This is a genomic window from Pseudorhodoferax sp. Leaf274 (genome assembly GCF_001422445.1).
Taxonomy (GTDB): domain Bacteria; phylum Pseudomonadota; class Gammaproteobacteria; order Burkholderiales; family Burkholderiaceae_C; genus Pseudorhodoferax.
Genome location: NZ_LMNA01000005.1, coordinates 167987 through 209005, shown reverse-complemented (window position 1 = coordinate 209005; position 41019 = coordinate 167987). Strand labels below are relative to the sequence as shown.

Below are 41019 nucleotides of genomic sequence, written 5' to 3'. Positions count from 1 at the left end.
CTCAGCCCGATGCAGTTCGAACAACGCTGGTTGGCGGCGCAGCGCAAATCTGCCGCTTGAAGATCGGGCTACGCACTCCGGTTTTCAGGGGCAACCTCAGAACTCCGTCTCGCCGCGTCGGAGGTTCTGCGTGGCGTTCTGCTCGGCGTTGATGAAGGGCTTGACCTGGCCGGCCACGCGGCCGCTCGCGGTGTGCCAGGCCACCTGCCACAGCCGGGGCTGGAAGGTCGGCAACGTCGTCCAGCGCTCGAAGTCGCCCGGCTTGGGCGGGGCGACATCCCAGTGCCCCTGCAGGGCCTCCATGTGGGCGTCGAAGATGGCGCGCAGGTGCTCGGGCTGCACCGGCCGCACGTCGAAGCCTTCGGGCAGCGCCGGCGCGGGAATGTCGTCCAGCGTGGGCCGCTGCATGTGCAGGAAATGCCGCGCCGGCGCATAGCCGGCGCGCTGCAGCACGGCGCTGCGCCCGGTCTCGCCCTCGGTCACGAAGACATGGTGCACGGAGGGGGCGTTCTGGCCCTGGGCGAACGCGCGCTGCCTGGCCTCCACCCAGTGCAGCAGCGCGCGGCCGATGCCGCGGCGGCGCCAGGCCGGGTGGACGAAGCCGATCTGGGCCTGCACCAGGCACCCATGCGCGTCGGTCCAGTGCGCGCTGCGCACGTAGCCCACCAGACGGCCGTCGCACTCGGCCATCACGAGGTCGCGCAGCGGGTCGAAGCGCGGCAGGCGGGCGTAGTCCTCGCGTATGTGCTGGGGCGTGCGCACCCAGCCCATGCGGTCGGCGGCGAACACGGCGTTGGCCACCTCGGCCATCGCGGGAAAGTCGGCGTCGCCGGCGAAGGCGCGCAGGTGCAGGCCGGGCGGGTGCTCTGGGGACATCGCGGCAAGTCTCCGGGCTGGGTTGTTCTTGGTTTCGCGCAGTGTCGCGCGCTGGGCGCCTGGCTGGCTAGTCGGGCCTGTGGCTCGACCGCCACGCCTGTACCGCATCGCCGTGGGTGGCGAGAAACTTCTGCAGGCGCGCGAAGCGCTTGCGCGTGGCCCGCAGGAAGATGCGGTCGACCACGGGCTCCAGCAGCCAGGCCAGCGCCCTGGGCGCGACCGAGAAGGTGTAGGTGTAGACCAGCACGGAACGGCCGTCCGGCAGCGGCTGGTGGCGCATGGAGGCGGCCCAGCGCGCGAACGGGAAAGACTGCCCGACCATGCTGGCCGCGGCGAGGACCGGCGGGTCGTAGCTGACGAAGCGGGTGCGCATCGACAGGCTGCGCAGCCAGCCCCCGCCGGTGTTCTCGCTGACGGCCCCCACGCTGGGGCAGGGGGCGCCGCCGTGCACCCGGGTGCGCGACACCAGCGAATCCCAGTGCACGCGCCAGCGGTGGTAGTGGAACGCGTCGAACACCACCTCGGCCGGGGCGGGCATGGCGAACTCCAGCTTTCTGTGCGCCATCTCAAGGCCAGGCCGGCTTGGCGACCATCAGGTAGAAGATGGCCAGCATGGCGACGAAGGCCGGATAGCCCAGGCCTTCCCACCAGCGGCGGTGGCGGTCGAATGGCGCGGGCAGGGGCGTGCCGTCGCGCGCGGCCTCCTGTGCCATGCGCGCCATGCGCAGCTGCAGCCAGACGACCGGCAGCCAGCAGGCCCCGGCGAAGGCATAGAGCAGCAGTGCCAGCAGCAGCCAGGGGGTGGACAGCGGCCAGCCCGCGGCATGGGCGAGCCACAGGCCCGACAGCGGCTGGAAGACGGCCGCCGGCGTGGTGAACCACCAGTCCGCACGCACCACCAGCCGGCTGATCACGGCCTGGGCCGCGACGCTGCCGCTGCGGTTGCCGAAGAACATGTAGAAGGCCGAGCCGAAGCCCGTGCCCACCAGCACCACGCTGGACAAAATATGCAACCACTTGACCAGCAGGTAGCCGCTCACCGCCGTGCCTCTTCGCGCAGCAGCAGCCACAGGCCCGCCGCCAGCGGAATGTTCTTGGTCAGCGGTCCCAGGGGGTGCAGCCACAGGGCGGGCAACAGCAGCGTGGCGGCCAGCGTCATGAGTGCCATCACGCCCAGGGCGGCCCAGTAGACCCACCGGCCGGGGCGCAGCGCCATGGCCAGGCCCAGCAACAGGTCTGCGCCTGCCCCCGCGAACACCACGGTGCGGATGGCCGCGGCATCGGTCCATCCGGCCTGTTGCAGCAGCAGGGCGGACTGGCCCTCGCGTTCCACCACGCTGACGACAGCCGTGGCGAGCCAGACGAACACCAGGCTTGCGCGCAGCACGCCCAGCGCGGCCGGACGTTCAGCCGGCGGCATGGGCCGAGCCTTCCTCGAGATCCGTGACCATGCCCCAGCGGGCGAACTCGGGCGCGAAGTCGGCCAGCGCGAGATGTCCGGCGGCCGTGAAGGCGCCGGCCGGCAGGGCCGGGCCCGGTGCCGCGGCCAGGCGGCGGGCCAGCAGGATGGCCGCCATGCAGGGAATCTCCGGGCCGTGGTCGTGGTCGGCGGCGATGTGCCAGGCCCGCGCGGCGGCGTGGCCCTGGCCGTCCACGCCCGCCACCCGCACCACCATGCCGCCCAGGCCCGAGCCGAAGGGGTCGAACAGCCGTCCCGCGCGGTTCAGCGCCGGCGCCCAGCGCGCGGGCGGGGGGATGAGCCGGGCGGCGCGCAGCGCCGACAGCATGGCCAGCATGCGCTGCGACGGGCCGACCTCCACCGCGGCCCGGAACACCACGGTCTCGCGCACGGCATAGCGGGCCGGGAACAGCTCGAGATCGGGGATGTCGCACAGTGCGCCCAGGCGCGGGCGCATGCGCGCAAAGTGCTGGCGCTGCAGGCCGCCCCAGCCGCGGCGTGCCTGCCAGCGGCCGTCCAGCCACACCGGCACGGGCTCGCCGCAGTAGCTCAGCACGCCGGCCAGCGTGGCGTCGCCGCGCGGCGCGGTCTGCGCCGGCGCGATGCAGATGTCGATGCGGTCGATCTGCTGCCAGCCCGCGCACAGCGCATCGACGACGGCGCCGGACAGGGCCGGCACGGTGCTGGCGCCGCTGATGGCGGTGCGGCCGGCCTGGCGGAACGTGGTATCGAGCGCGGCGGGAAAGTCGCAGACGAAGCGCCTGCCGTCGGCCAGGTCCAGGTAGTGGGCGCCGGCCGCCGCGGCTGCCTGGGCGACCGCATAGCCCTGCGCCTGAAATGGGCCGGCGGTGTGGATCACCAGCTCCACGCCCAGCGCGCGCAGCTGCGCCGCCAGGTCGCTGCGTTGCAGGTCGAGCGCGACGGCGCTGGCGCGCGGACCCAGTCCGCTGGCCAGGGCCTGCGCGCGTGCCGCATCGCGGCCTGCCACCAGCAGCGCGATGCCGGTGTCGGCGGCCAGCGCGCGGCAGATGCGCGCACCGAAGTTGCCGTAGCCACCCAGGACGATGGTCTTCATCGGCCGACCGGCCGCGCCATCGGGCCTCATTTGCCCACCGGCTGGCCCAGCGCCTCGTACCGCGTGCCGTTGAAGCGCACCAGCTGCACCTGCTGGATCGGCCGGTAGTCGTCCGGGCCGGTCTTCACCTCGATGCCGGGGTACAGCATGGGCAGCGTCATCGACAGGTTGGCGGCCTGGCGCATGAGGTTCTCGCGCGTGAGCTCGTCGCCGGCCTGGCGGATGGTCTGCACCAGGGTCTGGGCCTGGGAGTAGCCCAGCACGTTGAGGAAGTCGCCGGGTTCGCCCTGGGGGTAGTACTGGCGCATGAAGGCGCGGTAGTCGGCCAGCTCGCGCGTGCCCTGGAGCGTGGCGTCGTCGGGGTCGCGGATGAACGAGGCCGAGATCACGCCGGTGGCGTTGTCCAGGCCCGCCGGCTGCAGCACGGCCTGCACGAAGATCGACACGCTGGCCAGGTACTGCACGGGCCGCCAGCCCGTCTCCGCGGCCTTGCGGATCGCCTGCGCCGCGAACTTGGGCGTGGCGATGTTGAAGAACACGTCGGCGCCGCTGGCCTTCAGCGCGATGAGCTGGCTGTCGATGGTGGCGTCGCTCACCTCGTAGCTGGCCTGGGCCACGACCATGGCCGCGGCCCTGTCGCCCAGCGCGTCCACGAAGCCCTTCAAGTAGTCCCTGCCGAAGTCGTCGTTCTGCAGCAGCACGGCCACCCTGGCCTGCGGCCGCGTGGCCAGGATGTGCCGGGCGTAGATGCGTGCCTCGTCCTGGTAGGTGGGCTGCCAGCCCATGGTCCACGGGAAGGCCTTGGCATCGCCGAAGCGCGTGGCGCCCGTGCCCACGAACAGCTGCGGCACCTTCTTCGCGTTCATGTAGCGCTGGATCGCGAGGTTCTGCGCCGTGCCCAGCGGGGCGAACAGCGCGAGCACCTCGTCGTGCTCGACCAGCTTGCGGGCCTGTTCGACCGTCTTGGCCGGGTTGTAGCCGTCGTCCACGCTGAGCAGCACGATCCTGCGGCCGTGGACGCCACCTTCGGCATTGACCTTGGCGATGTAGGCGCTGGCGGCCTTGCCGATGGTGGCGTAGGCCGAGGCCGGGCCCGAGTAGGGACCGATGTGGCCGATGCGCACCTCGGTGTCGCTGGCGCCTGGGTCGTAGCGCTTCTGGGCGAAGGCGGGGCCGGCGGGTGCGCATGCGAGTGCGAGGCCGAGCAGGGCGGCGGCGCTGTCGTGCAGGCCGCGTGCGAAGGAAAAACGGTGCTTCGGGGACGTCATGAGGAGTTCTCGGGAGGCGCGGCGCTGGCCGGAAGTCTAGCCCGGCCCGTGTCACCGCAGCTTCACCGAGCCTGTCTAGCATGCCCGCATCACATGCCCTGATCTCTTGCACGTGCGGCGTCTTCTCGCATCGGTCTTCGCTTCGGTCCTCTGCCTGGCACTGCTCGCAGCCTGCTCGCCCAGCCGCCTGGTGCTGAACCGCGCCGCCGATGCGCTGGCCGCGCCGTCCACCACGCAGGAGGACGACCTGCAACTCGTGCGCGAGGCCAGCGCGTTCCAGCTCAAGCTCTCCGAAGCGTTGCTGCAGCAGGTGCCCGGGCATGCGGCTCTGGCCGAGGCCGTGGCCAGCGGCTTCACGCAGTACGCGTACGCCTTCGTGGCCTTCGATGCCGACCGCCTGGAGAGCCGCGACGCTGCCGCTGCGCAGCGCCTGCGCCAGCGCGCCGCGAAGCTGTATGCGCGGGCCCAGCGCCACGCGCTGGCCGCGCTGGAGCAGCGCCAGCCCGGCTTCCTGCGCCAGCTGTCGTCCGACGCGCCGCGGCTCGATGCCGACCATGTCGGCCTGGCCTACTGGGCCGCGGCCGCCTGGGGCGCGCGCATCGCGCTGTCCACCGACCAGCCCGACGTGGTGGCCGACCTGCCATTGGCCGCACGGCTTGCGCGCCTGGCCTTCGGCGTTGCGCCCGGCCACGGGGCCGGCGCGCTGGCCAGCCTGGTTGCCCACTTCGAGGCGGCACGGCCGGGCGGCAGCCAGGCCGAGGCCGCGCGCCTGTTCGACGCGGCCGAGCGCTACGGCGCGGGCCGCAATGCAGGCGTCTTCGTGGCGCGGGCCGAGGCCCTGGCCGGGGACGACCGCGCGCAGTTCGAGCGCCTGCTGCGCCAGGCCCTGCAGGTTGCCGCCGCGCACCCCGATCTCGGCAACCAGGCCATGGGCGAACGTGCCCAGTGGTTGCTGGACACCATCGACGACAGGTACTGAACGCCCCACATGACGACCCCTTCCTCGCCCACCGCCCTGCGCCGCCGCCAGATCGGCCTGGCCCTTGCTGGTTTCGCCATCGCAGGGACGAGCCAGGCCCAGGCACCGCAGCAGCTGCGCATCGGCTCTCTGGTGCCGCGCAACTCCCCCTACCACCAGCAGCTGCTGGTGCTGGGCGAGGCCTGGCGCGCCGCGCAGGGCGGGCAGGGCCGCTTCACGGTGTTCACCGACGGCAGCCAGGGCGGCGAGGCCGAGATGGCGCGGCGCATGCGCATCGGGCAGCTGCAGGGCGCGCTGATGTCGGTGGTGGGCCTGCGCGAGATCGAGCCCGGCATCGCCGCGCTGCAGAACCTGCCGCTCCTGTTCCGCGGCTGGGACGAGGTCGACCACGTGCGCGAAAAGATGCGCCCGGCCATGGAGCAGCGCTTCGCGGACCGCGGCTTCGTCGTGCTGGGCTGGGGCGATGCCGGCTGGGTGCGCTTCTTCTCCAGGGAGGCCGCGGTGCGGCCCGACGACTACAAGCGCATGAAGTTCTTCGCCTGGGGCTCGGAGCCCGAGCAGCAGGCCATCATGAAGAGCCTGGGCTACACGCCTGTGCCGCTGGAGACGGCCGACGTGCTGCCTTCGCTGCAGACCGGCATGATCAGCGTGGTGCCGTCCACGCCGTACTTCGCGCTGGCCAGCCAGGTCTACGACACGGCGCCGCACATGCTGGACATCAACTGGGCGCCCATCGTCGGCGCGCTCATCGTCACGAAGAAGGCCTGGGACGGCATGGCCCCCGCCGTGCAGCAGGCGCTGCGCACGGCCGGCGAGCAGGCCGGCAAGCAGATGCGCACCCAGGCCCGCGCCGAAGTCGACGAGGCCGTCGCCGCGATGAAGAAGCGCGGCCTGGTCGTGCACACGCCCAACGCCGAGCAGATGCGCGAGTGGAACGCGCTGGCCGAGGCGCTGTACCCGCGCATCCGCGGCAGCATGGTGCCGGCCGAGACCTTCGACGAGGTCTTCGCCCACCTCAAGGCGTTCCGCGCCAGCCGCGGCAAGTGAACGTGCTGCGCAGGCTGGCGCGGCTCGACGCGCTGCCCGCTGGCATCGCGCTGGCGCTGATGGTGGCCATTCCGCTGGCGGAGATGGCGCTGCGCCCGCTCATGGGCCGCGGCGTGGACAACGCCGCCGTGCTGGTGCAGCACCTGGGGCTGGTGGTGGCGATGTCCGGCGCCATCGCGGCCGAGCGGCTCGGGCACCTGACCAGCCTGGGCGGCAGCCTGGACCGCCTGGGCAGCGCGGCCACGCAGGCGCGCGTGCGCATGCTGGCGGCCGGCGGCTCGGCGCTGCTGTGCGGCATGCTGGCGCATGCGGGCTGGCAGCTCGTCGCGGCCGAGCGGGCTGCCGGCCAGGTGCTGGCCTATGGCATGCCGGTCTGGTGGGTGCAGGCCTGCCTGCCGCTGGGCTTCGTGCTGCTGGGCCTGCGGCTGGGCGCGCGCGTCGGCACGCAGCCGCCGCTGCGCGTCGCCGCAGCCACCGCTTTGCCCCTGGCCGGGTGGTGGACCGCCGCGCTGGCCGGGCAGACGGCCCTGCCGCTGGCGCCGGCCCTCGCCGTGCTGCTGGTGCTGCTGCTGGCTGGCGCGCCGGTGTTCGCCGTGCTGGGCGGCCTGGCGCTCGCGCTGTTCTGGAGCGAGGGCCTGCCGCTGGCCTCGATCGCGCTGTCGCACTACCAGATCACGGTCAATCCCTCGCTGCCTGCGCTGCCGCTGTTCACGCTGGCGGGCCTGGCCTTCGCACGCACGGGTGCGGCACAGCGGCTGGGCGCATTGTTCGTGGTGCTGTTCGGCGGCGGGCCGCGCGGCACGGTGCTGGCGGCCGCGCTGCTGTGCTCGGCCTTCACCGCGTTCACGGGCGGCAGCGGCGTGACCATCCTCGCATTGGGTGGCCTGTTGCTGCCGCTGCTGCGCCAGTCGGGCTACCCCGAGCAGCGCGGCATCGGCATGGTGACCAGTGCGAGCGCGCTGGGCGTGCTGCTGGCGCCCTCGGTGCCGCTGATCATGTACGCCGTGATCGCGCGCGTGCCCATCGAGACCATGTTCCTGGCCGGGCTGGTGCCCGCGCTGGTGATGGTGGCCTGCCTGCTGCTGCTGGGCGGCTACCTGCGCACGGGGCAGGCCGCGGCGGTGCAGGCGCCGCCGCGTGCAGACTTCGCCGCCGTGCGCGCCGCGCTGTGGGCGGCGAAGTGGGAAGTCGCCGCGCCCTTCGTCGCCATCGGCGCGCTCGTCAGCGGCCTGGCCACGCCGACGGAGAGCGCCGCGCTGACGGCCGCCTACGCGCTCGCCACGCAGGGCCTGGTGCACCGCGAACTAGATTGGCGCGCCCTGGGCCGCTGCCTGGCCGAATGCGCGCAGGTCATCGGCGGCGTGATGCTGATCCTGGGCATGGCGCTGGCGCTGACCAACTTCCTCGTCGACGCCGGCATCCCCGAGCTGGCGGTGGACTGGGTGCAGGCCGCGATCCCGAACAAGTACGTCTTCTTGCTCGCGCTGTGCGCCTTCCTGTTCGTGGCCGCCGCGCTCATGGAGATCTTCGCGGCGCTCGCGGTGCTGGTGCCGCTGCTGCTGCCGCTGGCGCTGAGCTACGGGCTGGACCCGGTGCACTTCGGCATCATCTTCCTGGCGGCGATGGAGGCCGGCTTCCTGTGCCCGCCGGCCGGCATGAACATCTATTTCGCCTCGGCCATGTTCGGCAAGAGCATTCCCTACGTGGCGCGCTCGGTGCTGCCGGCCATGCTGGCGATCTTCGCGGGCACGCTGCTGATCGCGCTGTGGCCGGGGTTGTCGACGGGGTTGCCGAATCTGCTGCGCTGAGCCGCGTCAGGCCCCGCGGGCGGCGACCAGCGCGCGGATACGCTGTGCGTCGGCCGGCGAACCGGGGTTGTAGACCACCATGGCCAGGTCGGGCCGTCCATCGACGGCGAAGGCCGAATACTCCAGTTCGATCTCGCCGAGCTGGCGGTGGTTCAGGCGCTTCAAGCCTTCGCCGAACTCGCGCACATCGCTGCCGCGCCACAGTGCCGCGAACTCGGGGCTGGCGGCACCGAGTTCCTCGACGAAGGGCTGCACCGCCGCGCCCGCGCCGGCCCGCGCCACATCGGCCCGGAACACCGCGACCAGGAAACGCGCCACGCTGTGCCAGTCGAACTGCGCGGCGCGCGTGTGCGGGTTCAGGAACATCATGCGCAGCACGTTGCGCTCGGACGGCGGCAGCGCGCCGTAGTCGGTCAGCACGGCGGCCGCGGCCTGGTTCCAGGCCACCACGTCCCAGGTCACGGTGCGGACCATCGCGGGGCTGTCGGGCATGGCGTCGAGCACGCGCTGCAGCCGCGGCGTGATGCCGCTGGGTGGCCGCGGCCGCACCTCGGGCGGATGGCCCAGGCCGAGCAGGAACAGGTGGGCGCGCTCCACCTCGGTCAGCAACAGCGCCTGCGCGATGCGTTCCAGCACCTCGGCCGAGGGCGGGCCGCCGCGGCCCTGTTCGAGCCAGGTGTACCAGGTGGGGCTGATGTGCGCGCGCAGGGCCACCTCCTCGCGCCGCAGGCCCGGCGTGCGGCGTCGTTCCTGCGTGTAGCCGAGCGCGCGCGGATCGAGCCGCGCGCGGCAGGACTTGAGGTAATCGGCAAGGGCGGTCGGCTCGGCCATGGAACGCAATCGAAGGGGGTAGAAGCTATACCGGGATAAGGTCCCGGCTTCACCGGAACGCGCCCGCGCACCACACTCTATCCGTGCAATCAACGGAGCAAGACATGCAAGTGTTCGTGACAGGGGCCACCGGCTGGGTGGGTTCGGCGGTGGTGCAGGAGTTGGTGGACGCGGGCCACCGTGTGCGTGGCCTCGCGCGGTCCGAGGACAAGGGCCGCGCCCTCGCGGCCATGGGCGCGGCGGTGGTGCACGGCACGCTGGACGACCTCGCGCTGCTGCGCAGCGAGGCCGCGCAGGCCGAGGCCGTGGTCCACACCGCCTTCAACCACGACTTCTCGAAGTTCGCCGAGAACGCAGCCCAGGACCGCCTGGCCATCGAGGCCATGGGCGAGGCCATCGGCGCCACGGGCCGGCCCCTGGTCGTGACCTCGGGCATGGCCATGCTGGCGCCCGGGCGCATGGCGACCGAACACGACGTGCCGCAGGAAGGGCCGGCCTATCCGCGGCGTTCGGAAACGGCGGCCAGGGCGCTGGCCGCGCGCGGCGTACGCACCACGGCGGTCAGGCTCGCGCCCTCGGTGCACGGGCGGGGCGACCATGGCTTCGTGCCCATCCTGGTGGGCATCGCGCGCCAGACCGGTGTGTCGGCCTACATCGGCGACGGCAGCAACCGCTGGCCCGCGGTGCACCGCAGCGATGCGGCCACGCTGTACCGGCTGGTGCTGGAGCAGGGCGCCACCGCGCCGGCCTACCACGCGGTGGCAGAGGAAGGCATCGCCTTCCGCCAGATCGCCGAGGCCATCGGCGCGGCGCTGGGCCTGCCCGTTGCCGCGCGCGAGCCGGCGCATTTCGGCTGGTTCGCCCACTTCGCGGCGGCCGACATGCCGGCATCGAGCGTGCAAACGCGCGCGCTGCTGGACTGGCAGCCGCGCGGCAGCACGCTGTTGGCGGACATCGCGCACGCGGGCTACGCGGACTGAGCCGCCGGACGCAGCCCGCGCAGCAAAGGCTGCGCGGCCGCGGGCGCGACGCCGCGTCAGCTGGCGAGCGTGATCGTCACGCTGGTGTCGCCATAGCGCACCGTGGACTTGGCAAAGCCGTCCACGGCCACGGTGGCGAAGCTGTTGTGCACGCCCTTGGCGGTGAGCACCACGATGGTGTCGCCGGCCTTGGGTGCGTAGCCGTTGGCAAACGTGACCTGGAGCGCGCCCGCCAGCGCGGCGTGGTCGCCCACCACCAGCGTGCCGGCCGTGCTGCTGGACAGTGCCAGGCGCAGCGTGCCGGACTTCTGCGTGTACGTGCCCGCCACTTGCACCTGGGTGCCGTGCGTGGCCAGCGTGCCGCCATCGACGTAGACCGCGCCCGTGCCCATCGCCGTTGCCGAGTCCGCACGCAGGGTGCCGGCCGCCACGATGGTGCCGCCGCTGTAGGTGTTGGCGCCCGTCAGGGCCAGCGTGCCGGTGCCCTGCTTGGTCAGCTTGCCCGCGCCGCCGATGTCGTTGCGCCAACGGTCGAAGGAACAGAAGCCCGAGACACAGAAGCCGTCGGTGCTGTCGTTCATGGTGACGGTCACGTCGGCTTCCAGCCTGCCGTAGCCGCTGGCCGCATCGAACAGGTTCAGGCGGCCGAAGCCTTCCTCGTCGTCCAGCACGGGATAGCCCGAATCGATGGCTGTGGTCTTGAGCACGGCGCGGCGCTGGTCGGCGCTCAGGTAGGGGAAACGGGTTTCCAGCAGCGTCTCCATGCCCTTGGGCACGACCGCGGGCCTGCCGGCCTTGGCGCTGTCCTTGGCGAAGCCGAAGGTCAGGCGGCGCAGGTACTCTGCCTTCGCGGCGGCGAAATCGGAGAAGCGGTCCTCGCCGACGCTGGCCGCGTGCGCGGCATTCCACAGTTCGACGCCCGTGGCCACGCCCAGCTTGCTGCGCAGTTGCTGTTGTGCCTGCTGGAAGACGGCCAGCCGCTGGGCTTCGGTGTAGGCCAGTGCGCGGTCGCCCGCGCCCTTGAGGAAAGGCATCCAGACCGACGAGCCGAGCATGCGCCCCCCCATCACGCCCAGCGCCGAGTGCATGCCCGCGCGGATGCGGTTCTCGCCGGCCTCCAGGCCACGCGCCAGGGCTTCGTGGAAGCGCTGCGGCGCCACGTAGGCGATGGCCATCGAGTAGCGCACGAACTCGGCCGTGTGGCCGCTGGGGAAGTCGGAGTCCTGCTGGGCGCTGGTCTGTGCGGCCGCAGTCGTGGCGCCGGCCGCCCGGCGCGCCAGCAGCTCGGGCAGCACGCGGACCTCGGGCAGGCTGCTGTCCGCGGCGGACCATCGGTAGGGGCGCGCGAACTTGTAGAAGCCCTTGGGGCCGTTGTCGGACGCGATGTTGCCCACCGTGGCGTTGTCGACGAACTGCAGCACGGCACCGAACGCAGGGTTGGTCGTGCTGTTCGTGTCGCCCCATCCGGAGCTCGGGTTCTTGGCCAGGTCGTCCCAGGCCTGGCCCAGCGGGCCCAGCGCGCCGCCCTTCACCGTGCGCGTGACCTTGTTGCCGGTGTCGTCCAGCCGGATCTCGTCCTTCTGCGCATCGGTGTAGGCGGTCTGCGTGGTGAGCTTGGACGAGTACGCCATGTTCTGCAGGAACAGCGCGCTGTTCTTGACCGTCCCCGTCGTGCCGGCGGTGGGCGCCTGGCCGACCGTGCCGTTGGTGTTGTCCGTGGTGAGAACGAGCCATACGCCGTTCCAGCCCGTCAGGGCAAACGCGTCGCATGCCTCCTTGCCGGCGACGTTGGTGTCCGGCGTGGTCGCGCCATCGGCAAAGATGCCAGCGTAGTTCGACGCCCTGAAGCCGTTCATCTTGCGTTCGGACGGCTCCCAGATGTCCAGGAAGCCCGACAGGATGCGCAGCGTGCTGTTGGTCGTGTGGTCTGCGTAGCAGGCGTTGTTGCCATTGGCTGTCGCATCGTGCCGGCCGGAGTTGTAGGCGGTGGCATCCTCGCGGTACCTGGGCACGTCGGTGCGCGACGCCGGCATGCTGGTCGCCGCGCGCGCGGCGACGTCGATGGTCTCGGTGCCCAGGCCGGCGGGGGCTGCGGGAATGGCATAGGGTGCATCGTCCCCGCCGCCGCAGGCAGACAGCGCCAGCAACGCGGCCAGGGCGACGGCGCGCAGCGCGAATGCATTCGGATGGGCGGGGAGACAGGCGGAAGTCGGCATGCGTGCGCTGCGAGAGATGAACAACCGCGCAGTATGGGCAGCGAACCATGAAGCTGTCATGACACGCCGGTGCCGTGGACGGCCGTGTCCGCCAGGCGCCGAGAATCGCCGCCATGCCCCAGCCTGAAAGCCTCTTGACCGCGCCCGGTGGCGCACCGCCAGCCCACTTCTGCGCGCAGGACCGGGCCGCCGTGTACGGCGTGCTGCACGCGCGCCGCGACATGCGGCATTTCGTTCCTGGGCAGTCGGTGCCCGACGAGGTGCTCGAGCGCATGCTGCGCGCAGCCCATTGCGCGCCCTCCGTCGGCCTGATGCAGCCCTGGCGGCTGATCCGCGTGCGCGACCCCGCGCTGCGCGAAGGCATCGCGCTGCTGGTCGAACAGGAGCGGCTGGCCACGGCTGCGGCGATGCAGCAGCGGACCGACGAGTTCCTCGCGCTCAAGGTCGAGGGCGTGCGCGACTGCGCGGAACTGCTGGTGGCGGTGCTGGCGCCCGACGACGGCACGCTGTTCGGCCGGCGCACGATGCCGCGCGACATGGCGCTGTGCTCGGCCGCCTGCGCGATCCAGAACCTGTGGCTGGCGGCGCGGGCCGAGAACCTGGGCATGGGCTGGGTCTCGCTGTTCGAGCCCGCCGCGCTGGGGCAGCTGCTGCAACTGCCCGCAGGCGCGCAGGCCATCGCCGTGCTGTGCCTGGGGCCGGTGCCGGCGTTCTATCCCAAGCCCATGCTGGAGCTGCAGGACTGGCGCCAGGGCCGGTCGCTGCAGGACATGGTGGCGACGGACCAATGGCCGGCCGTGCTTCCCTGTTAGGCAGGCCGGCTCAGAGTTCCCCGCCCGGCAACCCGCCCGCGCGCACGGCATGCACGGCCTGCGCGCGCACTTCGGCGCGGCTCGTGTCGCGGTGGTCGGCCGCCAGCTGGCCGATGTCGCCGACCTCGCCCGAGGGCAGGGGGCCGGATGCGGCCAATTCGCGCAGCACCTGTGCGCGGCTCAGCGGCGTGCCCGTGGCAGGCGCCGCCCAGACACCGGCTTCGCCGCCGGCCGGCAGCTGGCCACGGGCCTGCGCCTGCAGCACCTGGGCGCGCACCTGCTCGCGCGTGAGAGCCTGGGTGTCGGACGCGAACGCGGGCTGGGCCAGTGCGAAGGCAGCGGCCACGGAGAGCAGGAGGGCGGATGGGCGAGTCATGGTGTTTCCTTTGTCGAATGGCCCGCGCGGTGTTGCGCGGTGCCTCCGATTCTGGAAACCCGAACCTCAGGAAGCCGCACCGTTCGGTGACGTTTGCGTCATCTGCGCGGCGCTCAGCCACAGGCCGATGCGCGTGCGTCCGTCGCTGGAGTCGGCCAGCGTGCCGCCGCCGTGCATGCGCGCGATCGCGGCCACGATGGCCAGGCCCAGGCCGTGGTGCTGGTCGGCCTGGCTGCGCGCCGGGTCGGCCCGGAAGAAGCGGTCGAACAGGCGCGGCAGGTGCGCGGGCGCGATGGCCGGGCCGGCGTTGTCGACGGTGATCTCGGTGCGGTCCCCATCCCCTGCGATCCGCAGCAACACCGTGCTGCCCGGCGCGGCATGCCGCGTGGCATTGCCGAGCAGGTTGGACAGCGCACGCTGCAGCAGGCCCGCATCGACCGCGGCGGCCGCGTCGCCCTCGATGCGCACCACGAGCGCGGCCTGCTGCAGCGCGGCCTCGTGGAACTCGGCCACCTCGGCCGCCAGTGCCGCCAGGCTGGCCACCTGCGTGCGCCGCGCGCCGATGCCGCGTTGCGCGCGCGAGAGGAACAGCATGTCGGCCACGATGTGCGCCAGCCGGTCCAGCTCTTCGAGGTTGGAACCCAGCACCTCCTGCAGCTCGGCCAGGCTGCGCGACTTGCGCAACGCCAGCTCGCTGCCGCTGATCAGCGTGGCCAGCGGCGTGTTGAGTTCGTGCGCCACGTCGGCGTTGAAGGCCTCCATCTGCGCGTAGGCCGCGGCCAGGCGGTCCAGCAGCGCGTTGAACTGCGCGATCAACGGCTGCAGCTCCGCCGGCTGCGCACGGCCGTCCAGGCGCTGGGCCAACGTGTCGGCATCGAGCTGGCCGGTCTGCGCCGCCAGCTGGCGCAGGGGCGCCAGGCCCAGGCGCACCAGCAGCCAGCCGCCCAGCGAGATGACGGCCGTGCCGCCCAGCGCGGCCAGCACCAGCAGCCAGGCCATGCGCCGCAGCAGCGCGGCGTCGGCGCGCGGGTCCAGCTGCAAGGTGGCCTGCATGGGCGCGGGCCAGCCGTCGACGGCCACGGCGAAGCGGTGCGCCGGCGCTTCCACGTCCGCGGGCAGGGCGCGCACGAACACCGTGCGGCCGGCGCCGTCGACCAGCTGCAACGCCAGGTCGCCATGGCCGGCCAGCATGTCGTCCAGCACATGCGGCAGCTCCTCGGGGCGGTGCTCGGCGCGGCCCTCGGCCAGCAGCTCGCGCACGGCGGTCTCCTTCTGCGCCAGCGTCTCGTGGCGGCGCTGGGCCAGCGTCCAGTCCAGCGCCAGGTACAGCGCGCCGCAGACCAGGCCGAGCCCGGCCAGCGACTGCAGCGCGAGCCAGAGCGACAGTTGCGCGCCGAGGCTGCGGATCACAGGCACTCGCCGGCCCGCGGCCCGTGCCGCCAGGCCGGGACGCGCCGGCTGGGGGTGGCCCGGTGCATCGCTCATGCGCGCGCTTCGAGCACGTAGCCCATGCCGCGCACCGTGTGCAGCAAAGGCCGCTCGAACGGGCGATCCACCTTGTCGCGCAGCCGGCGCACGGCCACCTCGACCACGTTGGTCTCGCTGTCGAAGTTCATGCCCCAGACCTGGGCCGCCAGCTCGGTGCGCGACAGCACCGCGCCCTGGCGGCGCAGCAGCAGCGTGAGCAGGTTGAACTCCTTGTTGGTGAGGTCCACGCGCTGGCCGGCGCGCACGACGCGGCGGCGGATCAGGTCGACTTCCAGGTCGGCCAGGCGCAGCACCGTGGCCTCGGCCGGCGCGGCGGTCGACCGCCGCAGCAGCACCTGGATGCGCGCCACCAGCTCGGAGAAGGCGAAGGGCTTGACCAGGTAGTCGTCGGCGCCGCTGCGCAGGCCGCGCACACGGTCCTCGACCTCGCCGCGCGCGGTCAGCATCAGCACGGGGGTCTGGCGGCTCTGGCGCAGCGCGGCCAGCACGGCCAGGCCGTCGAGCCCGGGCAGCATGCCGTCGAGCACGACGAGGTCGTAGGGGTGCTGCGCGGCGGCCTCCAGTCCGCTCAGGCCGTCGTGCGCCACGTCCACCGCGAAGCCTTCCTCGCGCAGGCCCTTCTGCAGGTACAGCGCGAGCTTGGTTTCGTCTTCGATCACCAGCAATTGCATGCGGCATTGTGGGGTGCGGCCGGGCGCCGTTCCGATGACAAATTTGTCATCGAACGGGCGGCGCAGGCGCCAGGTCCGGCCGCTACACTCGCGCCGCTGCTGCCAGGCAACCACCCATTCCATGCGCCGTTTCCTCTCCGTCGTGCTGATGCTCTTGCTCGTGCTGCAGGCCACCTGGTCGGCGGCGGCCGAGGTGTGCCGGCACGAGACCGTGACCGCGCAGGCGCACTTCGGCCACCACCTGCACCTGGACGCGGACGAGCCCGCGCAGGCCGACAACGGCCCGCAGGTGCCGCATCTCGATTGCGTGGGCTGCCTCGGCGGCCTGTGCGCGGCGCTGCTGGGCTGGCCTGCGGCGCTGGCGCCGGCCTTGCCGCAGTTGCGGCACGCCACGCCCTACGCGCGCAGCATCACGGACGGCGTGCCCGAGCGGCTGATCCGCCCGCCCCACCGCTGCCTCGCCTGAGCCGCTGAGGCTTTGGTCGGCCCCCGCACGGGCCGGTTCGCGGACAGCCGTCCGCTGCAACGAGGATTCGCATGCATTGGAAGTTTTCGCCCCGGCGGGCCTGCCGCCGGCTGGGCATCGCTGCGCTGGCGCTGGCCGCCTTGCCGGTGCTGGCCCAGACGCCGCCCGTTTCCGCCAGCAGCCTGGCCGAGGCCTTCGCCCAGGCCTGGGCACGGCAGCCGGAACAGGCCGGCACCGCCGCACGGCGCGATGCCGGCCAGGCCCAGCGCGAGGCCGCGAACCGCTGGACACCCGAGCCACCGGCGCTGGAGGCCGCGCTCAAGTCGGACCGGCTGACCGGCAACGACGGCGCGCGCGAGATCGAGGCCGGCGTGGCCGTGCCGCTGTGGCTGCCGCGCGAGCAGGGGCTGGTGCAGGCCCAGGCCGACGCCGAGGGCCTGGCGCTGGAGAGCCGGCTGCGGGCCGCGCAATGGCGGCTGGCCGGCGAGCTGCGCGAGGCCTGGTGGGCCTTGCAGCTGGCGCTGCTGGAGCAGCAGGCCGCCGCGGCGCGCGAGGACAGTGCCACGCGGCTGGCGCGCGACGTGGCGCGGCGCGTGGCGTCCGGCGATCTGGCGCGCGCCGACCGCAACCAGGCCGACGGCGCGCTCGCCCTGGCCGAGGCCGACAGCGCGCAGGCCGCCCTGGCCGTGGTGCAGGCGCGCCAGGCGCTGGCGGCGCTGGGCGTGCAGCCCGTGGCCGGCAACGCCGACACCTGTGCCGCCGCCGAGCCGCTGCCGCCGGCGCAGGCCGATCCGGCCGATGCCACCCATCCCGCGCTGGCCGAACTCGACGACCGCGCGCGCCTGGCCGCCCATGCGCAGGACCTGGCCGCCGTGCGCAAGCGCGCCAACCCCGAACTGGCGCTGCTGGTCACCCGCGAGCGCGGCGCGCGCGGCGAGTCCAACGCGCACAGCCTGAGCTTCGGCGTGCGCGTGCCGCTGGGCGCGGCCTCGGCCCACCGCGCCAAGGTGGCCACGGCCAGCGCCGAGCGCATCGAGGCCGAGCAGCAGCGCGCGCTGCAGGCCCAGCGCCTCGCCGCCGACGCCGCCGTGGCGCGCGCGCGCCTGGCCGCGGCCGAGGCCGTGGCCACGGCCGCCGCGCGGCGCACGGCACTGGCGGTGCAGACGCGCGGCTTCTTCGAGACCTCGTTCCGCCTGGGCGAGACCGACCTGCCCAACCGCCTGCGCGTGGAGCTGGAGGCCTACGAGGCCGAACGCCAGGGCGCACGCGCCCGCGTGGCCGTGCACCAGGCCGTTTCCGCGCTGCGCCAGGCCCTGGGCCTGCTGCCGCAATGAACTCCCTCCGCGAAAGAACACCCATGCGATTTGTCCTGCTGACCCTGGCGCTGCTGCTGGCCGGCCCCGCCCGCGCCGACGACGGCCACAACCACGGTGGCGCGCAGCCCGCAGCCGCCGGCCCGGCCCTGCCGCGCTTTTCCGCGGCCACCGACCTGTTCGAACTCGTCGGCGTGCTCGACGGTCACCACCTGCGCGTCTGGCTGGACCACGCGCCCAGCAACGCGCCCGTGGAGAACGCCCAGCTGGTGCTGGAACTGGATGGCCAGCCGCTGGTGCTCAAGGCCGTGGCGGCTGGCGAGTTCGAGGCCGAACTCGCTGCCGAACCCGGCGCCGGCACGCACCCGGTGACAGCCACCGTCACGGCCGGTGCCGACGCCGACCTGCTGGCCGGCGAACTGGACATCCACGCCGCGGCGATGCCCACCGAAGCCGCGCAATCGGCTGGCTGGCGTTCCTGGGCGCCCTGGGTGGGCGGAGGTCTGGTGCTGCTGCTGGCGTTGGCCACCCTGTTCAAACGCCGCAATCCGAACCTGGGAGCTGCCGCATGAAAGCCCTCGCAAGCATTCTGTTGAGCGCATTGCTGGCGGCCCCCGCATTTGCCGGCGAGGGCCACGACCACGGCGACGCGCCCGCCAGCGCCAACGCCAATGCGCCGCAGCGCCTGCCCGACGGCAGCGTGTTCCTGCCCAAGGCCACGCAACGCCAGATCGGCGTGCGCACGCTGGTGGCCGAACGGCAGCAGCTGCCGCGTGCCGTCACGCTGGCCGGCAAGGTGGTGATGGACCCGAACGCGGGCGGCCGCGTGCAGCCCACCCAGCCCGGCCGGCTGGAGCCCGGCCCGCGTGGCTTTCCCACACCCGGCCAGGCCGTGCGCAAGGGCGAGGTGCTGGCCTATGTGGCGCCCGCCGCCGCACCGCTGGAGCGTGCCGGCCAGGCCGCCCAGGTGGCCGAGTTGCGGGCCGCGCGCGCGCTGGCCGACAAGCGCCTGGCACGCCTGCGCGAACTCGCCGACACCGTGCCGCGCAAGGAGATCGAGGCGGCCGAGAGCGAACTGGCCAGCCTGGGCGAACGTGCCGGCGTGATGGCCGGGGCACTGTCGGGCCGCGAGGCGCTGGTGGCGCCGGTGTCCGGCGTCATCGCATCGGCCACGGCCGTCGCGGGTGCCGTGGTCGACGCGCGCGAGCTCGTGTTCGAGATCGTCGACCCGACACGCCTGCGCATCGAGGCGCTGGCCTACGACCCGGCCCTGGCGGCCGACATCGCCGGCGGCGCGCTGGCCGTGGGCAGCACGCGTGTGGCCTTGCGCTTCGTGGGCGCGGCGCGTGCGCTGCGCGAGCAGGCGCTGCCGCTGCAGTTCGCGGCCGAGGGGTCGGCGCTGCAGGCCCTGGCCGTGGGCCAGCCCGTGCAGGTCGTCGTGCAGACCAAAAGCCAGCTGGCCGGCGTGCCCGTGCCGGCGGCCGCGCTGGCGCGCAACGCGTCGAACCAGAGCATCGTGTGGGTCAAGGTCGCGCCCGAGCGCTTCGAGCCGCGCGTGCTGACCACCGAGCCGCTGGACGGCGCCAACGTGGTCGCGACCTCGGGCCTGCAACCCGGCGACCGCGTGGTCCACCAAGGCGCGAGCCTGGTCAACCAGATCCGATAGGCCAGTATGTTCAAGTGGCTACTCGACAGCAGCCTGGCCAACCGGCTGCTGGTCATCATCGCGGGCCTGGTGCTGGTCGCCTACGGCGGTTTCACCCTGACCCGCATGCCGGTGGACGTGTTCCCCGACCTCAACAAGCCCACCGTCACCATCATGACCGAGGCCGGCGGCATGGCCGCCGAGGAGGTGGAGCAGCTCATCACCTTCCCGCTGGAGACCACGCTGAACGGCCTGCCGGGCGTGGAGGCGGTGCGCTCCACCTCGAGCGCGGGCCTGTCCTTCCTGTACGTGACCTTCGACTGGTCGACCGAGATCTTCCGCGCGCGGCAGATGGTGTCGGAGCGCTTGTCGGCCATGGAGGAGGGCCTGCCCGGGGGCGTGGTGCCGCGCATGGGGCCGATCAGCTCGGTGATGGGCGAGATCATGCAGATCGCCATTCCCATCGACGGCAAGATCGGGCCGATGCAGGTGCGCGAGTACGCGGACTGGGTGCTGCGCCCGCGGCTGCTGGCGATCCCGGGCGTGGCGCAGGTCATTCCCATCGGCGGCGAGGTGCGCCAGTTCCAGGTGCAGCCCGACACCGCGCGCATGTCGACGCTGGGCATCACCCACGAGCAGTTGGAGGCTGCGCTCAAGGGCTTCTCGTCCAATACCTCGGGCGGCTTCCTGGAGCTCAACGGCCGCGAGTACCTGATCCGCCACCTCGGCCGCACCTCGCGGCTGGACGACCTGCGCCAGCTGGCGCTGACCTCCACCGGCGGCCAGCCCATCGTGCTGCAGCAGATCGCCAAGGTGGAGTTCGCCGCTGCCATCAAGCGTGGCGACGCCGGCCTCAAAGGCCAGCCGGCCGTGATCCTGGGCGTGCAGAAGCAGCCCACCGCCGACACCATCGCGCTCACCCAGGCCATCGAGCGTGCGCTGGTGGAGATGAAGACCGCGCTGCCCACCGGCATGCAGGCGCCGCAGGTCACCTTCCGCCAGGCCAGCTTCATCGAGGCGTCCATCTCCACGCTGCAGGGCAAGCTCATCGGCGCCTCGGTCTGCGTGGCGCTGGTCCTGCTGCTGTTCCTGGGCAACCTGCGCACCACCTTCATCGCGCTGGTGGCGATCCCCGTGTCCTTCCTGGTGACGGCGCTGGTGTTCCGCTGGTTCGGCATGTCGATCAACACCATGACGCTGGGTGGCCTGGCGATCGCCATCGGCGGGCTGGTGGACGACGCGGTGGTCGACATCGAGAACGTGCTGCGCCGCCTGAAGGAGCAGCGCGCCCAGCATCCGGGCACCTTCAATGCCTTGCAGGTGGTGCGTTCGGCCACGATGGAGGTGCGCTCGGCCATCCTCTACGCCACCGTCATCATCGTGCTGGTGCTGGTGCCGCTGTTCGCGCTGCCGGGCATGGAGGGCCGGCTGTTCGTGCCGCTGGGCGTGGCCTTCATCGTCTCCACGCTGGCCAGCCTGCTGGTCTCGGTGACGGTGACGCCGGTGCTCAACCTGTACCTGCTGCCGGGCATGAAGTCGCTGGACCATGGCGACACGAGGCTGCTGGCCTGGCTCAAGGCGCGTTACCGCCATGGCCTGGCGCCCGTGCTGCACCACCCGCGCAAGGCGGTTGCGGCCGGTGCGCTGGCCGTGGTGGCCGCGGTGGCCGCGGTGCCGCTGTTCCCCACGACCTTCCTGCCGCCCTTCAACGAGGGCACGCTGCTGATCGGCCTGCGCCTGAATCCGGGCGTGACGCTGGCCGAGAGCTCGGCGCTGGCGGCGCAGGCCGAGCGCCTCGTGGCCCAGGTGCCCGAGGTGGCGCACGTGGGCCGGCGCAGCGGCCGCGCCGAGCTCGACGAGCATGCCGAGGGCGTGCACGTGAGCGAGATCGACGTGGGCCTGAAGCCTGCGGGCGAGATCACGCGTTCCATGGACGCGGTGCAGGCCGACATCCGCGCGCGGCTGCAGCACCTGCCGGCGGCGATTGCCATCGGCCAGCCGATCTCGCACCGCATCGACCACATGCTGTCGGGCGTGCGCTCGCAGATCGCGGTCAAGATCTTCGGCGAGGATCTGGACCAGCTGCGCGGCCAGGCCGAGGCGCTGCGTGCGCGGCTGGCGGGCATTCCAGGCCTGGCCGACCTGGAGGTGGAAAAGCAGGTGCTGGCGCCGCAGATCAAGGTGTCCATCGACTACGCGGCCGCGGCGCGCTACGGCGTGCCCGCGCCGCAGGTACTGGCCACGCTGCAAAGCCTGGTCGAGGGCGAGCGCGTGACGCAGATCGTCGAGGGCAACCGGCGCTTCGCGCTGGTGGTGCGGCTGCCCGAGGAGGCGCGCTCGATCGAGGGCCTGGCGCAGATCCTCGTGGAGACGCCCACGGGCCGCGTGCCGCTCTCGCTGCTCGCGCGCATCGAGGACGGCGACGGCCCCAACCAGATCAGCCGCGACGACGGCAAGCGCCGCATCGTGCTCTCGGCCAACGCCCAGGGCCGGCCGCTGTCCGAGGTGGTGGCCGACATCCGCGCGGCCGTGGCCGCGCATCCGCTGCCCGAGGGCCTGTTCGTGACGCTGGGTGGGCAGTTCCAGGCGCAGGAGGAGGCCTCGCGCCTGGTGGGCCTCTTGTCCATCGTCTCGCTGGTCGGCATGTTCGTGGTGCTGTTCAGCCGCTACCAGAGCACGCGGCTGGCGCTGCTCATCATGGCCAACATTCCGCTGGCGTTGGTGGGGGCGGTGCTGGGGCTGTGGATCTCGGGGCAGCCGCTGTCGGTGGCGGCGCTGGTGGGCTTCATCACGCTGGCCGGCATCTCGGTGCGCAACGGCATCCTGAAGGTCAGCCACTACATCAACCTGATGCGCTTCGAGGGCGAGGCCTTCGACCACCGCATGGTCTTGCGCGGCTCCATCGAGCGGTTGAGCCCGGTGCTGATGACGGCGCTGGTGACGGCCTTCGCGCTGGCGCCGCTGCTGTTCGAGGCCGAGCGGCCCGGCACCGAGATCCTGCACCCGGTGGCCGTGGTGATCTTCTCGGGCCTGGTCAGCTCCACGCTGCTGGACACGTTCCTGACACCGGCGATGTTCTGGCTGTTCGGCCGGCGCGATGCCGAGCGGCTCGCACGCGACGACACGGCCGAGGCGCTGTGATGCTTTTTCTCCCAACCCAACCGCAACGAGGACACACCATGCACAAGCCCCTGACTCTGCTCGCCGCACTGACCCTGGCCGGCGCTGCCCATGCCCAGCAAGCCCACAGCCATGGCGCCGGTCACGACCACCAGCCGCTGCACGGCGGCGTGGTGGTGGAGGCCAGCGACATGGACTTCGAGCTCGTGGCCCAGGCCGACACCATCGCGCTGTACGTGCGCGACAATGGCAAGGCGGCCGACCTGCAGGGCGCCACCGGCAGGCTCACGCTGCTGGCCGGCAGCGCCAGGACCGAGGCCAACCTGGTGCCGGCCGGCGACCGGCTGCAGGCCAAGGGCAGCTTCCCGACGGCGGCCGGCACCAAGGTGGTGGCCACGGTGCAACTGGCGGGCAGGAAGCCGGCGAATGTGCGCTTTGCGTTGAAGTAGCGCGGCACCGGGGGGCCTGGCGCGGGCCCGCATAGCATGCGTTCTTTTTGCCTGCCGGTCCCCGCCCATGCCCGACCCCTCCGCCCGATCCGACAGCCCCTGGCGCGTGCTGCTGGTGTTCCTGGGGCTGGGGCTCACCTCCTTCGGCGGGCCGGTGGCGCACCTGGGCTACTTCCGCACCGAGTTCGTGGAGCGGCGCCGCTGGCTCGACGACCGGGCCTATGCCGACCTCGTGGCGCTGTGCCAGTTCCTGCCGGGGCCTGCCAGCAGCCAGGTGGGCATGGCGCTGGGCCTGAGCCGGGCGGGCGGCTGGGGCATGCTGGCGGCCTGGGCCGGCTTCACGCTGCCCTCGGCCTTGGCCCTGGTGGCGCTGGCCGAGGCCATCGTGCGCCAACCCGCGCTGGCCTCTGCGGGCTGGGTGCACGGCCTGAAGGTGGCGGCCGTGGCCATCGTGGCGCAGGCCGTGTGGGGCATGGCGCGCACGCTGTGCCCGGACCGGCAGCGTGCCGCGCTGGCCATCGGGGCCGCGCTGGTGCTGCTGGCCTGGCCTGCGGCGCTGGCGCAGGTGCTCGTGATCGCGGCCGCCGCGCTCGCAGGGCGCTGGCTGCTGCGGCTGCCGGCCGCCGCGGCCGCGCCCTTGGCGCAGCGCTGGCCGCTGTCGCGCCGGGGCGGTGCGCTGGCGCTGGTGCTGTTCCTGCTGCCACTGGCCGTGCTGCCGATGTGGGCCCTGGCCAGCGGCACGCCCACGGCCGCGCTGGTCGATGGCTTCTACCGCGCCGGCGCGCTGGTGTTCGGCGGCGGCCATGTGGTGCTGCCGCTGCTGCAGGCCAGCGTGGTGCCGGGCGGGGCGCTCGGCAATGCCGAATTCCTGGCCGGCTACGGCGCCGCGCAGGCCGTGCCCGGCCCGCTGTTCACCTTCGCGGCCTACCTGGGCGCGGCGGCCCATTGGCCCTGGCAGGGCTGGACTGGCGGCCTGCTGCTGCTGGCGGTGATCTTCGCGCCGGCTGCGCTCGTGCTGCTGGCGGCGCTGCCGTTATGGCAGGCGCTGCGCGAGCGGGCCGGCGTGCGGGCCGCGCTGGCCGGCGTCAATGCGGCCGTGGTCGGCGTGCTGCTGGCGGCGCTGTACGACCCGGTGTGGACGGGCAGCATCCAGGGCCGCGCCGATGCCGCGCTGGCGCTGGCGGCCTTGGGCCTGCTCGTCGTGGGCCGCTGCCCGCCCGTGCTGGTCGTGGGCCTGGCCGCGGCGGCGGGTCAGGCGATGGCCTGGATGTCCTGATAACTCGCCAATCTTGTCAATTATTCGCTTGATCGGCGAGCGAATAAGTGGCCCAATCCAGCCCATGGCCCCCATCTCCTCCATCGCTTCCAGCGGCATGCAGGCCGCCCAGCAACGGCTGCAGGCCTCTGCGCACAACGTTGCCAACACGCAGACCGATGGCTTCACGGGGCTGGAGGTGGTGCAGCGCGCCCGCAGCGAGGTCGGTGGGGTGGACGCCGCGACGCGGCGGGCCGAATCGGTCGGCGTGTCGCTGGCGTCCGAGATGGTCGACCAGCTGTCGGCCCGCAACGCCTTCGTGGCCAACGCCACGGTGTTCCGCACGGCCGACCGCATGGCCGGTGCGCTGCTCGACACCTACGCCTGATCCGCGCCTGGCAAGCGCCCCCCACGCGGTCGGTGCGCGCCTCTGCGGCTCGACGCCTCAGCGCCTTTCCCCGAACAGCACGTCGCGCGCAGCCGCCGACGGCAGCACGCAGGCCACGTCGTGCCGGCATCCTGGCACCACCTGCAGCGGGCGCGGCCGCGGCGGCTGCAGCACCTGCTGCTCGTAGGCCGCATAGCCCTGGGCGCGCTGCAGCCGGTAGGGGCCCTGCAGCTGGGCGGCGCAGCCGTGGTCGAGCACCCTGTCGGCATTGCCGGGCCCGGGGCCGCTGTCGAGCGCGCCGGCCAGGTAGGCCAGGTCCGCCGCGCGGTAGCGCGCGCGTGCGGCCGCCGCGTCGCCCAGGTGGGCCGGCAGGTCGGCCACGCCGTACTTCCACTGGTCGTACTGCGGGCAGGCCGCGGCATCGGGCGTTTGCAGCACGAGCTGGCAGCTGCCCGGGTAGCCGGGGGCGGGGCCGCAGTCCGAGGGGTCGGCGACGGGCTGGCCATCGCGCACCGGCAGGGGCCGCACCGCATCGAAGTACAGCCAGGTGCCCGGGTCGGCGACCACGTGGCGCAGCCGCACGCCGGCCGGCGGCGCGGCCGCGAAGGCCGCGTGGTGCTGCAGCAGCTGGGCGCCGGCCGAAAAGCCCGCGAGCGTGACGGTGCGCAGGCCGGGCCACTGGCGCACGAGTTCAGCCACCAGCGCATCGAGCGCCGCGAACGCGGTGATCGGATGCGGCCCGGCGGACGCCTCGCCAGCCAGCCAGGCACCGCAGCGCCACAACGCATCGCCCGCCTGCGCCGTCACCTCGCCCGGTGTGTGGCAACGCTGGGCCTGCGCGGCCTCGACCTGGAACAGCGGCGCCACGACGAGCACGCGGCCCTGCAGGCCGGCGCCCTGCACGGCGGCGAGGCCGGCGTTGAAGCTGTGCGCCGCATCGCGCGGGTAGCCGTGCATGACGAGCAGTGCGCTCTCTGGCGTGGGCGCGGCGCCGGGCTGCTGCGACACGTAGTAGGCCAGTCGGCCGGCATCCTGCGGCAGCGCCAGGCGCAGCAGGCAGCCGGCGCTCTGGGCCTGGCGGTCGCAGGCCGCGGGGGGATCGGCAGCGGGTGCGCTGGCCGGCGTGCGCGGCGCATCCGCCGGTGCAGGCAGCGCGGCCGGTGCGGCCTGCGCCGCCTGCGCCGCGAGTGCCAGGAACAGACCCGCCACCGCGGCTGAACGCGCTGGTTGCATGGCATCAAGGCCGCGTGGCCGCCAGCGCGGGCGCCGGCGTGCGGGAGCGCACCAGCAGCACGGCCGCAGCGGCCACGAGGCAGGCCGCGCCGGCCGTGAACAAGGCCGGCGTGTACGACGCCAGCACCGAACGCGACAGGCCCGCGCCATAGGCGGCGACGGCCGCGCCGAGCTGGTGCGACGCAAAGACCCAGCCGAACACCAGGCTGGCGCGCTCGGGCCCGAACTCGGCCGCGGCGATCTTGACCGTGGGCGGCACGGTGGCGATCCAGTCCAATCCGTAGAACACGGCGAACAGCGACAGGCCGGCGATGGTGAACTCGGAGTACGGCAGCCAGAACAGCGACAGCCCGCGCAGGCCGTAGTACCAGAAGAGGAGCTTGCGGCTGTCGTAGCGGTCCGACAGGTAACCCGACAGCGTGGTGCCGATCAGGTCGAAGACACCCATCATCGCCAGCACCGAGGCCGCCGGCACGGCGCCCAGCCCGTAGTCGCCGCACAGCGAGATGAAGTGGGTCTGCACCAGGCCGTTGGTGCTGAGGCCGCAGATGAAGAAGGTGCCGGCCAGCACCCAGAAGGCCGGCACGCGCGACGCGCTGGCCAGGGTCTGGAACGGCAGCTTCCAGTCGGCGCGCGGCGCGGGCTGGGCGGGTGCGGCGGCAGGGTCGGCGCCGTAGGCCGCCAGGCCCAGCTGGGCCGGGCTGTCGCGCATGAACAGCAGCACCAGCACGAACACCAGCGCCGAGGCCGCCACCACCGGCAGCAGTGCCCAGCGCCAGCCGTGCTGCTCGATGAGCCAGGCCGCCAGCGGCAGGAACAGCAGTTGCCCGGTGGCGCTGCTGCCGGCCAGAAGGCCCATGACCAGGCCCTTGCGCTGCACGAACCAGCGGTTGGACACCATGGCGCCCAGCACCATCGCGGTGAGCCCGGTGCCCACGCCCAGCACCAGGCCCCACAGCACGAAGGCTTCGCCCAGCGTGTGCATGAACAGGCCCAGCACCAGCGTGCTGGCGATCACGGCCGCCGCGAAGGCCACCACGCGCGAGACGCCATAGCGCAGCAGCACCACGGCCGCGAACGGGCCGAGCAGCCCGTACAGCGCAAAGCGCGTGGCGAAGATGGAGGACAGCTCGGTCGTCGTCCAGCCGAATTCCTTGCCCAGCGGCTGCATCAGCGCGCCGGGCAGTCCCAGCGCAGCCGAGGTCACGAGCATGGCCAGGAAGGTGATGGCCGCGATGGCCCAGGCGTAGTGGATGCCACGGCGCTGCAACAGCGCGGCAAGACGGTGGGCCAGCATGGTGTGTGTGGGTTTTGGAGGTGGCGAAGGTTTCAATGATAATGACCGTAATCAAAAATTGTCAACGCAGGGAAGTGCAACGAAGGTGGCGCGATGAAGGTAACCAAGGAACAGGCGCAGCAGAACAAGCTGGCCTTGCTCGAGGCTGCGGGCCAGCTGTTCAAGCAGCACGGCATCGATGGGGTGGGCGTGGCCGACGTGTGCCGCCAGGCCGGTCTCACGCACGGCGCGCTGTACAAGCACTTCGTCGACAAGCAGGACCTCGCGGCCCAGGCCTTGCAGCACGCCTTCCAGGCCGGCCATGGGCGCGCCACGCCACCCGGGCTGGCCGGCGCGGGCCGCCAGCGCACGTTCACGGGCTACCTCGACCGCTACCTGAGCCTGCGCGTGCGCGACGACATGGCCAAGGGCTGCCCGCTGGTGGCCACCGCCTGCGAGACCGCGCGCCAGGGCGAGGCCGTCAGCCGCAGCTACGCCGATGCGTTCGCCGAACTGCGTGCGGGGGTCGAGGCGACGCTGCCCGGTGACGGCTCGCCGGCCGAGCGCCAGGCGCTGGCCAGCACCGTGGTGGCCGCGCTGGTCGGCGCGATGGCGATCTCGCGCGGCATGGCCAAGGCCGACCGCGCCGAGGCCGATGCGGTGCTGGCGCAGGTGCGCGGCGTGCTGGAGGGCCTGGGCGGCATGGCCGAAGGCTGATGGGCCGGCGACGACGTGCTGCATCCGCAAGGCGCGGCTCAGGCTTGCGCGACGCTGCACCGAAGGCCGCGGAGCAGGCCATGCCAGCAGACGCCGCGGAACTGGCTCTGCCAGGCCGCAGGCAGCGCCCCTCCAGCGGGATCGGATGTCTACACGAAGTGAGACATCCAGAGGGGTGGTCTTAGCACGTCACGCCGCCGTCGATGACGAGGTTCTGACCGGTCATGAACGCGCCGGCCTGCGAGGCCAGGAACACCGCCGCGCCGGCGATCTCATCGGGCTCGCCGATGCGGCGCAGCGGCGTGGTGGCCGTGCGCTTGGCCAGCAATTCCTGGTCTTCCCACAGCGCCCGCGCGAAGTCGGTCTTGACAAGGCCCGGCGCGATGCAGTTCACGCGCACGTTGTGCGGCCCGTATTCCACGGCCAGGTTGCGCGCCAGCTGCATGTCGGCGGCCTTGGAGATGCAGTAGGCACCGAGGATGGGCGAGCCGCGCAGCCCGCCGATGGACGAGACGATGGTGATGCTGCCGCGCTTGCGCTCCACCATGCCCGGCACCGCGAAGCCGATCAGCCAGTGGTTGGCGATGACGTTGTTCTCCAGGATCTTGCGGAACTGCGCGTCCTCGATCCCGGCCATGGGCCCGTAGTAGGGGTTGCTGGCAGCGTTGCAGACCAGCGCGTCCACCGGGCCGAGCCGGCGCCCGGTCTCCTCGACCAGATGGCGCAGTTCGTCCTTGGAGGAGATGTTGGCCGCAATGGCGGTGGCCGCGCCCGCGCCGTGCGCGCGGCAGATCGCGGCGGCGACTTCCTCGCAGGCCTCGGCCTTGCGCGAGGAGATCACCACCTTGGCGCCGTGCTCGGCCATGCGTTCGGCGATGGCGCGGCCGATGCCGCGCGAGGACCCCGTGACGATGGCCACCTGGCCGGCCAGCGAGAACAAAGACATGCGTTGCCTCCTTGTGTTGGAACGCGGAGCATGCACCGACGGCCGCGCGCCGGTTGCAACACTGGCGACGCGGCGCCGTCAGGCGCAGAGCGCGCGGATGTCCTCGGGAATCGGCACGGCGCGGATGCCCGGTGCATGGTCTTCACGGTGCGCGGCGAAGATGCGCACCTCGTCGCACTCCATGATCAGCACCTCGCCGCGCGTCACGCGGTGGCGCATCACGAAGCTGCTGCGCCGCCACTGCGCCACCGACACCGCGATGTCCAGCGTGTCGCCATAGCTGGCCGTCTGCACGAAGCGCGCGTGGGTGTCGACGATGGGCGTGCCCAGGATGCCGCGGCTCTTCTCCAGTTCGTGCCAGGGCGGCACGCCGCATTGCACGAAGAAGTGGTGGCCTGCCGCGTCGATCCAGCGGAAGTAGTTCGGAAACCAGACGATGCGGGCCGGGTCGCAGTCGCCGAACTCGACGCGCACGCGGTGGACGACGCTGCGGGACACCGCATCGCTCACGGCTGGTACCCCGACTTCTGCACCACCGGTGCCCACTGCGCGCGGTAGGCCTTGAGCATTGCGGCGGTCTGCGCCTGCGTGCTGACCACGGGCTGCATGCGCGTGTCGGTGAACTTGCGCTGCGTGTCCGGGTCCTGCATGACCTCGTGGATCGCGCCGGCCAGGCGCGTGGCCTTCTCGGGCGGCATGCTGGCCGGTGCGAAGAAGGTGTTCCAGCCCAGCGCGGCCAGGTCCAGGCCGGCTTCCTTGAAGGTCGGCACGTCGGGCGCGAAGGCCGAGCGCTTGGCCCCCGAGACCGCCAGCACGCGCAGCTTGCCGGCCTCGTGCTGCGGCACCAGCACGTCGAAGGTGTCCACGGCCATCGGCAGCTGGCCGCCGATCAGGTCGGTGATGGCCGGGGCCGAGCCCTTGTAGCCGATGACCTCGGTGCGCACCTTGGCCTTGTCGCCCAGCATCAGCGCGAAGAAGTGCGGCAGGCTGCCGGTGGCCGGCACGCCCACGTTGGCCTGGTTGGGGTTGGCGCGCATCCAGGCCAGCAGGTGCGAGAGTTCCTTGACCGGCACGGCGGTGGACACCGCCAGGCCGAACTCGTAGTCGTTGACATGCGCCACGGGCACGAAGTCGCGTTCGGCGTCGTAGCCGTTGTCCTTGAACACCAGCGGTGCCACCACCATGACGGCGGGGTTGGCCAGCATCAGCACGTTCTGGCCGGCGGGCGTGGCCTTGGCCTGCTGCGCCGCGAGGCGGCCGCCGGCGCCGGGCTTGTTCTCCACGATGACGGCGATGCCTAGCTTGCTGGCGAGCTTGTCGCCGACGATGCGGGCCACGCGGTCGGTGGCGCCGCCGGGCGGATAGCCGACCACGATGCGCAGCGGGCCGCCGTCCAGCGGCTGGATCGGCTGGGCCAGCGCCGGCGCGGCACAGGCGGCCAGCGCGAGCCGGCCGAGCCAGCGGCGTGTGACGGGCTGCATGGGCGGGCGCAGCCGGGTGGGCGGATCGAACGGCATGGGTCTCCTCGGAAAGTGAAGCGGCCGGATGTTACGTGGCCGCGCACGCGCCGAGCCTTCTACACCGCGATGCCGTGCGCCTGCACGGCGCCGCGCAGGTGGTCCAGCGCCGCGTCGAATTCGTAGCCGTCCAGCGCGCTCGCCACGCGGTTGGTGGCGCCATCGCCCAGCAGCTGGCGCAGGGCGGCGCGGTGCATGTGGAAGTAGTCGCCTGCATCGCTGTCGCCGGCCTGCAGCAGTTCGGCCAGCCGGGTGGCGTGCCGTGCGAGTTCGGCCGGCGTGGCGGCGGGCGCCCGGGCGACTTCGGCGGTCGCGGACGGTGCGGACGGTGCGGACGGTGCGGACGGTGGGGCCGGTGGGGCCGGTGCGAGCGCGGCCAGCGCTTCGGCGGGCGGCGCGCCGTGGCGCGGCTGCACCCAGCGTGCCAGCGTCTGCAGCATGGCGGCCGGGTCGATGGGCTTGGTGATGTGGTCCACCATGCCGGCGGCCAGGCAGCGGTCGCGCTCCTCGGGCATCGCGTGCGCGGTCAGCGCGATGATGGGCAGCTGCGCGAAGCGTGCGTCGGCGCGGATCAGCGCGGTGGCCTGCAGGCCGCCCATCACCGGCATCTGCAGGTCCATCAGCACCGCGTCGAAGGCGCCGCCGCCGGCCAGCAGGTCGAGCGCCTCCTGGCCGTTGGCGGCCACCGCCACCGTGGCGCCGGCGCCCTGCAGCAGTTCCACGGCGATCTGCTGGTTGATCTCGTTGTCCTCGGCCAGCAGCAGGCGCACGCCACGCAGCGGCACGGGTCCGTGCGCCCGGGGCGCCGGCATGGCGGCCGTGCTGCCGCGCGTGGCCACGCCCAGGCGCATGTCGAACCAGAAGCGGCTGCCCTGGCCGGGCGTGGAGTCCACGCCGATGCTGCCGCCCATGGTCTCCACCAGCCGCTTGCTGATGGTCAGGCCCAGGCCGGTGCCGCCGTATTTGCGCGTGGTCGAGCCGTCGGCCTGCGAGAACGCCTGGAACAGCCGGGCGGTCTGCGCGGCGCTCATGCCGATGCCGCTGTCGCGCACCTCCAGCTGCAGCCGCACGCCGTCCGGCTCGCGTTCGAGCAGCCGCACCTGCACCGCCACGTGGCCGTGCTCGGTGAACTTGATGGCGTTGCTGACCAGGTTGGTCACCACCTGGCCCAGCCGCAGCGGGTCGCCGACGAGCGCGGGCGGCACGTCCGGCGCCACCTCCACCGTCAGCGCCAGGCCCTTCTCGCCCGCCTTGCCGTCCACCAGCGTGCCGACGTCGGCCAGCACCTGGGCCAGCTCGAAGGGCACGTGCTCGATCTCCAGCTTGCCGGCCTCGATCTTGGAGAAGTCCAGGATGTCGTTGACGATGCCCAGCAGCGCCGTGCCGGCGCCGTGCACCTTGGCGATGTAGTCGCGCTGGCGCGGGCTGAGGTCGGTCTTGAGCGCCAGGTGCGACATGCCGATGATGGCGTTCATCGGCGTGCGGATCTCATGGCTCATGTTCGCCAAGAACATGGACTTGGCCTGCGTGGCCTCGTCGGCCAGGCGCTTGGCCTCGCGCAGCGCCTCGGCGGCGGCGTTCTCCTCGGTCACGTCCTCCATCACCCAGACGCTGCCGTGCACCGAGTCCGGATCGATGTAGCGCGCCTGCATGCGGCACCAGAACAGCGTGCCGTCCTTGCGCCGCAGCTGCAGGTCGTGGCGGCTGCTGTGGCCGATGCGCGCGTTGGCGACCTGGCGGCCCTCGGCGTAGGCGGCGTCGCTGGCATACCAGATGCGCGTGGGCTTGTCCTGCAGCTCGCCGGGGGCGTAGCCGAAGATGTCGTCCAGCCGGCGGTTGCAGCGCAGGATCACGCCGTCGCGCAGGATGGCGATGCCCACGCTGGCGGCCTCGAAGATCGCCAGCTGCGCCGCATGGGCCACGCGCAGCGCCTCCTCCGCGCGCTTGCGCTCGGTGATGTCGTCGATCATCCAGATCGTGGCGTACTGGTGGCCGGGGTGGCTGATGGCGCGCGCACGGGCGTAGGCGTCGAAGGTGCTGCGGTCCTGGCGGGCCGCCTTCCATTCGCCGCTGAACACCTGGCCCGCCGCGAAGGCCTTGCCCACCTCGGCGCCGAAGCGTTTGAGCTCGGCCTCGTCCGGGTACAGGCAGGCGCTGGCGCGGCCCACCAGGCTCTCGGTGTCGGCGAAGCCGAACATCTCGGCAAAGCGCGGGTTGGCGCGCAGCAGCTTGCCGTCGCCGGTGTAGACGATGCCCACCTGCAGGTTCTGCAGCAGCAGTTCCTGCTCGGCCGCCAGTGCACGCAGCCGCTCGGCCGCGGCGTGTTCCTCGGTGTTGTCGGTGATCCAGGTCACACGCAGCACCTCGCCGGCGATGCGCACGCGGGCCGAGTCCATGAGGCCCCAGAACTCCGTGCCGTCCTTGCGCCGAAAGCGCGTCTCGCAGTGGCGCAGCGCGCCGTCGCGCTGCATCTGGGCGTGCAGCCGCGCGCGCGCGGCCTCGCCGTCGGCATGCACGTCGGCGGCCACCAGCGTGTCCATGTCGCCGCGCCCGTAGCCGAACAGCTGCAGCCACTGGCTGTTGACGTGGCGCACGCGGTCATGGCGGTCGGTCACGACCAGGCTGGACTGGCCGGTCTCGGTCAGCGTGCGCATGAAGGCCTCGCTCTCCGACAGGGCCGAGGCGCGCTGCTCGGCGTCGGCCTGCATGCGCCGCAAGGCCCGCTGGGCCGTGGACTGCCGCCACAACGCCAGCGCGGCGATGCCGAACAGAACCACCGCCAGCGTGCCGAGCACTTCGTTCATGGGTCTCCAGCCCTGGTCTTCGGGGGCAACAGGCCGGCCGCGGCCATGGGACGGCTTGGACTCCGCCGACCGCCTGGCCGTGGCGCCCGAGGCGCTGGATAAGCGTATGAAATCGAACGAAGTTAGGAGGTTATATGTCAATACGGCAGTGCTAACAAGTTGTAACGTGTCGCGGCCGTTCAATCGCCGCGGATGCCGCGTTCCCGGATCACCGCGCCGAAGCGCCTGGAGTCGTCCAGCGCGCGCTGGTGGAACTGTTCCGGCGTGAGCGGCAGCGCCTCGCCCCCCAGCGCCAGCATGCGTTCGCGCAGCGGCGGCGTCTGCAGGATGCGGTTGATCTCGCGGTTCAGCCGCGCGACCACGTCCGCCGGCGTGCCGGCCGGTGCGTAGAAGCCGAACACGGTGTCGGCGTCGAAGCCCTTGAGCCCTGCCTCGGCCAGCGTGGGCACGTCCGGGAAGGCCGGCGAGCGGTGCGGGCTGCCCACGGCCAGCAGCCGCAGCTTGCCCGCGCGCACCTGGTTCAGGCCGATGCCGGGGTCGAAGAAGTAGTCGATCTGGCCGGCCAGCAGATCCTGCAGGGCCGGCGCCGCGCCGCGGTAGGGCACGTGCACGGCGAACACGCCGGCCTGCGACTTCATCATCTCGCCGGCCAGGTGCGGCGAACTGCCGTTGCCGGGCGAGCCGTACGACAGCTTGCCCGGGTTGGCCTTCAGGTAGGCGATGAACTCGGCGATGTTGCGCGGCGGCAGGTCGGGCCGCACCAGCAGGTAGACCAGCACGCGCGCGGCCGAGGCCACGGGCACGAGGTCGCGCGCGGGGTCGAACGGCATGCGCGCATAGATGTGCGGGTTGACCGAGACCATGCCGCCCGAGCTCATGAGCAGCGTGTAGCCGTCCGGCGCGGCCTTGGCCACGGCCTCGCCGCCGATGTTGCCGTTGGCGCCGCCGCGGTTCTCCACCACCACGGGCTGGCCCAGGGCTTCGGCCAGCGGCGTGCCCACGGCGCGCGCGATCTGGTCGGCGGCGCCGCCGGGCGGAAAGTTGACGACCAGGCGGATCGGCTTGGCCGGCCAGGCCTGGGCCCGGGCGGTGCCGGTGGTGGCCAGGGCGGTCAGCAGGGCGAGGGCGCTGCGGCGGGGGATGGGCATGTCTTGTCTCCTTGGGCGTTCTTCAATCGACTTCGATTTCCAGCAGGGTCGGCCGTGCCGCGCCCAGCGCCTGCGGCAGCAGCCGCTCCAGCGATTCGGCATCGGACGCGCGCAGGCCCTGGCAGCCGTGGCCCTGGGCCAGCGCCACGAAGTCCAGGTCGGGCAGGGCGGTGCCGGGCAGCTCGGCGCCGGCCGCGAAGCCGAAGGCCGGCGCGAACATGTTCAGCGCCGCGTAGCTGCGGTTCTTGAGGATCAGCACCGTGATCGGCAGGCGCAGCTGGGCGGCGCTCCACAGCGCCTGGATGGCATACATGGCCGAGCCGTCGCCGACCAGCGCGATGACCTTCTCGCCCGGCCGGCCCAGCGCCACGCCCACGGCGGCCGGCAGGCTGTAGCCCAGGCCGCCGCTGCACATGGTGTAGAAGCTGCCGGCCGCGCGCATGGGCAGCAGCTGCTGCATGGTGTGGCGCGCGCTGGGCGCCTCTTCCACGACCACGGCACCGGCCGGGCGCAGCCCGTCCAGGCGGTGCAGCACCCACGCGGTGGAGGGGCGCACGCCGGGGGCCGGCGCCTGCGGCACCAGCGCCGGCTGGCGCGCCGGTGGCGGCTCGCGGTGACGGGCATCGGCCACCGGGCGGGCCAGCAGGTCCTGCACCGCCAGCCGGATGTTGGCGACCACCGCCAACCCCACCGGCGCCCAGGCCGCGACCTGCGGGTCGTCGACGATCTGCGCCAGGCTGGCGCCGGCCGGCAGATGCGGGCCGCTGCCCTCGACGTGGTAGGTGAAGGCCGCCGCGCCCAGCGCGAGCACGAAGTCGTGGCCGGCGAGCTTGTGCACGATCTGCTCGCGCATGGCCGGCAGGAAGCCGGCGAACAGCGCGTGGTCCTCGGGGAAGCCGGCACGGCCCGACATCGGCGCGATCCACACGCGCGCCTGGTAGCGCTCGGCCAGCGCGACGACGGCGTCCCAGGCGCCCGCGCGGTCGGTGGCGGCGCCGACCACGAGCGCCGGCCTGCGGCTGTCGTCCAGCAGTTGGCCGATGCGTGCCAGCAGGGCCGGGTCGGGCCGCGCCACCTGGCTCACGGTGCGCGGCGGCACGGGGTCGGTCGGCCGGGCCCAGTCGTCGGCCGGGATCGACACCAGCACCGGCCCCTTGGGTTCCTGCATGGCCACGTAGTAGGCCCGCGCGATGGCCAGCGGCACGTCTTCGGCCCGCGCAGGCTCGCAGCTCCACTTCACGTAGGGCTTGGGCAGCTCGGTCGCTTGGGCCGAGAACAGGAACGGCTCGAACGGCAGGATGGAGCGCGCCTGTTGCCCGGCCGTGATGACCATGGGCGTGCGGTTCTTGTGCGCCGTGAAGATGTTGCCCATGGCGTGGCCCACGCCGGCCGCCGAGTGCAGGTTGACGAACGCGGCGTTGCCGGTGGCCTGGGCGTAGCCGTCGGCCATGCCGACGACCACCGACTCCTGCAGGCCCAGCACGTAGCGGAAGTCCGGCGGGAAATCCAGGAACAGCGGCAGCTCGGTGGAGCCGGGGTTGCCGAAGATGGTGTCGATGCCGAAGCCGCGCAGCAGTTGCAGCACGGCTTCGCGCACGGTGGGTCGTTGGGACATGGCAGGTGTGTCGGTGGCGGGGAAGCGGCGATCTTCGGCTGCCGCGCTCATGCGATCAATAAAATGATCCGGATAAGAACCATGCGCGCCATGCATATCAACGACCTCGACCTCAACCTGCTGCGCCTGTTCGATGCGGTAGGCCGCACGCGCAACGTGAGCCGCGCAGCGGAGTTGCTGGACATCACCCAGCCCGCCGCGAGCCAGGGCCTGGCGCGGCTGCGCGCGCTGCTGCACGACCCGCTGTTCGTGCGCGCCGGGGCGGGCGTGCGGCCCACGCCCAAGGCCGAGGCGCTGGGCAGCGCGGTGCGCGAGGCGCTGGGCCTGCTGGAACAGGCGCTGAACGCGCAGGCCAGCTTCGATGCTGCCAGCGCGCGCCAGGTGTTCCGCCTGCACCTTTCCGACATCGGCGAGGCGCGCTTCCTGCCCGAACTCATGGCTGCGCTGCTGCGCGCCGCGCCGGGCGTGCGCGTGGAGACCATGCCGCTGCCAGCCGCCGAGATCGCCCCGGCACTGGACGACGGGCGCATCGACCTGGCCTTCGGCTTCCTGCCCACGGTGCAGGGCAACGAGCAGGTTGCGCTGCTGCGCGACCGCTACATCGTGCTGGTGCGCGAAGGCCATCCGCTGCTGCGCACGCGCCGCAAGGCCGGCGACCTGCAGTGGCTGCGCGAACTGGAACTGGTGGCCGTGCGCACCCATTCCGACACGCTGCGCATCCTGGAGTTGCTGCAGCTGCAGGACCGGCTGCGCCTGACCACGCACCACTTCCTGGTGCTGCCGGCCATCGTGCGCGCGACCGACCTGGCCGTGGTGATGCCGCGCAACATCGCGCTGGGCTTTGCCGAGCAGGGCGGCTATGCGCTGGTGGAGCCGCCGCTGCCGCTGGCCGAGTTCACGGTGTCGCTGCACTGGAGCCGGCGGCATGCGAACGAGCCGGCGCGGGCGTGGTTGCGGGATTTCGTGGTTCACCTGTTCGGCAACGTCCAGGCCTGAGTCAACGCTGGCCTGTCCTCGCGGCGGCTGGTTCTTGCCGTCGAATCCTGCCATCGCACAGGATCGGGCGGCCGAAGGTGTGCGACATTGCCCGCGATGCCGGACAGCTACTTCTCCCTCCAACTGGCTTTCGCATTGCGCCATGCAGTCCAGGCGCAGGTGCCCTTCGAGGTGGCTGTCGCGCGCTGCACGAACCTGCGCCGCAGGCTGAACCTTGGGGGGCCGTCATGCGTCTCCCGCTGGGGCGAGTTCCTCGCAGAGATGCGCAGGTTGCAGAGTGATCCGTCCGCACTCCTGGCGACGTGCGTTGCGTTCCATGACGCCCGCCCGCCCGCTGTGCCGGCGCGGTCGTTCGGGTGCTTCGCCTACGAGCCACCCAACGCCGCAGGTGTCTTGCGCATGCACTTCATGCCGCCCGCCGGTGCCAGTTCAAGCCCGCTGGCCGCGGTCAACATGGCCGCGAGACGGGCTGAGCTGGGAGAGATGTTCTCGCACGTCCTTCGCAACGAGAAAGGCGTCAGATCCGTCCTGGGTGTTTCATGGCTGTACAACCTGGACGCGTACAAGAGGTTGTTTCCGAGCGCGTATGTCGCCTCGGTCAAGAAACCTTGGTTTCCGCTGCACTTGAACGGCAGCTCCACCTGGGGCCAGGTGCTGGACTGGCGGGGGCAGGTGAAGCCGGAGATGAGAGCCGCTCTGTTGAGCCGGCTGCACCTGATGGATGCGGAGGCGCCCTGGATCGTCTTCCCGTTGCAGGCGATGGCCGCCACCTGTGGGGTGCAGGCCTTCCATGAGCTGCTGAGCTGATGGCTGGCACCAGCGGCGGGCGCGCAGCCGTCACTGTCCGCAGGCCCGCCACCTCGTCTCAGACTTTCATGCGCTGTTTCGGACATCCGTGGCAAGCAATCCAGGGCGCGCGCACCCGCAGGGCAGGTTCGGCGCCGTCTTAACGCGCGCGTCATCGGCGGCCGGCAAGCTGCCAGGCTTTGCTTGCCCAAAAGGTGCCCCGATGAAGAAACCCGCTGCGATGGTCAACCCGCTGGCCGAGGCCGTGCCCGCACAACCCGGCCGGCGCCGCTTCGTGCGCCAGGTCGCGCTGGGCGCGGCTGCATTCGGTGGTCTGGCGCTGGCCGGCTGCGGCGGCAGTGGCGACGACCCCGAGGTGGCGTTCGCGCATGGCGTGGCCAGCGGCGACCCTCTGGCCGACCGCGTGATCCTGTGGACCCGCGTGAGCACCGCTGCGACGCAGGAGATCGTGCTGCGCTGGGAGGTGGCGAGCGACAGCGGCTTCGCCAGCATCGTCGCCAGCGGCGAGGCGCGCACCACGGCCGCGCACGACCACACGGTCAAGGTCGATGCCACGGGCCTGTCGGCTGGGCGCAGCTATTGGTACCGCTTCAACGCATACGGCCAGCTCTCGCCCGTGGGCCGCACGCGCACGCTGCCATCTGCAGGTGCCACCCAGGTACGGTTGGCGGTGTTCTCCTGCTCCAACTACCCGGCCGGCTACTTCAACGTCTATGCAGAGGCGGCCAAGCGCAACGACCTGGATGCCACCGTGCACCTGGGCGACTACATCTACGAGTACGCGCGCGGCGGCTATGCATCGGAGAACGCGGCCGCGTTGGGCCGCCTGTCCGAGCCCGCCACCGAGACCGTGCAGCTGGCCGACTACCGGCGCCGCTACGCGCAATACCGCAGCGACGTCGACCTGCAGGCCCTGCACGCGGCCGTGCCCATGGTCGCGGTCTGGGACGACCATGAGATCAGCAACGACACCTGGCGCAACGGCGCGGAGAACCACCAGCCCGAAGAAGGCGACTTCGCCGCGCGCAAGGCCGCCGCCATCCAGGCCTACCACGAGTGGATGCCGATCCGCAGCGGCGCAGACACCGGGCAGATCTACCGCAGTTTCGACTTCGGCGGCCTGCTCGCGCTGCACATGCTGGACACGCGCGTGGTCGGCCGCGACGAACAGCTGTCCTACACCCCGTACATCACGCAGACCGGGCTGGACGCGGCCGGCTTCACGGCGGCCGTGGGCGATCCCGCACGCCAGCTGCTGGGGGCCACCCAGGCCGGATGGCTGCAACAGCAGCTGGCCGCCTCCACCGCCACCTGGCAGGTGCTGGGGCAGCAGGTGCTGATGGGCCGCATGCAGGTGCCGGCGCCGCTGCTGTTCGGCCTGCTCGGCCTGGGCGGCGTGTCCTTGGCCGAATACAGCGCGCTGGCCACCAAGGCCGCCACCGCGCCGCAGACGCTCACCCCACAGGAGCTGGCCGTGCTGCAGGCGCCCGCCATCCCCTACAACCTGGACGCCTGGGACGGTTACCCGGTCGCGCGCGAGGCCGTGCTGGAGATGGCGCGCAGCCAGGACAAGAACCTCGTGGTGCTGGCTGGCGACACGCACAACGCCTGGGCCAGCGACCTGCTGGATGCGCAGGGCCGCCAGGTCGGCGTGGAGTTCGCCACCTCGTCGGTCACGTCACCCGGCTTCGAGGACTACCTGCCGGGCGAAGACCCGGCCGTGCTGGCCGGCGCGCTGACGCAGCTGGTCGGCCCGCTGCAGTACTGCGACACCGCGCGCCGCGGCTACATGTTGCTGACGGCAACGGCCGCCGAATGCCGCGCCGAATGGACCTACGTGGACACCATCACCAGCCGCAGCTACCGGGCCGTGACCGACAAGAGCCTGCGCGTGCTGCCGGGCGCGGCCAACCGGCGCCTCTTGGCGGCCTGAGTTCCGCGGCGGCCTGGGGTTTCCCCTGGCGGCAGGAAGCGGGCAGGGCGCCCTTAACATCGCGCCCACGCTCGGTTTTGGTGCACGGCCGGCGAGGGCAGGCCGCCGCAGGGTGGCATCGACCTTGCTGGAGTGGCTGAAACACATCCCCACCCGCCCAGAGGTGCCTCCGCTGCCCATGACCATTCCAAGATTGGCACTCGCCAACATCACCAAGGCCTACCCGGCCGTCGTGGCCAACAGCGATGTCTCGCTGACCGTGATGCCCGGCGAGACCCACGCCGTGCTCGGCGAGAACGGCGCCGGCAAGTCCACGCTGATGAAGATCATCTACGGCTCGGTCAAGCCCGACCAGGGCACCGTGACCTTCGACGGCCGCGAGGTGCACATCCGCAACCCGCAGGAGGCGCGCGCCCTGGGCATCAGCATGGTGTTCCAGCACTTCAGCCTGTTCGACACGCTGACGGTGGCCGAGAACGTCTGGCTTGGGCTGGACAAGAGCCTCAAGCTGGCCGAGGTCACCCAGCGCATCACGGCGAAGGCCGGCGAGTACGGGCTGGACATCGACCCCACACGGCCCGTGCACACGCTGTCGGTCGGCGAGATGCAGCGCGTGGAGATCATCCGCGCGCTGCTGACCGATCCCAAGCTCTTGATCCTGGACGAGCCGACCTCGGTGCTGACGCCGCAGGCGGTCGAGAAGCTGTTCGTGGTGCTCAAGAAGCTCGCGGCCGAGGGCTGCAGCATCCTGTACATCAGCCACAAACTGCACGAGATCCGCGAACTGTGCACGGCCTGCACGGTGCTGCGCGGCGGCAAGGTGACGGGCGTGTGCAACCCGCAGGACGAGAGCAATGCCTCGCTGAGCCGGCTCATGATCGGCGCCGAGCCGCCTGCGCTGCAGCACCGCGATGTGAAGGCCGGCGCCACCATGCTGCAGGTGCAGGGCCTGAGCCTGGCGCGCGAGGACCAGTTCGGCGTGGATTTGGAAGGCATCGACCTGGACGTGCGCGCGGGCGAGGTGGTCGGCATTGCGGGCGTGTCGGGCAACGGGCAGAAGGAACTGCTCTACGCGCTGTCGGGCGAGGACTGCCGCGCCCAGCCCGCCATGGTGCGCATCTTCGGCCAGGACGCGGCCCGCCTGCGGCCCGGCCGCCGGCGCGCGCTGGGCCTGCACTTCGTGCCCGAGGAGCGGTTGGGCCGCGGCGCCGTGCCCACGCTGAGCCTGGCGCACAACCTCTTGCTGACGCGCAACGACGCCGTGGGCAAGAGCGGCTGGATCCGCGTGCGCCGGCTCACCGAGCAGGCGCGCGAGACCATCGCGCGCTACAAGGTCAAGGCGGGCGGGCCGCAGTCTGCCGCCAAGTCGCTGTCGGGCGGCAACCTGCAGAAGTTCATCGTGGGGCGCGAGATCGACGCGAATCCCAAGCTCCTGATCGTCTCGCAGCCGACCTGGGGCGTGGACGTGGGCGCGGCCGCGCAGATCCGCGGCGCCATCCTCGCGC

General features: G+C 72.3%; 37 protein-coding genes (1 of these 37 running past the window's edge). 18 read left to right on the top strand and 19 right to left on the bottom strand.

Annotation, left to right across the window (positions count from 1 at the left end):
• Window positions 1-96 precede the first annotated feature (96 nt).
• From ASF44_RS10240 to ASF44_RS10215, 6 genes are all read right to left on the bottom strand, one after another.
• Window positions 97-876: a GNAT family N-acetyltransferase gene (locus tag ASF44_RS10240; protein ID WP_056899106.1), complete on the bottom strand. Its 780-nt coding sequence runs from the start codon at window positions 874-876 to the stop codon at window positions 97-99.
• Window positions 877-943: 67 nt separating this feature from the next.
• On the bottom strand, window positions 944-1441 hold the full coding sequence (locus tag ASF44_RS10235; protein WP_056899105.1) for an SRPBCC family protein: 498 nt from the start codon (window positions 1439-1441) through the stop codon (window positions 944-946).
• A 1-nt stretch (window position 1442) separates the two neighbouring features.
• Complete coding sequence (locus ASF44_RS10230) at window positions 1443-1916, bottom strand: DUF2269 domain-containing protein (protein WP_056899104.1); 474 nt, start codon at window positions 1914-1916, stop codon at window positions 1443-1445.
• Window positions 1913-2296, bottom strand: a complete 384-nt coding sequence (locus ASF44_RS10225; protein WP_082524656.1) for a DoxX-like family protein — start codon at window positions 2294-2296, stop codon at window positions 1913-1915. The genes ASF44_RS10230 and ASF44_RS10225 overlap by 4 nt, the downstream gene beginning before the upstream one ends.
• The gene (locus ASF44_RS10220) at window positions 2283-3410 is read right to left on the bottom strand and encodes a saccharopine dehydrogenase NADP-binding domain-containing protein (protein ID WP_056899102.1); all 1128 of its coding nucleotides are present in this window, start codon (window positions 3408-3410) and stop codon (window positions 2283-2285) included. The genes ASF44_RS10225 and ASF44_RS10220 overlap by 14 nt, the downstream gene beginning before the upstream one ends.
• Before the next feature lie 26 nt (window positions 3411-3436).
• Window positions 3437-4678, bottom strand: a complete 1242-nt coding sequence (locus tag ASF44_RS10215) for an ABC transporter substrate-binding protein (protein ID WP_056899101.1) — start codon at window positions 4676-4678, stop codon at window positions 3437-3439.
• A gap of 112 nt (window positions 4679-4790) precedes the next feature.
• Here ASF44_RS10215 and ASF44_RS10210 point away from each other — a divergent pair, with 112 nt between their 5' ends.
• The 3 genes from ASF44_RS10210 to ASF44_RS10200 are packed head-to-tail and all read left to right on the top strand — an operon-like array spanning window position 4791 to window position 8512.
• Complete coding sequence (locus ASF44_RS10210; RefSeq protein ID WP_056899129.1) at window positions 4791-5657, top strand: TRAP transporter TatT component family protein; 867 nt, start codon at window positions 4791-4793, stop codon at window positions 5655-5657.
• 9 nt (window positions 5658-5666) lie between these two features.
• A complete protein-coding gene (dctP, locus tag ASF44_RS10205; protein WP_056899100.1) occupies window positions 5667-6704 on the top strand; it encodes a TRAP transporter substrate-binding protein DctP in 1038 nt (345 codons plus the stop codon).
• Window positions 6701-8512: a TRAP transporter large permease subunit gene (locus ASF44_RS10200; protein ID WP_056899099.1), complete on the top strand. Its 1812-nt coding sequence runs from the start codon at window positions 6701-6703 to the stop codon at window positions 8510-8512. Before dctP ends, ASF44_RS10200 begins: the two co-directional genes overlap by 4 nt.
• Before the next feature lie 6 nt (window positions 8513-8518).
• Here ASF44_RS10200 and ASF44_RS10195 read toward each other — a convergent pair whose 3' ends face one another.
• Entirely contained in the window at window positions 8519-9343 is an 825-nt protein-coding gene (locus ASF44_RS10195; protein ID WP_056899098.1) for a helix-turn-helix transcriptional regulator, read from the bottom strand.
• A 104-nt stretch (window positions 9344-9447) separates the two neighbouring features.
• Here ASF44_RS10195 and ASF44_RS10190 point away from each other — a divergent pair, with 104 nt between their 5' ends.
• Window positions 9448-10323, top strand: coding sequence for an SDR family oxidoreductase (locus ASF44_RS10190; RefSeq protein WP_056899097.1), 876 nt, complete (start codon window positions 9448-9450; stop codon window positions 10321-10323).
• A gap of 56 nt (window positions 10324-10379) precedes the next feature.
• Here ASF44_RS10190 and ASF44_RS10185 read toward each other — a convergent pair whose 3' ends face one another.
• Window positions 10380-12539, bottom strand: a complete 2160-nt coding sequence (locus ASF44_RS10185; RefSeq protein ID WP_056899128.1) for an autotransporter-associated beta strand repeat-containing protein — start codon at window positions 12537-12539, stop codon at window positions 10380-10382.
• Between the two features lie 113 nt (window positions 12540-12652).
• On the opposite strand from ASF44_RS10185, the gene bluB reads away from it, so the two are divergent.
• Window positions 12653-13351, top strand: coding sequence for a 5,6-dimethylbenzimidazole synthase (bluB, locus tag ASF44_RS10180; RefSeq protein ID WP_082524655.1), 699 nt, complete (start codon window positions 12653-12655; stop codon window positions 13349-13351).
• A gap of 10 nt (window positions 13352-13361) precedes the next feature.
• Here bluB and ASF44_RS10175 read toward each other — a convergent pair whose 3' ends face one another.
• The 3 genes from ASF44_RS10175 to ASF44_RS10165 form a co-directional block, all read right to left on the bottom strand.
• A complete protein-coding gene (locus ASF44_RS10175) occupies window positions 13362-13727 on the bottom strand; it encodes a DUF4148 domain-containing protein (RefSeq protein WP_082524654.1) in 366 nt (121 codons plus the stop codon).
• Window positions 13728-13793: 66 nt separating this feature from the next.
• Window positions 13794-15137 carry a heavy metal sensor histidine kinase gene (locus ASF44_RS10170; RefSeq protein WP_235579180.1) on the bottom strand — a complete coding sequence of 448 codons (1344 nt, stop codon included), beginning with the start codon at window positions 15135-15137 and terminating at the stop codon, window positions 13794-13796.
• Between the two features lie 71 nt (window positions 15138-15208).
• Window positions 15209-15886 (bottom strand): heavy metal response regulator transcription factor, encoded by a 678-nt coding sequence (locus ASF44_RS10165; protein ID WP_056899093.1) that lies wholly within the window; start codon window positions 15884-15886, stop codon window positions 15209-15211.
• Window positions 15887-16007: 121 nt separating this feature from the next.
• Here ASF44_RS10165 and ASF44_RS10160 point away from each other — a divergent pair, with 121 nt between their 5' ends.
• The 8 genes from ASF44_RS10160 (at window position 16008) to ASF44_RS10125 (ending at window position 24522) form a co-directional block, all read left to right on the top strand.
• Complete coding sequence (locus ASF44_RS10160) at window positions 16008-16352, top strand: hypothetical protein (protein WP_056899092.1); 345 nt, start codon at window positions 16008-16010, stop codon at window positions 16350-16352.
• 71 nt (window positions 16353-16423) lie between these two features.
• Window positions 16424-17686 carry a TolC family protein gene (locus ASF44_RS10155; RefSeq protein ID WP_056899091.1) on the top strand — a complete coding sequence of 421 codons (1263 nt, stop codon included), beginning with the start codon at window positions 16424-16426 and terminating at the stop codon, window positions 17684-17686.
• Window positions 17687-17709: 23 nt separating this feature from the next.
• Window positions 17710-18237: a hypothetical protein gene (locus ASF44_RS10150; RefSeq protein ID WP_082524652.1), complete on the top strand. Its 528-nt coding sequence runs from the start codon at window positions 17710-17712 to the stop codon at window positions 18235-18237.
• Entirely contained in the window at window positions 18234-19331 is a 1098-nt protein-coding gene (locus ASF44_RS10145) for an efflux RND transporter periplasmic adaptor subunit (RefSeq protein WP_056899089.1), read from the top strand. Before ASF44_RS10150 ends, ASF44_RS10145 begins: the two co-directional genes overlap by 4 nt.
• A gap of 6 nt (window positions 19332-19337) precedes the next feature.
• Window positions 19338-22451, top strand: coding sequence for an efflux RND transporter permease subunit (locus ASF44_RS10140; protein WP_056899088.1), 3114 nt, complete (start codon window positions 19338-19340; stop codon window positions 22449-22451).
• 38 nt (window positions 22452-22489) lie between these two features.
• Window positions 22490-22879 carry a hypothetical protein gene (locus tag ASF44_RS10135; RefSeq protein ID WP_056899087.1) on the top strand — a complete coding sequence of 130 codons (390 nt, stop codon included), beginning with the start codon at window positions 22490-22492 and terminating at the stop codon, window positions 22877-22879.
• 67 nt (window positions 22880-22946) lie between these two features.
• Window positions 22947-24155, top strand: coding sequence for a chromate efflux transporter (gene chrA / locus ASF44_RS10130; protein WP_056899086.1), 1209 nt, complete (start codon window positions 22947-22949; stop codon window positions 24153-24155).
• Window positions 24156-24219: 64 nt separating this feature from the next.
• A complete protein-coding gene (locus ASF44_RS10125; protein ID WP_056899085.1) occupies window positions 24220-24522 on the top strand; it encodes a flagellar basal body rod C-terminal domain-containing protein in 303 nt (100 codons plus the stop codon).
• 57 nt (window positions 24523-24579) lie between these two features.
• On the opposite strand, the gene ASF44_RS10120 is transcribed toward ASF44_RS10125, so the two are convergent.
• Both ASF44_RS10120 and ASF44_RS10115 read right to left on the bottom strand, forming a co-directional pair.
• Window positions 24580-25755, bottom strand: a complete 1176-nt coding sequence (locus ASF44_RS10120) for a hypothetical protein (RefSeq protein WP_056899084.1) — start codon at window positions 25753-25755, stop codon at window positions 24580-24582.
• Between the two features lie 4 nt (window positions 25756-25759).
• Complete coding sequence (locus ASF44_RS10115; RefSeq protein ID WP_056899083.1) at window positions 25760-27052, bottom strand: MFS transporter; 1293 nt, start codon at window positions 27050-27052, stop codon at window positions 25760-25762.
• 93 nt (window positions 27053-27145) lie between these two features.
• On the opposite strand from ASF44_RS10115, the gene ASF44_RS10110 reads away from it, so the two are divergent.
• Window positions 27146-27748: a TetR/AcrR family transcriptional regulator gene (locus ASF44_RS10110; protein ID WP_056899082.1), complete on the top strand. Its 603-nt coding sequence runs from the start codon at window positions 27146-27148 to the stop codon at window positions 27746-27748.
• 181 nt (window positions 27749-27929) lie between these two features.
• Here the strand turns inward: ASF44_RS10110 and ASF44_RS10105 are convergent, their stop codons facing one another.
• The 6 genes from ASF44_RS10105 to mdlC all read right to left on the bottom strand — a co-directional run bounded on the left by ASF44_RS10105 (window position 27930) and on the right by mdlC (window position 35778).
• On the bottom strand, window positions 27930-28694 hold the full coding sequence (locus ASF44_RS10105; RefSeq protein ID WP_056899081.1) for an SDR family NAD(P)-dependent oxidoreductase: 765 nt from the start codon (window positions 28692-28694) through the stop codon (window positions 27930-27932).
• A gap of 78 nt (window positions 28695-28772) precedes the next feature.
• Window positions 28773-29192: a thioesterase family protein gene (locus tag ASF44_RS10100; protein ID WP_082524661.1), complete on the bottom strand. Its 420-nt coding sequence runs from the start codon at window positions 29190-29192 to the stop codon at window positions 28773-28775.
• Between the two features lie 8 nt (window positions 29193-29200).
• Window positions 29201-30211, bottom strand: a complete 1011-nt coding sequence (locus ASF44_RS10095) for a Bug family tripartite tricarboxylate transporter substrate binding protein (protein WP_235579179.1) — start codon at window positions 30209-30211, stop codon at window positions 29201-29203.
• 59 nt (window positions 30212-30270) lie between these two features.
• Entirely contained in the window at window positions 30271-33015 is a 2745-nt protein-coding gene (locus ASF44_RS10090; RefSeq protein ID WP_056899079.1) for a PAS domain-containing hybrid sensor histidine kinase/response regulator, read from the bottom strand.
• Between the two features lie 179 nt (window positions 33016-33194).
• Window positions 33195-34163, bottom strand: coding sequence for a tripartite tricarboxylate transporter substrate binding protein (locus ASF44_RS10085; protein ID WP_056899078.1), 969 nt, complete (start codon window positions 34161-34163; stop codon window positions 33195-33197).
• A gap of 22 nt (window positions 34164-34185) precedes the next feature.
• Entirely contained in the window at window positions 34186-35778 is a 1593-nt protein-coding gene (gene mdlC, locus ASF44_RS10080; RefSeq protein WP_056899126.1) for a benzoylformate decarboxylase, read from the bottom strand.
• A 90-nt stretch (window positions 35779-35868) separates the two neighbouring features.
• Between mdlC and ASF44_RS10075 the strand changes: the two genes are divergently transcribed.
• The 4 genes from ASF44_RS10075 to ASF44_RS10060 form a co-directional block, all read left to right on the top strand.
• The gene (locus ASF44_RS10075; protein ID WP_200930588.1) at window positions 35869-36774 is read left to right on the top strand and encodes a LysR family transcriptional regulator; all 906 of its coding nucleotides are present in this window, start codon (window positions 35869-35871) and stop codon (window positions 36772-36774) included.
• A 96-nt stretch (window positions 36775-36870) separates the two neighbouring features.
• Complete coding sequence (locus ASF44_RS10070) at window positions 36871-37581, top strand: hypothetical protein (protein WP_056899076.1); 711 nt, start codon at window positions 36871-36873, stop codon at window positions 37579-37581.
• Between the two features lie 202 nt (window positions 37582-37783).
• Complete coding sequence (locus ASF44_RS10065; RefSeq protein ID WP_056899075.1) at window positions 37784-39514, top strand: alkaline phosphatase; 1731 nt, start codon at window positions 37784-37786, stop codon at window positions 39512-39514.
• Between the two features lie 178 nt (window positions 39515-39692).
• A protein-coding gene (locus ASF44_RS10060) for an ABC transporter ATP-binding protein (RefSeq protein ID WP_056899125.1) crosses the window boundary here: on the top strand, window positions 39693-41019 show its 5' portion. The gene runs 194 nt beyond the window's last position; only the first 1327 of its 1521 coding nucleotides appear in the window; its start codon is at window positions 39693-39695; its stop codon lies beyond the right edge, outside the window.

What these genes read in the sequence shown, in the direction of transcription:
- ASF44_RS10240 (WP_056899106.1), bottom strand. Translation starts at nt 876, where the DNA reads ATGTCCCCAGAGCACCCGCCCGGCCTGCACCTGCGCGCCTTCGCCGGC.
- ASF44_RS10235 (WP_056899105.1), bottom strand. Translation starts at nt 1,441, where the DNA reads ATGGCGCACAGAAAGCTGGAGTTCGCCATGCCCGCCCCGGCCGAGGTG.
- ASF44_RS10225 (WP_082524656.1), bottom strand. Translation starts at nt 2,296, where the DNA reads ATGCCGCCGGCTGAACGTCCGGCCGCGCTGGGCGTGCTGCGCGCAAGC.
- ASF44_RS10220 (WP_056899102.1), bottom strand. Translation starts at nt 3,410, where the DNA reads ATGAAGACCATCGTCCTGGGTGGCTACGGCAACTTCGGTGCGCGCATC.
- ASF44_RS10215 (WP_056899101.1), bottom strand. Translation starts at nt 4,678, where the DNA reads ATGACGTCCCCGAAGCACCGTTTTTCCTTCGCACGCGGCCTGCACGAC.
- dctP (WP_056899100.1), top strand. Translation starts at nt 5,667, where the DNA reads ATGACGACCCCTTCCTCGCCCACCGCCCTGCGCCGCCGCCAGATCGGC.
- ASF44_RS10195 (WP_056899098.1), bottom strand. Translation starts at nt 9,343, where the DNA reads ATGGCCGAGCCGACCGCCCTTGCCGATTACCTCAAGTCCTGCCGCGCG.
- ASF44_RS10190 (WP_056899097.1), top strand. Translation starts at nt 9,448, where the DNA reads ATGCAAGTGTTCGTGACAGGGGCCACCGGCTGGGTGGGTTCGGCGGTG.
- ASF44_RS10185 (WP_056899128.1), bottom strand. Translation starts at nt 12,539, where the DNA reads ATGCCGACTTCCGCCTGTCTCCCCGCCCATCCGAATGCATTCGCGCTG.
- bluB (WP_082524655.1), top strand. Translation starts at nt 12,653, where the DNA reads ATGCCCCAGCCTGAAAGCCTCTTGACCGCGCCCGGTGGCGCACCGCCA.
- ASF44_RS10175 (WP_082524654.1), bottom strand. Translation starts at nt 13,727, where the DNA reads ATGACTCGCCCATCCGCCCTCCTGCTCTCCGTGGCCGCTGCCTTCGCA.
- ASF44_RS10165 (WP_056899093.1), bottom strand. Translation starts at nt 15,886, where the DNA reads ATGCAATTGCTGGTGATCGAAGACGAAACCAAGCTCGCGCTGTACCTG.
- ASF44_RS10160 (WP_056899092.1), top strand. Translation starts at nt 16,008, where the DNA reads ATGCGCCGTTTCCTCTCCGTCGTGCTGATGCTCTTGCTCGTGCTGCAG.
- ASF44_RS10155 (WP_056899091.1), top strand. Translation starts at nt 16,424, where the DNA reads ATGCATTGGAAGTTTTCGCCCCGGCGGGCCTGCCGCCGGCTGGGCATC.
- ASF44_RS10150 (WP_082524652.1), top strand. Translation starts at nt 17,710, where the DNA reads ATGCGATTTGTCCTGCTGACCCTGGCGCTGCTGCTGGCCGGCCCCGCC.
- ASF44_RS10145 (WP_056899089.1), top strand. Translation starts at nt 18,234, where the DNA reads ATGAAAGCCCTCGCAAGCATTCTGTTGAGCGCATTGCTGGCGGCCCCC.
- ASF44_RS10140 (WP_056899088.1), top strand. Translation starts at nt 19,338, where the DNA reads ATGTTCAAGTGGCTACTCGACAGCAGCCTGGCCAACCGGCTGCTGGTC.
- ASF44_RS10135 (WP_056899087.1), top strand. Translation starts at nt 22,490, where the DNA reads ATGCACAAGCCCCTGACTCTGCTCGCCGCACTGACCCTGGCCGGCGCT.
- chrA (WP_056899086.1), top strand. Translation starts at nt 22,947, where the DNA reads ATGCCCGACCCCTCCGCCCGATCCGACAGCCCCTGGCGCGTGCTGCTG.
- ASF44_RS10125 (WP_056899085.1), top strand. Translation starts at nt 24,220, where the DNA reads ATGGCCCCCATCTCCTCCATCGCTTCCAGCGGCATGCAGGCCGCCCAG.
- ASF44_RS10120 (WP_056899084.1), bottom strand. Translation starts at nt 25,755, where the DNA reads ATGCAACCAGCGCGTTCAGCCGCGGTGGCGGGTCTGTTCCTGGCACTC.
- ASF44_RS10115 (WP_056899083.1), bottom strand. Translation starts at nt 27,052, where the DNA reads ATGCTGGCCCACCGTCTTGCCGCGCTGTTGCAGCGCCGTGGCATCCAC.
- ASF44_RS10110 (WP_056899082.1), top strand. Translation starts at nt 27,146, where the DNA reads ATGAAGGTAACCAAGGAACAGGCGCAGCAGAACAAGCTGGCCTTGCTC.
- ASF44_RS10105 (WP_056899081.1), bottom strand. Translation starts at nt 28,694, where the DNA reads ATGTCTTTGTTCTCGCTGGCCGGCCAGGTGGCCATCGTCACGGGGTCC.
- ASF44_RS10095 (WP_235579179.1), bottom strand. Translation starts at nt 30,211, where the DNA reads ATGCCGTTCGATCCGCCCACCCGGCTGCGCCCGCCCATGCAGCCCGTC.
- ASF44_RS10090 (WP_056899079.1), bottom strand. Translation starts at nt 33,015, where the DNA reads ATGAACGAAGTGCTCGGCACGCTGGCGGTGGTTCTGTTCGGCATCGCC.
- ASF44_RS10085 (WP_056899078.1), bottom strand. Translation starts at nt 34,163, where the DNA reads ATGCCCATCCCCCGCCGCAGCGCCCTCGCCCTGCTGACCGCCCTGGCC.
- mdlC (WP_056899126.1), bottom strand. Translation starts at nt 35,778, where the DNA reads ATGTCCCAACGACCCACCGTGCGCGAAGCCGTGCTGCAACTGCTGCGC.
- ASF44_RS10075 (WP_200930588.1), top strand. Translation starts at nt 35,869, where the DNA reads ATGCATATCAACGACCTCGACCTCAACCTGCTGCGCCTGTTCGATGCG.
- ASF44_RS10070 (WP_056899076.1), top strand. Translation starts at nt 36,871, where the DNA reads ATGCCGGACAGCTACTTCTCCCTCCAACTGGCTTTCGCATTGCGCCAT.
- ASF44_RS10065 (WP_056899075.1), top strand. Translation starts at nt 37,784, where the DNA reads ATGAAGAAACCCGCTGCGATGGTCAACCCGCTGGCCGAGGCCGTGCCC.